The 57,671-nt window shown below is 65.0% G+C and carries 56 protein-coding genes; 39 read left to right on the top strand and 17 right to left on the bottom strand.

What is annotated here, in order from left to right:
• Positions 1-344 precede the first annotated feature (344 nt).
• The 5 genes from QZX93_RS26060 (at position 345) to QZX93_RS26040 (ending at position 5,369) form a co-directional block, all read left to right on the top strand.
• Complete coding sequence (locus tag QZX93_RS26060; protein WP_295389032.1) at positions 345-572, top strand: hypothetical protein; 228 nt, start codon at positions 345-347, stop codon at positions 570-572.
• Positions 573-685: 113 nt separating this feature from the next.
• On the top strand, positions 686-2,410 hold the full coding sequence (gene kaiC / locus QZX93_RS26055) for a circadian clock protein KaiC (RefSeq protein WP_295389031.1): 1,725 nt from the start codon (positions 686-688) through the stop codon (positions 2,408-2,410).
• Positions 2,407-2,733 (top strand): circadian clock KaiB family protein, encoded by a 327-nt coding sequence (locus tag QZX93_RS26050; protein WP_295389030.1) that lies wholly within the window; start codon positions 2,407-2,409, stop codon positions 2,731-2,733. The genes kaiC and QZX93_RS26050 overlap by 4 nt, the downstream gene beginning before the upstream one ends.
• A 95-nt stretch (positions 2,734-2,828) precedes the next feature.
• Positions 2,829-3,170, top strand: coding sequence for a circadian clock protein KaiB (kaiB, locus tag QZX93_RS26045; RefSeq protein ID WP_295389029.1), 342 nt, complete (start codon positions 2,829-2,831; stop codon positions 3,168-3,170).
• Complete coding sequence (locus QZX93_RS26040; protein WP_295389028.1) at positions 3,171-5,369, top strand: bifunctional diguanylate cyclase/phosphodiesterase; 2,199 nt, start codon at positions 3,171-3,173, stop codon at positions 5,367-5,369.
• A 70-nt stretch (positions 5,370-5,439) separates the two neighbouring features.
• Here QZX93_RS26040 and galU read toward each other — a convergent pair whose 3' ends face one another.
• Positions 5,440-6,324, bottom strand: coding sequence for a UTP--glucose-1-phosphate uridylyltransferase GalU (gene galU / locus QZX93_RS26035; RefSeq protein ID WP_295389027.1), 885 nt, complete (start codon positions 6,322-6,324; stop codon positions 5,440-5,442).
• Positions 6,325-6,406: 82 nt separating this feature from the next.
• Positions 6,407-7,612: a lipopolysaccharide assembly protein LapB gene (lapB, locus tag QZX93_RS26030; RefSeq protein ID WP_295389026.1), complete on the bottom strand. Its 1,206-nt coding sequence runs from the start codon at positions 7,610-7,612 to the stop codon at positions 6,407-6,409.
• A gap of 229 nt (positions 7,613-7,841) precedes the next feature.
• On the opposite strand from lapB, the gene QZX93_RS26025 reads away from it, so the two are divergent.
• The 3 genes from QZX93_RS26025 to QZX93_RS26015 all read left to right on the top strand — a co-directional run bounded on the left by QZX93_RS26025 (position 7,842) and on the right by QZX93_RS26015 (position 9,957).
• Positions 7,842-8,279 carry a hypothetical protein gene (locus tag QZX93_RS26025; protein ID WP_295389025.1) on the top strand — a complete coding sequence of 146 codons (438 nt, stop codon included), beginning with the start codon at positions 7,842-7,844 and terminating at the stop codon, positions 8,277-8,279.
• Between the two features lie 105 nt (positions 8,280-8,384).
• Positions 8,385-9,836: a bifunctional D-glycero-beta-D-manno-heptose-7-phosphate kinase/D-glycero-beta-D-manno-heptose 1-phosphate adenylyltransferase HldE gene (gene hldE / locus QZX93_RS26020; protein ID WP_295389024.1), complete on the top strand. Its 1,452-nt coding sequence runs from the start codon at positions 8,385-8,387 to the stop codon at positions 9,834-9,836.
• On the top strand, positions 9,829-9,957 hold the full coding sequence (locus QZX93_RS26015; RefSeq protein ID WP_295389023.1) for a hypothetical protein: 129 nt from the start codon (positions 9,829-9,831) through the stop codon (positions 9,955-9,957). Before hldE ends, QZX93_RS26015 begins: the two co-directional genes overlap by 8 nt.
• A 33-nt stretch (positions 9,958-9,990) precedes the next feature.
• Here QZX93_RS26015 and QZX93_RS26010 read toward each other — a convergent pair whose 3' ends face one another.
• Positions 9,991-10,488, bottom strand: a complete 498-nt coding sequence (locus tag QZX93_RS26010; protein WP_295389022.1) for a DUF2939 domain-containing protein — start codon at positions 10,486-10,488, stop codon at positions 9,991-9,993.
• Positions 10,489-10,685: 197 nt separating this feature from the next.
• On the opposite strand from QZX93_RS26010, the gene QZX93_RS26005 reads away from it, so the two are divergent.
• Complete coding sequence (locus QZX93_RS26005; protein ID WP_295389021.1) at positions 10,686-11,384, top strand: DUF4126 domain-containing protein; 699 nt, start codon at positions 10,686-10,688, stop codon at positions 11,382-11,384.
• Between the two features lie 5 nt (positions 11,385-11,389).
• The gene (locus tag QZX93_RS26000) at positions 11,390-12,679 is read left to right on the top strand and encodes a multifunctional CCA addition/repair protein (protein WP_295389020.1); all 1,290 of its coding nucleotides are present in this window, start codon (positions 11,390-11,392) and stop codon (positions 12,677-12,679) included.
• 45 nt (positions 12,680-12,724) lie between these two features.
• Here the strand turns inward: QZX93_RS26000 and QZX93_RS25995 are convergent, their stop codons facing one another.
• Both QZX93_RS25995 and QZX93_RS25990 read right to left on the bottom strand, forming a co-directional pair.
• A complete protein-coding gene (locus QZX93_RS25995) occupies positions 12,725-15,877 on the bottom strand; it encodes a multidrug efflux RND transporter permease subunit (RefSeq protein ID WP_295389019.1) in 3,153 nt (1,050 codons plus the stop codon).
• Positions 15,874-17,064: an efflux RND transporter periplasmic adaptor subunit gene (locus QZX93_RS25990; protein WP_295389018.1), complete on the bottom strand. Its 1,191-nt coding sequence runs from the start codon at positions 17,062-17,064 to the stop codon at positions 15,874-15,876. The genes QZX93_RS25995 and QZX93_RS25990 overlap by 4 nt, the downstream gene beginning before the upstream one ends.
• 422 nt (positions 17,065-17,486) lie before the next feature.
• On the opposite strand from QZX93_RS25990, the gene QZX93_RS25985 reads away from it, so the two are divergent.
• From QZX93_RS25985 to QZX93_RS25860, 26 genes are all read left to right on the top strand, one after another.
• The gene (locus QZX93_RS25985) at positions 17,487-18,869 is read left to right on the top strand and encodes a sigma-54 dependent transcriptional regulator (protein ID WP_295389017.1); all 1,383 of its coding nucleotides are present in this window, start codon (positions 17,487-17,489) and stop codon (positions 18,867-18,869) included.
• Between the two features lie 8 nt (positions 18,870-18,877).
• The gene (locus tag QZX93_RS25980; RefSeq protein WP_295389016.1) at positions 18,878-19,636 is read left to right on the top strand and encodes a GvpL/GvpF family gas vesicle protein; all 759 of its coding nucleotides are present in this window, start codon (positions 18,878-18,880) and stop codon (positions 19,634-19,636) included.
• Entirely contained in the window at positions 19,633-20,352 is a 720-nt protein-coding gene (locus tag QZX93_RS25975) for a GvpL/GvpF family gas vesicle protein (RefSeq protein WP_295389015.1), read from the top strand. The genes QZX93_RS25980 and QZX93_RS25975 overlap by 4 nt, the downstream gene beginning before the upstream one ends.
• Positions 20,327-21,838, top strand: a complete 1,512-nt coding sequence (locus tag QZX93_RS25970) for a PAS domain-containing protein (RefSeq protein WP_295389014.1) — start codon at positions 20,327-20,329, stop codon at positions 21,836-21,838. The genes QZX93_RS25975 and QZX93_RS25970 overlap by 26 nt, the downstream gene beginning before the upstream one ends.
• Entirely contained in the window at positions 21,835-22,266 is a 432-nt protein-coding gene (locus QZX93_RS25965) for a response regulator (protein WP_295389013.1), read from the top strand. Before QZX93_RS25970 ends, QZX93_RS25965 begins: the two co-directional genes overlap by 4 nt.
• A 562-nt stretch (positions 22,267-22,828) precedes the next feature.
• On the top strand, positions 22,829-23,047 hold the full coding sequence (gvpA, locus tag QZX93_RS25960; RefSeq protein ID WP_020503491.1) for a gas vesicle structural protein GvpA: 219 nt from the start codon (positions 22,829-22,831) through the stop codon (positions 23,045-23,047).
• A 169-nt stretch (positions 23,048-23,216) separates the two neighbouring features.
• Entirely contained in the window at positions 23,217-23,969 is a 753-nt protein-coding gene (locus QZX93_RS25955) for a hypothetical protein (protein WP_295389012.1), read from the top strand.
• A 192-nt stretch (positions 23,970-24,161) separates the two neighbouring features.
• Complete coding sequence (gene gvpN, locus QZX93_RS25950) at positions 24,162-25,148, top strand: gas vesicle protein GvpN (RefSeq protein ID WP_295389011.1); 987 nt, start codon at positions 24,162-24,164, stop codon at positions 25,146-25,148.
• 1 nt (position 25,149) lies between these two features.
• Positions 25,150-25,554 (top strand): hypothetical protein, encoded by a 405-nt coding sequence (locus QZX93_RS25945; protein WP_295389010.1) that lies wholly within the window; start codon positions 25,150-25,152, stop codon positions 25,552-25,554.
• 25 nt (positions 25,555-25,579) lie between these two features.
• The gene (locus QZX93_RS25940) at positions 25,580-25,843 is read left to right on the top strand and encodes a hypothetical protein (RefSeq protein ID WP_295389009.1); all 264 of its coding nucleotides are present in this window, start codon (positions 25,580-25,582) and stop codon (positions 25,841-25,843) included.
• A 72-nt stretch (positions 25,844-25,915) separates the two neighbouring features.
• A complete protein-coding gene (locus tag QZX93_RS25935) occupies positions 25,916-26,680 on the top strand; it encodes a GvpL/GvpF family gas vesicle protein (RefSeq protein ID WP_295389008.1) in 765 nt (254 codons plus the stop codon).
• A gap of 74 nt (positions 26,681-26,754) precedes the next feature.
• Positions 26,755-27,114 carry a gas vesicle protein GvpG gene (locus QZX93_RS25930; protein ID WP_295389007.1) on the top strand — a complete coding sequence of 120 codons (360 nt, stop codon included), beginning with the start codon at positions 26,755-26,757 and terminating at the stop codon, positions 27,112-27,114.
• Entirely contained in the window at positions 27,111-27,329 is a 219-nt protein-coding gene (locus tag QZX93_RS25925) for a gas vesicle protein (RefSeq protein WP_295389006.1), read from the top strand. Before QZX93_RS25930 ends, QZX93_RS25925 begins: the two co-directional genes overlap by 4 nt.
• Entirely contained in the window at positions 27,322-27,741 is a 420-nt protein-coding gene (locus QZX93_RS25920) for a gas vesicle protein K (protein ID WP_295389005.1), read from the top strand. Before QZX93_RS25925 ends, QZX93_RS25920 begins: the two co-directional genes overlap by 8 nt.
• A gap of 10 nt (positions 27,742-27,751) precedes the next feature.
• Positions 27,752-28,135, top strand: a complete 384-nt coding sequence (locus QZX93_RS25915; RefSeq protein ID WP_295389004.1) for a gas vesicle protein — start codon at positions 27,752-27,754, stop codon at positions 28,133-28,135.
• Between the two features lie 10 nt (positions 28,136-28,145).
• Positions 28,146-28,838: a hypothetical protein gene (locus QZX93_RS25910; protein WP_295389003.1), complete on the top strand. Its 693-nt coding sequence runs from the start codon at positions 28,146-28,148 to the stop codon at positions 28,836-28,838.
• Between the two features lie 115 nt (positions 28,839-28,953).
• A complete protein-coding gene (gvpH, locus tag QZX93_RS25905; protein WP_295389002.1) occupies positions 28,954-29,502 on the top strand; it encodes a gas vesicle protein GvpH in 549 nt (182 codons plus the stop codon).
• Between the two features lie 4 nt (positions 29,503-29,506).
• On the top strand, positions 29,507-31,648 hold the full coding sequence (locus tag QZX93_RS25900; RefSeq protein WP_295389001.1) for a CDC48 family AAA ATPase: 2,142 nt from the start codon (positions 29,507-29,509) through the stop codon (positions 31,646-31,648).
• A gap of 191 nt (positions 31,649-31,839) precedes the next feature.
• On the top strand, positions 31,840-32,184 hold the full coding sequence (locus QZX93_RS25895) for a type II toxin-antitoxin system RelE/ParE family toxin (RefSeq protein WP_366761250.1): 345 nt from the start codon (positions 31,840-31,842) through the stop codon (positions 32,182-32,184).
• On the top strand, positions 32,181-32,480 hold the full coding sequence (locus QZX93_RS25890; RefSeq protein WP_295388999.1) for an XRE family transcriptional regulator: 300 nt from the start codon (positions 32,181-32,183) through the stop codon (positions 32,478-32,480). The genes QZX93_RS25895 and QZX93_RS25890 overlap by 4 nt, the downstream gene beginning before the upstream one ends.
• A 311-nt stretch (positions 32,481-32,791) precedes the next feature.
• Entirely contained in the window at positions 32,792-34,453 is a 1,662-nt protein-coding gene (locus QZX93_RS25885; RefSeq protein ID WP_295388998.1) for an AAA family ATPase, read from the top strand.
• The gene (locus tag QZX93_RS25880) at positions 34,446-35,339 is read left to right on the top strand and encodes a hypothetical protein (protein WP_295388997.1); all 894 of its coding nucleotides are present in this window, start codon (positions 34,446-34,448) and stop codon (positions 35,337-35,339) included. The genes QZX93_RS25885 and QZX93_RS25880 overlap by 8 nt, the downstream gene beginning before the upstream one ends.
• Before the next feature lie 184 nt (positions 35,340-35,523).
• Positions 35,524-36,219: a hypothetical protein gene (locus tag QZX93_RS25875; RefSeq protein ID WP_295388996.1), complete on the top strand. Its 696-nt coding sequence runs from the start codon at positions 35,524-35,526 to the stop codon at positions 36,217-36,219.
• Complete coding sequence (locus tag QZX93_RS25870) at positions 36,216-37,061, top strand: HNH endonuclease (RefSeq protein WP_295388995.1); 846 nt, start codon at positions 36,216-36,218, stop codon at positions 37,059-37,061. The genes QZX93_RS25875 and QZX93_RS25870 overlap by 4 nt, the downstream gene beginning before the upstream one ends.
• A gap of 26 nt (positions 37,062-37,087) precedes the next feature.
• Entirely contained in the window at positions 37,088-37,306 is a 219-nt protein-coding gene (locus tag QZX93_RS25865) for a hypothetical protein (protein WP_295388994.1), read from the top strand.
• Entirely contained in the window at positions 37,306-37,725 is a 420-nt protein-coding gene (locus QZX93_RS25860; protein WP_295388993.1) for a PIN domain-containing protein, read from the top strand. Before QZX93_RS25865 ends, QZX93_RS25860 begins: the two co-directional genes overlap by 1 nt.
• Here QZX93_RS25860 and QZX93_RS27535 read toward each other — a convergent pair.
• The 5 genes from QZX93_RS27535 to recG form a co-directional block, all read right to left on the bottom strand.
• Positions 37,717-37,980: an Rpn family recombination-promoting nuclease/putative transposase gene (locus tag QZX93_RS27535; RefSeq protein ID WP_366761264.1), complete on the bottom strand. Its 264-nt coding sequence runs from the start codon at positions 37,978-37,980 to the stop codon at positions 37,717-37,719. The genes QZX93_RS25860 and QZX93_RS27535 overlap by 9 nt on opposite strands.
• A gap of 277 nt (positions 37,981-38,257) precedes the next feature.
• A complete protein-coding gene (locus QZX93_RS25855) occupies positions 38,258-38,704 on the bottom strand; it encodes a DUF29 domain-containing protein (RefSeq protein ID WP_295388992.1) in 447 nt (148 codons plus the stop codon).
• Between the two features lie 145 nt (positions 38,705-38,849).
• On the bottom strand, positions 38,850-39,542 hold the full coding sequence (locus QZX93_RS25850) for a thiol:disulfide interchange protein DsbA/DsbL (protein WP_295388991.1): 693 nt from the start codon (positions 39,540-39,542) through the stop codon (positions 38,850-38,852).
• A 79-nt stretch (positions 39,543-39,621) separates the two neighbouring features.
• Complete coding sequence (ubiA, locus tag QZX93_RS25845) at positions 39,622-40,548, bottom strand: 4-hydroxybenzoate octaprenyltransferase (protein WP_295389036.1); 927 nt, start codon at positions 40,546-40,548, stop codon at positions 39,622-39,624.
• A gap of 108 nt (positions 40,549-40,656) precedes the next feature.
• Positions 40,657-42,786 (bottom strand): ATP-dependent DNA helicase RecG, encoded by a 2,130-nt coding sequence (gene recG, locus QZX93_RS25840; protein ID WP_295388990.1) that lies wholly within the window; start codon positions 42,784-42,786, stop codon positions 40,657-40,659.
• A 71-nt stretch (positions 42,787-42,857) separates the two neighbouring features.
• Between recG and QZX93_RS25835 the strand changes: the two genes are divergently transcribed.
• Positions 42,858-43,280: a secondary thiamine-phosphate synthase enzyme YjbQ gene (locus QZX93_RS25835; RefSeq protein ID WP_295388989.1), complete on the top strand. Its 423-nt coding sequence runs from the start codon at positions 42,858-42,860 to the stop codon at positions 43,278-43,280.
• Between the two features lie 233 nt (positions 43,281-43,513).
• Here QZX93_RS25835 and QZX93_RS25830 read toward each other — a convergent pair whose 3' ends face one another.
• Complete coding sequence (locus QZX93_RS25830; protein ID WP_295388988.1) at positions 43,514-44,236, bottom strand: response regulator transcription factor; 723 nt, start codon at positions 44,234-44,236, stop codon at positions 43,514-43,516.
• Positions 44,237-44,535: 299 nt separating this feature from the next.
• On the opposite strand from QZX93_RS25830, the gene QZX93_RS25825 reads away from it, so the two are divergent.
• The gene (locus QZX93_RS25825; protein WP_295388987.1) at positions 44,536-47,811 is read left to right on the top strand and encodes a PAS domain S-box protein; all 3,276 of its coding nucleotides are present in this window, start codon (positions 44,536-44,538) and stop codon (positions 47,809-47,811) included.
• Between the two features lie 153 nt (positions 47,812-47,964).
• The gene (locus tag QZX93_RS25820) at positions 47,965-49,200 is read left to right on the top strand and encodes a GGDEF domain-containing protein (RefSeq protein WP_295388986.1); all 1,236 of its coding nucleotides are present in this window, start codon (positions 47,965-47,967) and stop codon (positions 49,198-49,200) included.
• Positions 49,201-49,292: 92 nt separating this feature from the next.
• On the opposite strand, the gene QZX93_RS25815 is transcribed toward QZX93_RS25820, so the two are convergent.
• The 6 genes from QZX93_RS25815 to QZX93_RS25790 form a co-directional block, all read right to left on the bottom strand.
• Positions 49,293-50,102, bottom strand: coding sequence for a DedA family protein (locus QZX93_RS25815; protein ID WP_295388985.1), 810 nt, complete (start codon positions 50,100-50,102; stop codon positions 49,293-49,295).
• 93 nt (positions 50,103-50,195) lie between these two features.
• Positions 50,196-51,530: an MFS transporter gene (locus QZX93_RS25810; RefSeq protein WP_295388984.1), complete on the bottom strand. Its 1,335-nt coding sequence runs from the start codon at positions 51,528-51,530 to the stop codon at positions 50,196-50,198.
• 107 nt (positions 51,531-51,637) lie between these two features.
• Positions 51,638-52,885, bottom strand: coding sequence for an ATP-binding protein (locus tag QZX93_RS25805; RefSeq protein ID WP_295388983.1), 1,248 nt, complete (start codon positions 52,883-52,885; stop codon positions 51,638-51,640).
• 165 nt (positions 52,886-53,050) lie between these two features.
• Positions 53,051-55,717: a kelch repeat-containing protein gene (locus tag QZX93_RS25800; RefSeq protein WP_295388982.1), complete on the bottom strand. Its 2,667-nt coding sequence runs from the start codon at positions 55,715-55,717 to the stop codon at positions 53,051-53,053.
• Between the two features lie 462 nt (positions 55,718-56,179).
• Complete coding sequence (locus QZX93_RS25795) at positions 56,180-56,692, bottom strand: DUF1566 domain-containing protein (RefSeq protein ID WP_295388981.1); 513 nt, start codon at positions 56,690-56,692, stop codon at positions 56,180-56,182.
• A 393-nt stretch (positions 56,693-57,085) separates the two neighbouring features.
• The gene (locus QZX93_RS25790; protein WP_295389035.1) at positions 57,086-57,553 is read right to left on the bottom strand and encodes a DUF1566 domain-containing protein; all 468 of its coding nucleotides are present in this window, start codon (positions 57,551-57,553) and stop codon (positions 57,086-57,088) included.
• Positions 57,554-57,671 lie beyond the last annotated feature (118 nt).

The following is a 57,671-nucleotide window of genomic DNA, read 5'->3' as shown; positions in this document are numbered from 1 at the left end:
GATGACATACCCCATCAAGCACCTCCGGCGCTGATCGCCCCACCCAGATACATCCAGGCCAGGGCGTATTGGAACATCTGGGACGCTACCTTTCCATCGTCCCGAGCGCCAGCGCCGCCATTCTCACTTCGGCCGGCGGTCAACGACGTGATGGGGCACGGCTGTTAATGAAGCCCCCGGCGCTGCGCTGTCGGTGACATATGCCCCGGCCGGTGTCTTCGCCGACGTTGAGTGTTTCCCCCACAGCCCGCCATGGTGGTCGTCGATACCCAAATCTGGGACTGCTGACGCAACTGGTGGTCCAGGGCCACGCGGAGGAATCCAAACAGGTAGACGTTTTCGCAATGATCGGCCTCCCGGTCCATTTGGGCCAACTCGGACTGGGCCCGGACGATACGCAGGCGTTGCGCGCCGTGATGGAAAAGGCAATGACCCTTCCCTATATCGTCAATGAGCCCTCACCCCTCACCTTGGATATCCTGGTGACGGCCGCCCAACATGCCCACACATTGGGCCAGGAGATCACGCAACGCGCGGGCGAGGCGCCCTATCGCACCCTCCATTCGGGATGATCGACTGGCCGCCGCCGGCACCGCTGCGTTATCCTCACCGGCGCGCGTCGGCGACCCGGGCACACGCGCCCGCGGCCCCGGCAATCGATCAGCGACGACTCCGGAGTCAAGACATGGACCCATCGAGGCCACAACTCCCTAAGACCCCAACCGGCATCTATGGGCTGGACGAGATCACCGGCGGCGGTCTGCCCACGGGGCGGCCGACCCTGATCTGCGGCGACGCGGGCTGTGGCAAGACCCTGATGAGTATGGAGTTTCTGGTGCGCGGCGCGACCCGCTTCAACGAACCTGGGGTGTTCATGGCCTTCGAGGAGACGGCGCAGGAGTTGACCCAGAACGTTGCCTCACTCGGTTTCGACCTCACTGCACTGGTCGCACAGGGGCAGTTGGCACTGGATTTCGTGTACCTTGAGCCCAGTGAGATTGAAGAGACCGGGGAGTTCGATCTGGGTGGCCTGTTCGTGCGTCTCGGCTATGCCATCGATAAGATCGGTGCCAAGCGCGTCGTGCTCGATACCATCGAGACCCTGTTCGCCGGCCTGCCCAACCCGCTGATCCTGCGCGCGGAGCTGCGCCGGCTGTTCCGCTGGCTGAAGGACAAGGGCGTGACCGCCATCATCACCGGCGAGCGCGGCGAGGGTCAACTGACCCGTCAGGGTCTGGAGGAGTACGTGTCGGACTGCGTGATCGTGCTGGACCACCGCCCGGTCAACCTGATCTCGACCCGGCGACTGCGGGTGGTGAAATACCGCGGCTCGACCCACGGGACCAACGAATACCCCTTCCTGATCGACGAGGATGGCATCTCAGTCCTGCCCATCACCTCACTCGGCCTGGACCATCACGTCTCCACGCAACGGGTCTCCACCGGCGTCCCGCGCCTCGACGCCATGCTGGCGGGGGCGGGCTTCTACCGCGGCACCAGTGTGCTGGCCTCCGGGACCGCGGGGACCGGCAAGACCAGTCTGGCCGGTCACTTTGCCGCGGCGGCCTGCGCCCGGGGCGAGCGTGTGCTCTATTTTGCCTTCGAGGAATCCCCCAACCAAATCGTCCGGAATATGGGTTCTATCGGGATCGATCTGGGGCGCTGGGTGGCGCAAGGCCTGCTCCAGTTTCAGGCCGTCCGCCCGACCTTTGCCGGCCTGGAACTGCACCTGACGACCATGCACAAGGCGATCGATCGCTTCAAACCACAGATCGTGGTCGTCGACCCCTTGAACAGCTTCATCAGCGCGGGCAATGAGACCGAGGTCAAGGCCATGCTGATCCGCCTGGTCGACTATCTGAAGATGAACGAGATCACCGGCTTCTTCACCAGTCTGACCACCGGCGGCAGTGCGCTCGATCATACCGATGCCGCCATTTCATCCCTGATCGACACCTGGCTGTTGCTCGTCGCCGTCGAGGCGGGCGGCGAGCGTAATCGCGCCCTGAGCATCCTGAAATCGCGCGGCATGGCCCACTCCAACCAGACCCGCGAGTTCCTGATCACCAATGCAGGCGTCGAGGTGCGCGATGTCTATGCCGGTCCGGGCGGGGTGTTGACCGGCTCGGCGCGGCTGGCCCAGGAGGCGCAGGAGCGGGCAGACGACTTGGTACGACGCCAAGACATTGACCGTCGGCAACGCGAGCTGGAGCGCAAACGCGCGGCCCTGGAGGCACAGATCGCCGCACTGCGGCTGGATTTCGCTGCCCAAGAGGCCGATGCGCTGGCCCTGATCGAGCGCGAACGGGCGCGCGAGGCGCAGTTGGAACAGGAGCGCAAGGATATGGCCTGGAGCCGCAAGGCCGATGCGGCGACCGCGACGCCGACTGCGATGGAGGGCGCGCAATGACCCTGCCACCCACCGAACCGGGCGCGCCGCCGGCCCCTGACACACCGGAGTTTTGGACCCTGCGGCTCTATGTGGCCGGCCAGACCCCAAAGTCCATCACCGCCTTTGCCAACCTCCAGCGCATCTGTCAGGAGCACCTGGCTGGACGCTATCGGATCGAGGTGATCGACCTGCTAGTACAACCGCAACTGGCGCAGGGCGACCAGATCCTGGCGATCCCGACGCTGGTGCGCCGGCTACCGGAGCCGGTGCGCAAGATCATCGGCGACCTGTCAAACACAGATAAAGTACTCATTGGATTAGACATACTGCCGCGCGTCTGACGCCAAGCAACCCGCCGCCCCGCGGGCCTGCCCGGTCTGGGCAACGCGGACGGCGGCCGGGCCCAGGCCGAATCTCACTTGAGGACCTTGTCACCATGCCGACCGAAAATCCCCCGACGCCGCCCCCGACGACGGCCGACCCAAGGCTCGATCAGCCGGCGCAGACCTATGTTCTGCGCCTCTATGTCACCGGCGTGACGCCGAAATCGACGCGGGCCATCGCCAACATCAAGACCATCTGCGAGGAACACCTGCAAGGACGTTACCGGCTGGAGGTCATCGACCTCTATCAGCAACCCCAACTCGCACACGGCGAGCAGATCATCGCCGCACCGACCCTCATCAAAGAACTGCCGCTGCCCTTACGGCGGATCATTGGCGATCTATCGAGCACGGAACGCGTACTGGTCGGATTGGATCTGCGCAGGCATGGGTAAGTGACGCAAACACTCGCATTGGACACCTTGGCCGCCGAGAACGCCGCCCTGCGCGCCCGCCTGGCGGAGGCCGAGGAGACCCTGCGCGCCATCCGCAATGGCGAGGTGGATGCCTTAGTCGTCTCCGGCAGCGACGGCGACCAGGTCTTTACCCTCCAGGGCGCCGACTATCCCTACCGGGTACTGGTCGAGGACATGAGCGAAGGGGCGCTCATCCTCACCGCGCAGGGGGTGATCTATTACGCCAACCGGCGTCTGGCCGAAATGCTCAAGACCCCCCTCGAACAGGTGATCGGTTCCGCCTGCGACCGCTGGATCGCACCCGCCGACGCGGCCCCGTTCCGGGCCTTGCTCAACCGCACGCGCGCACCCAGCCGCCAGCGCATGGAGCTCACCCTGAGGGCCAGCGACGGGACCGGTGTCCCCTGTTATCTCTCGGTGAGTTACCTGCTGGTCGGCGAGGTGCTGGGCTCATTTTGCCTGGTTGCCACCGATCTGACTGAGCAGAAACGGAGCGAGGCGATCCTGGCCGCAGAAAGGCTGGCACGCCTGATCCTCGACCAGACCGCCGAGGCCATTGTGGTCTGCGACAATGCCGCACGGATCATTCGCGCCAGCGCGGTGGCGTACCGGCTGTGCGGCGAGGACCCGCTCGATCAGCCGTTCGAGCGTGTCTTCCCCTTGGAACAACCCGACGGCGCGGGCGTTTCGCTCGCGGATCTACTCAGGGTCGGGGAGCAACGCCGGGTCGAGGCCAGGCTGGAGCGACGCGGCGAGGTGTTCCATCTCGTGGTCAGCGTCGGCCCCCTGGTGGGTCCGCTGGGTGAGAAGCTCGGCAGTGTCGTCACCCTGACCGACATCACCCAACGCAAGGCCGCAGAGGAGCAGATCGAGCGACTCGCCTTCTACGATCCGCTGACCCGGCTGCCCAATCGGCGGCGCTTGCTGGAGCGGCTGCATCGGGCGGTGGAGACCGGCGCCCACAGTCGGCGGCCGGGCGCGCTGATGTTCGTCGACCTGGACAATTTCAAGGTGTTGAACGATACGCTCGGACACAGCGTCGGCGACCTGCTGCTCCAGCAGGTGGCCGGGCGTCTGCTCGACTGCGTGCGCGAATCCGACACCGTGGCCCGACTGGGCGGCGATGAGTTCGTGGTGATGTTGGAGGGCTTAAGCGAACGCACCGAGGCGGCCGCGGCCAAGGCCCAGGGCATCGGGGTCAAGCTCCTGGCCGCACTGAATGAGCCCTACGAACTTGCAGGTTACCGCTGTCACAGCACCGCCAGCCTCGGCATCGCCCTGATCGCCGACCGCCACACGCCCGTCGAGGACCTGCTGAAACAGGCCGATCTAGCCATGTACCAGGCCAAGGCGGCCGGCCGCAACACGCTGCGTTTTTTCAACCCCGACATGCAGGCCGCACTGGAGGCCCGCAGTGCCTTGGAGACTCAGTTGCGCGACGGGCTGCGGGACGGCCAGTTCCTGCTTTATTACCAGGCCCAGGTGGACGGCGCGGGCGACCTCACCGGGGCCGAGGCACTGGTGCGCTGGCAGCACCCCCAGCGTGGGCTGGTCGCGCCCGGTGAGTTCATCCCGCTGGCCGAGGAGACCGGGCTGATCCTGCCGCTGGGCCGTTGGGTGCTGGAGAGCGCCTGCGCCCAACTCGCGGCCTGGGCGCACCAACCGCCGCGCGCCCACCTGACCCTGGCGGTCAATGTGAGCGCCCGTCAGTTCCGCGACCCGGGATTTGTCGATCAGGTGCGCGCGGCACTCGCCGCGTCCGGCGCCGATCCGCACCGGCTCAAGTTGGAACTCACCGAGAGTCTGCTGCTGGAGGACGTCACGGACACCATCGCCAAGATGACCGCGCTCAAATCACTCGGCCTGGGGTTTTCACTCGATGACTTCGGTACCGGGTATTCCTCACTGAGCTACCTGAAGCGCCTGCCCCTGGACCAGTTGAAGATCGACCAGTCCTTTGTCCGAGACGCGCTCGACAACCCCAACGACGCGGCGATCATCCGCGCGATTCTGGCCCTGGCGCCCAATCTGAATCTCACGGTCATCGCCGAGGGCGTAGAGACGCCGGCCCAGCGCGCGTTTCTGATCGCGAGCGGCTGCCGCGCCTTTCAGGGTTATCTGTTTGGGCGGCCGGGACCGGCGGCGGCACTGCCGCAGACCCGGCAGCAGAACGTGTGAATCAGTAGGCGCGGCCCCCCGGCCGCGACGCGACGCGCCGCCGCACGCGCGCGTCGCAAGATCGCCGCGCTCAGCCGCAAAAGTTCCGCAGATAGGCGCCGAACCGCTCCCCCAGTTCCGGGTGGGCTAGGCCGTACTCGACCGTGGCCTCCAGATAACCGAGCTTACTGCCGCAGTCGTAACGCTTGCCCTTAAAGGGATAGGCGATCACCGTCTCATATTCGAGCAGGGCGGCGATACCATCGGTCAATTGAATCTCGCCGCCGGACCCGCTGTCGGTCTTCCCGAGCAGATCGAAAATGCGTGGTGTCAATAGATAACGCCCGACCACGGCCAGGTTCGACGGTGCATCCTCCGGGGCGGGCTTCTCAACGATGGAGATGACGCGCATGCAACCGCCCGGGCCCGGCTCAACCTCGACGATTCCGTATTGCCGGGTATCCTCCCGCGGCACCTCCTGCACGGCCAGCACACTGCACTCATGACGCGCGTAGACTTCGGCCATCTGCGCCACCACCCCATTGCCCTGGTCGTCGCCAGTGATCAGGTCGTCCGCCAGCAGCACATAGAATGGGTTATCGCCCACCACCGGTTCGGCACAGAGTACCGCATGCCCCAGGCCCCGGGGGTCGGGCTGGCGCAAATAGATACAACGGGCGTGGGACGGCAGGATGTTCTGGACGATGTGCAGGAGTTCCTTCTTGCCCGCCTGCTCCAGCGCGGACTCCAACTCGTAGGCCGAGTCGAAATGGTCCTCAATGGAGCGCTTGTGGCGACCGGTGATAAAGACCAACTGGTCCACCCCGGCCGCCTCGGCCTCCTCGGCGGCATACTGGATCAGCGGCTTGTCCACCACCGGCAGCATCTCTTTGGGGCTCGCCTTGGTGGCGGGCAGAAACCGCGTGCCAAGACCGGCAACGGGGAATACGGCCTTGCGGATCGGAACATTCTTCATGGTTGATCAATCTCCAACAGTCGCGCTCATACGCATTGATTGGCGGCGGCCGGCGCCGCTGACAAAAGGCCGGGCGAGTCAGTCAGGCAAGCCGCCGCTCATGCAGCACCTCATCCCCCGGGATACGCTCTGGCTGCACCGGCTGGACCGAGCCCCAGCGCTTGCAACTCGGACACTGCCAATGCAGGGCACGCGCGCTAAAACCGCAATGATCGCACTGATAGGCCGGCTGGCGCGTGAGCAGGTGCCGCACCACTTCATGGACCACGGCGGCGCGGCAAGCGGGGTCGCCGGCGGCCGCGGGCTGCTCCAGGTCCAGCAGGCGCTCCAGCGCGGCCAGATCGACATTCCGGGCCAGGTATTGAGTCAGGGTCTGTAAGGCCGCCGCCGGGCCGCGCGCGCGGCGTAGGGCCTCGCTCAGGGCCAGCACCACGGGGCCGGACGGATGGCGCGCCGCCAGCGCCTCCAGCACCTGGATCAGGTCAGTGCGCCCCAGCTCATCCAGGGCCTGCATCAGCCCGGGAAGGACCTCCGGCACATAGCGTACACCCTGCTCCGCGACCCGCAGGAAGAGTTCCAGGGCCGCGGCCAGCTCACCGTCCGCCAGGGCCATCTGACCGGCGATGATGCTCGCACGCACGCACAACGGGTCAACCGCCTGGGCCCGCTCCAGGGCGCGGCGGGCGGCGTCCGGGTCGGCACGACGCCGGGCATCCTCAGCCAGCTCGCAGTGATAGTGCGCGATTTCGGCATCCGGCGAACGCTCGCAGAAGGGCCGCAGCCGCTCGGCGATCTCCAGGCACTGTTCCCAGTCGCGCTCTTGCTGGTAGATGTCGAGCAGACCGCGCAGCGCCCGCTCGGCTTGCAGCCCCAGTTCGGCCAATTCACGAAACAGTAGTTCCGCGCGGTCGAGCAGGCCGGCGCGCATATAGTCCTGTCCCAGCTCGAACAGTGCAAAGCCGCGCTGCTCCGCACTCAGGGTCTTGCGGGCGATGAGATTCTGATGGATACGGATGGCCCGATCGGCCTCGCCGCGGCGCCGAAACAGGCTCCCCAGGGCCAGGTGGATCTCCGCCGTCTCCCCGTCGACCTCCGCCAGTTCCAGGAAGACATCGATCGCCTTGTCCGGTTGCTCATCGAGCAGATAGTTGAGCCCGCGGAAAAAGGCCGGCCCGTTGCCCGGCACGGTTCGGGACTGGGCGCGCGGGTCGCGCCGCGCGAACCACCACCCGGAGGCAGCGGCCACCGGCAGCAGGAGGAACAGCAGGAACTGCTGCAACTCAATCACGACCGCATCCCGAGCGCGCGGACAAGCCGGGGTCTCCCGCACGCTGCGGGGCCGCCGATGCCGACTCTGGGTGGAAGCCTATTCACGGCCCCATGATACAGACATCGCCGCGCGCTCGCATGGGCCGCCGTGCGGGCGCGCTTGATCCGGCCGCCGCACCCGGTGCAGGATGTGCCCTCAGGACCGCGCCCGGCCCTACATCCACCGCCACCGTTTGAGGAGTCATCCCATGCCAGCCTGCACCGACACGGTCGTCAGACGCACCCGGCTGCTCCCGATCCTGGCCCGAATCCTGCTCCTGTCCGTGCTCCTGCCCGCCGGCGGGGCCGCGCTCGCCCTGCCCCCGGCGACCCAGCAGGTGCTGGTCGAGGCGGTCGAGGCCGCCGCCGCCCTGGATTTCTACAACGCCCGCTGCCGCAGCGACGGCTCCGGCCGCCACAGCAACGACCTTAACAAGCTACTGGTGAACAAACTGCGCCTGACCATCGTCACGGTCGAGGACGAGATGTTCCCGGAGCGCAACTACCGCGCCGTGCAGCAGCGCCTGCTGGAACAGTCCGCCGCACTGCTGGCCGATGGCTGCAAAGCGGCCAAGGAGGGGGTGCTCGCGGAGCAGCTCAAAGACCGTTATCGCAAGGGGGTGGCGGCGGTTGAGGCGCTGCCGTAGCCTTGAGCGTCGCCGGTCGAGTGCGTAGCATGGCGGCCGATGCCGGCGCGCGGCGACCGCGCCCCCGGAACCCCGCCGACTGACGACCAGGATCAAGGCCCGCCCATGAGGATCACCATCCCCCCCTTCCACCAGGCCCGGGTGCTCGTGGTCGGCGATGTCATGCTCGACCGCTACTGGAGCGGCGCCGCCACGCGGATCTCGCCCGAGGCACCGGTGCCGGTGGTGCATGTGACCGCGATCGAGGAGCGGCCGGGCGGGGCGGCCAATGTCGCCTTGAATATCCTGACCCTCGGCGGTCAGGTCGACTTGCTGGGGCTGGTGGGCCAAGATGAGGCGGGCGCGGCCCTGGAGGACCTGCTGCGGCGCACCGGGATCGGCTGCCATCTGCAACGCCACCCGCACGGACGAACCTCGACCAAACTGCGCATCCTGAGCCAGCACCAGCAGTTACTGCGCGCGGATTTCGAGGGGGGCCTCACCGACCTGAACCTGGGTTTGGACCGGGATCTCGACCGCGACGGTACGGGTTACGCACAGCTCGCCCGCGCGGCCGCGGTCATCGTCCTGTCCGACTATGGCAAGGGTACACTGGCGTCGGTTGGCACACTGATCGATCGCGCCCGCGCGCTCGGCAAGTGTGTCATCGTCGACCCCAAAGGCACGGATTTTTCACGCTATCGCGGCGCCACCCTCATGACCCCCAACCGCGCCGAGTTCGAGGCCGTGGTGGGACGCTGTGCCAGCGATGAGGAACTGGTGGAGCGCGGCGAGCACCTGCGCCGCACGACTGCCTTGCAGGGGCTGCTCATCACCCGCGGCGAGCAGGGGATGACCCTGCTCTGGGAGGGACAGCCACCGCTGCACCTGCCGACCCGCGCGCGCGAGGTCTATGACGTCACCGGTGCCGGCGACACCGTGGTGGCGACCCTGGCACTGGCCTTGGCCGCCGGTGCGCCCCCGCCGGAGGCCGTCCGGCTTGCCAACGCGGCGGCGGGGATCGTGGTCGGCAAGCTCGGCACCGCCACCACCACGGTCGCCGAACTGAGCCGAGCGCTGCATGAACCGGAGGCCGGCGGCTTCGGTCTGGTAAGCGCGGACGAATTGGCGTCCGAATTGCGGCAGGCGCGCGCCCGCGGCGAGCGCATCGTCATGACCAACGGCTGTTTCGATATCCTCCATGCCGGGCATGTCCACTACCTGGAGCAGGCACGCGGACTCGGTGACCGACTAGTCGTCGCGGTCAACTCAGACGCCTCAGTCACCGCGCTCAAGGGCCCCAGTCGGCCGGTCAACCGCCTGGAGCACCGGATGGCCGTGTTGGCTGCGCTCAAGAGCGTCGATTGGGTGGTGCCGTTCACCGAGGAGACTCCTGAGCGTCTTTACTGCCGGCTGCTGCCCGATGTCATCGTCAAGGGCGGCGACTATGCCCCACAGGACATTGCCGGCGGACCCTGTGTCACGGCCAATGGCGGGCAGGTGGTGGTCTTGGATTTCCTCGCCGGGGTCTCGACCACCGACACCATCCAGCGACTGCGGGACGGGCCGCATGAGTGATGAGCAGTCGCCGGTCATCGGCGCCCGGATTGAGGCACTGCGGCGGGCGCTGGCAACCGCCGATCCCGCGCTGGTCTGCGCCTACCTCTTCGGCAGCACCGCGCTGGAGGCCCGACCATGACCGATGCGCAACTGATGGAAAAAAAGCTCGCCTTTATCGGATGATATCGGTGATCTTCCACTCGGGGATCTTCGCGTCGGACCATTCTAGGCTCAACCGCACATGGGTCGGATTGTGGCCCAGGTCGCCGATGCGGATCAGGAAGCGGTTGTACGACTCAAAGAAGGCAAAGTCGATGCCGCTGAGGAGGTAGGGCGGGTTCTGGTGGGTCGCCTCGGCGACCGACTGGCGCAGGGTATCGCGCACCCAAGGCACCGTAATCGCCTGCTCCAGCGCCGAGTCGCCCAGCCGCTCCAGGTTTTGCCGAATCCAACCCATGGTGCTCTTGGGGTCGATGGGCGGCAGCAACTGATCGGCGCCGGCCGCGACCCGGGTCTTGAAGTTGTGACGAATCGCCGGGAGATCGACCAACTTGGCGAGCTCGGTGGTATCTTCCTGACTTAAGGCACTGTCCAGCCTGAAAATGGCGTAGTAGGGCCAGACACCGAAGGCGATCAGGACAAACAGGAGCAGGTAGACGAGATAGCGCATGGCGGGGACCACTCAGGGGTAATGACAGGTGGAGCATTCTAGCGCCCCAAGGCGACGACGGCGCCACCAACACCGCCGGCCCTCATCGGCACCCGACCAGCGGCGCCCCACCGCCCCTTGCCGGACCTATAATCATCCACTCATCCCCACCGCCTGCCCTATACTCACCCCACCATCCCCATCCGCACGAGGTCGTCGTGGACACCCTGACCCAGACCCTTGCCTTGACCCTCGGCGCCAGTTGGGCGAGCGGCATCAATCTCTACGCCACCATGCTGGTACTCGGCCTGGCCGGGGCCACCGGCACGGTGGACCTGCCGCCCGGCCTGGACATCCTGTCCGATCCGCGGGTCCTGGCGGCGGCCGGCCTGATGTTCATCGTCGAGTTCTTCGCCGACAAGGTCCCCGGGGTGGACAGCGCCTGGGATGGCCTGCACACCTTCATCCGCATCCCGGCCGGGGCACTGATGGCGATGGGTGCGGCGGGCGACGTCGGACCCGTCGGGGATACGCTCATCGCCCTGCTGGGCGGCGGGGTGGCCGCGGCCAGCCACGCCACCAAGGCCGGCACCCGGATTATGCTCAACACCTCCCCCGAACCCTTCACTAACTGGATTGCCTCGGTGACCGAGGACGTCGGCGTGGTCGGCGGGCTGCTGCTGGCGCTAACCAATCCCGGAATCTTCCTGATCTGCCTCGCACTCTTTTTCCTGCTCCTGATCTGGCTGCTGCCGATGCTGTGGCATGGTATCAAGCGGGTCGGCCAGGGGCTGCGTCGGCGCTTCGGCGGGGGCGGCACGGCGGCGACTGAGCCGCCGGCACTGGACGCACCCCCGGCGGCCGACCCCGGCGACGGCGCGCCGCCGCGGCTTGACGCCCAGCCCCCCAGGGTCTGACCTCCATGTCCGCCCTGCCCCACCGCCCAGCAGCGGACCCCGCAACCGGCCTTCAGGTCTATTTGGTCGGGGGGGCCGTGCGTGATCGGCTGCTCGGCCGGGTGCCGGCCGAATGGGACTATGTGGTGGTCGGCGCCACCGCCGACGACCTGCTGCGCCGCGGCTTCAAGCAGGTCGGTCGCGACTTCCCGGTCTTCCTGCACCCCCAGACCAAGGCCGAATATGCCCTGGCCCGAACCGAGCGCAAGACCGCCCCCGGCTATCGCGGCTTTGTCGTCCACGCCGACCCCGCGGTGACCCTGGAGGAGGACCTGCGCCGGCGCGACCTCACCATCAACGCCCTCGCCGAGGCCCCGGACGGCACCCTCACCGACCCCTTCGGCGGCCAGGCAGACCTGGAGGCGCGCGTCCTGCGCCATTGCTCGCCCGCCTTCAGCGAGGACCCGGTACGCATCCTACGGGTGGCGCGCTTCGCCGCCCGTTATGCCAACCTGGGCTTCCGGGTCGCCCCGCAGACGCAGGAGCTCATGCGCGGGATGGTCGCCGCCGGGGAGGTGGATGCGCTGGTCCCCGAGCGGGTCTGGCAGGAACTGGCCAAGGCCCTGGGGGAGGAGCGGCCCGCCCGCTTTTTTGAGGTCTTACGCGACTGCGGCGCCCTGGCCCGCCTGCTGCCTGAATTGGACCGCCTGTGGGGCGTGCCGCAGACCGAAAAATGGCATCCCGAGATCGACACCGGCATCCACGCCATGATGGTGGTGGACATGGCCGCGCGCCTCTCCCCGGATCTTACGGTCCGCTTCGCCGCACTCTGTCACGACCTTGGCAAGGGCACCACCCCGGGGAGCGTCCTGCCCCGCCACCACGGGCACGAGGAGCGCAGCGTCGAGCTGCTGGAAGGGATCTGCGATCGTTTCCGCGTCCCCAACCGTCACCGCGAACTGGCCCGCATCACCGCGCGCGACCACGGCCTGGTCCACACCGTCGACCAATTGCGTCACGCCACCATCCTGGATCTCCTGGAGCGCACCGACGCCTTCCGCCGCCCCGCGCGCTTCGCGCAGATGCTCCTCGCCTGCGAGGCCGACTACCGCGGCCGCGGCGGCTGTGCCGAGCGGCACTATCCGCAAGCCGCCACCCTGCGCCGACTGCGGGACGCGGCCGCCGCGGTGGAGGTGCAGGCCATCGCCACGGCCACGGCCGATCCACAGCGCATCCCGCTACAGATCCGCCGGGCACGGATTGCGGCCATCCGGCACGCGCGCGCCGGACAGGACCAAGCCACGGCAGTCGATTGACTTTGCCCCCGTAGGAGCGGCCCCCGGCCGCGACGCAGCCACTGGTCATTGCTTCGCAGTCGCACCGGGCGGGTCCTGCGCATCGCCGCCGCTCGGCTGCCCATGGACCACTTCCCTAAACCGCTGGAAGACGACATAGAGCATGGGGATCAGGAAGATACCCAGGAGCGAGGCGGCCAACATGCCACCGAAGACGGCAGTGCCGACGGCGCGCTGACTGGCCTGACCGGCACCGCTGGCAATGATCAGCGGAATCAGGCCGAGGATGAAGGCGAAGCTGGTCATAAGCACCGCACGGATACGCATATGGGCGGCCGTGCTGGCGGCCTCCAGGATGGACTTGCCATGGCGGCGCTGCTCCATGGCGAATTCGACTATAAGAATGGCGTTCTTACTCGCCAGTCCAATCAGCACTACCAGGCCCACCTGGGCATAGAGGTCGTTGGGCAGCCCAGTGACCCGCAGGGCGATCATGGCGCCGAGTATGCCGACCGTGACCGAGAGCAGCACCACCGCGGGCATGGACCAACTCTCATAGAGGCCCACCAGGAAGAGATAGGCGAACAGGACCGCCAGCCCGAGCACCAGCACGGTTTTGCCGCCGGCTTCCTTCTCCTGCAGGGCGGTGCCGGTCCACTCATAACCGAAACCGCTCGGCAGGGTCGTGGCAGAGAGGTCTTCCATGGCGGCCAGGGCATCGCCGGTCGAGCGGCCCGGGGCCGGTTCCCCCTGGATGCTGACGCTGCGATAGTTGTTGTAGCGTTTGATCAATTGGGGGCCAAGGAGGAGCTTGGGCGCCATCAGTGCGCGGATCGGCACCATGTCACCCTGGCTATTGCGTACATGGATGCGATAAACGTCCTCGAAGCGGTTGCGGTCCTTGGTGTCGCCCTGGATCTTGACCTGCCAGATACGGCCGAATTTATTGAAGTCATTGACATAGTAGCCGCCCAGGGTCGCCTGCAGGGCGGTGAAGATGTCGCTGATGCTCACGCCCAGGGTCTGGGCCTTTTCCCGGTCGATATCGAGGAAGACCTGGGGGTTGTTGGTCGACCAGGTGGAGTAGACATTTTGCAGGTGGGGGTCCTGATTGGCGGCGACGACCAGCGCGCGCATCGCCGCCGCCAGTTCTTCGGGCGTGCGGCCCTGCAAGTCCTGGAGTTGGTACTGGAACCCGCTGCCGGTACCCAGCCCGACGATCGCTGGCAGATTGAACGGCATGATCATGGCGCCCGGGATAGCGTTGGTCTGGGCCTGGACGCGGGCAATGGCCGCATCGACCGTCAGGTCCGCCATGGTGCGCTCCGCAAAGGGTTTGAGGCGGGCAATGGCAAAGCCGGCGTTGGACTCCACGGCGCTATCGATGATGCTAAAGCCTGGGATACCCAGTACATGGGCCACCGCAGGATCGGACTTGATGATGTGCTCGACCTGCTTGACCACCTCCAGGGTGCGATTCAAGGAGGCCCCCTGGGGGAGTTGGATCTCCACCATGAAGGCGCCCTGATCTTCGACCGGCAGGAAACCGGTGGGGGTGGCCTTGAACAACCACCCGGTGCTGAGGCTAATCCCAATAATCAGCACCACCACCAGCATGGCGACGCGCACCAGGCGCTTGACGATGCCGGCGTAGCCGTCGCGCACGGCGTCGATCCCATTCAAGACCCGCCCCATGACGCCGCGTCGCTGGTGGCTGGGCTTGAGCAACACCGCGCACAGGGCCGGTGACAAGGTCAGTGCATTGACCGCCGAGATCAGCATGGAGAAGGCGACCACGGCGGCGAATTGCGCAAAGATCTGGCCGGTGATACCGGGGATGAAGGCGACCGGCACGAAGACGGAGAGCAGCACCAGGGTAATGGCGAAGATGGGGCCGGCGATCTGTCCCATCGCCTTCTTGGCCGCCTCCCGGGGGGGAAGCTGGTCTTCCTCCATGATGCGCTCGACGTTCTCCACCACCACAATCGCATCGTCCACCACGATGCCGATGGCCAGCACCACGGCCAGCAGCGAGACGGTATTGGCCGAAAAGCCGAGCGCGAACAGAAAGATGAAGGAACCCACCAGGGCCACCGGCACGGCGACCAGGGGGATCAGGGCGGCCCGCCAACTGCCCAGAAAAAGGAACACGACGACGATCACCAGCGCGAATGCCTCCAACAGCGTATGGACCACCTTCTCCAGGCTCGCGTTGACAAAATCGGTGGTGTCATAGACCAACCGGTACTTGAGTCCTTCCGGGAAACGCTGCTCCAGGTCCGCCATGGCCGCCGCGACCCCCTGCGCCACCTTGATGGCGTTGGCCCCCGGGGAGAGATAGATCGCCACACCGGCGGAGGGCGCCCCATCCAGTCGGCTCATGGAGTCCAACGTCTTGGCGCCCAACTCGACCCGGCCCAGGTCCTTCACCCGCACGGTGGAGCCATCCGGGTTGGCGCGCACCACGATGGACTCGAACTCCTTGGCCTCCGAGAGCCGTCCTTTGGTCTGGAGGGTGATCTGGAATTGGGCGTCGTTGGACATCGGCTGGGCGCCGATGCGCCCGACCGCCGCCTGGATGTTCTGGCTCTGGATCGCCGTCATGACATCCGACGGCGTGATACCGAGCGCGGTCAGACGCGCCGAGTCGAGCCAGATGCGCATGCTGTAATCCAGGGCACCGAACTGGCTGACCTGGCCGACCCCAGGTATGCGTGCCAGGGTATCGATGACATTGATCTTGGCATAATTGCTCAGGAATAACGCGTCATAGGTACTCTGTGGGGAGTACAGGGCCACGACCTGGAGCATGGCGGTGGACTGTTTCTGCACCGTGAGGCCCGCGCGCGTCACCTCCTGCGGTAGCTGGGACGAGGCCAGGCTGACCCGATTCTGCACGTTGACCGTGTTGATATCGGGGTCGGTACCCAGGGCAAAGGTGACATTGAGCGTATAGCTGCCGTCGTTGCCGCTGGTCGAGCTCATATAGAGCATGTTGCTCACGCCATTGACCTGGGCCTCGATGGGTTGGGCCACGGTGGACTCCACCACTGAGGCGCTGGCGCCGCTGTAGCTGCCGCTCACCTGCACCTGGGGCGGGACGATATCCGGGAGCTGGGCGAGCGGGATGGCCGTGATGGCGATGAGCCCGGCGAGCAGAATGACGACCGAGATGACAATCGAGAGCCGTGGGCGGTCGATGAATACATCCGAGATCATGGTGCCACCGTGCCCGCGGGCTGTGCGGTTGCGGTCTGCGCCGGGGCGGTCGTCACCACCACGCCGGGCCGGACCTTCTGGATCCCCTCGGTGATCACCAGATCGCCCACGGACAAGCCTTTGCTCACCACCACCTCTGCGCCCACCGTCGCGCCGGTCTCGATCCGCCGCACCTCGACCTTGTGTTCAGCGGTCACGATCAGCACGGAGGTCCCCTGCTGATCCATCTGCAGGGCCGACTGGGGCACCAGGATCGCCATGGTCGGGGTATCGTCCTGGACCAGGACGCCGACATACTGACCATCCACCAGGAGCCCCTTGGGATTGGGGAAGACCGCGCGCAGCGTCACGGTGTCGGTCCCCCGGTCGGTGGTCACGTCGATGAAATTGAGCTTGCCCTTCTGCGGATAGAGCGAATCGTCCGAGAGGCGGGCCAGCACCACCACCTTGGAGGGGTCGCCGCCCCCCGCCTCGATGTCGCGGCGCGCCTCCAAGAGTTCGCGCTGGGTCACGGGGAACTGCACGTCGATCGGGTCACTGCTCACGATGGTGGCCAGCATGCCGCTGGACGGGCCGACCAGCGTGCCAACGCTGTACTTGGAAAGCCCGATCCGCCCGGCCACCGGGGCAAGGATACGGGTGTAGTTGAGGTCCAGCTTGGCCGCGTCCAGGGCCGCCTGGGCTTGGGCGATGCCGGCCTTGGCGATGGATTGGGCCGCCTGGAGTTTGTCCACCTCGGACTGGGCGATATTCTTCTGCTTGACCAACTCCAAGCCGCGGGCCAACTGGGCGCGGGCGTTTTGCTCGTCGGCCACGGCCTTGGCCAGGTCCGCCTCGCGCTGGGTCACCACCGCCTGATACTGGTCCGGCTCGATCACAAACAACAGCTCTCCGACCTTGACCTGCTGGCCCTCGGCGAACGCACGCTCCTTCAGAAACCCCTGGACCCGCGCCTGGAGTTCCACCCGCTCGGGCGCCACCACCCGGCCGACGAACTGCCCCTGCTCCTCCACCGCACCCTGCGTGGCGGCCACCACCACCACGGCGGGAGGGGGTGCGGCGGCGGCCGGCCCCTGGGAGGTCTCAGCGCCACAGCCACCGAGCAGGAGCAGCGCGACGGTGACGGCCAGGTCCAGCCCCGGCGCGCAGCGCCGCGGCAGGGAGGAGGGAGACAAGCGAGGTGGCATGGGCGGTATCCGTGGGTGGGGATGGCCCGGCTATTCTAATGCCCGGTCCGTGGCGGCGCGACCCGCCCGCGTACTCGCCGGCTGAGGGGCGCCGACCGGCACGCCGCCTTGCAAATCCAGCCGCACCGCCAATTTACTAAACTTTACTGGCTCGTCAGCCGCCAACTGGTCCATAGTAGCCAACGAGACAGCGGGGCCAGGGCATATCCAGGTAGCGTCGACCCCGATTCATCGCGCGGTTGGAGCGACCGCGGTCAGCCGGATGGGGCGCCGGGTTCGCGGTAGAATATCGCCGTGATCGCCCGCCGCGACGGGGACCCTAAGAGGCGTGGGTCCATACACAGTCTGCCGGTCTCGATCCGGCCTCCCGCCAGCGGGCACACGCAACAACAACAGGCCGGGGCAACAGCATGAACGGGGCAATGAGCGATTCATCAGACGTCATCCTGGTCGTGGACGACGACGAGAGCATGCGGCGCATCCTCCAGTTGGTCCTGCAGCGCGCCGGCTTTCGGGTCATCACCGCGCAGGACGCCGGCGAGGGACTGTGTCTGGCGCGGACCTGCGGTCCAAGTCTGGCCATCCTCGACTATCGCCTGCCCGATATGACTGGCCTGGACATGCTGCGTCGCCTCAAGGTCGCGAGCCCGCACCTGCCGGTGATCCTGCTGACCGGCTTCGCCGACCTGGCCGGGGCGGTGACCGCGATCAAGGAAGGCGCCTTCGAGTATCTCGCCAAGCCATTTGATAACCAGGGATTGTTGAGCAAGGTGCGGGAGGCGCTGGCCTACGGCCAGGAGCCCCCCGCCGCCCCGGGCGGCGATTGTGGGTTGCGTGAGCGCATGGGCGCCAGCCCAGCGATCACCCGCACCATTGAGGACGTGGAGCGGGTGGCACCCACTGACTTCGCCGTGAGCCTGTTCGGCGAGACCGGCGCCGGCAAGGAGGTGGTGGCCCGCGCCGTTCACGACCTGAGCCCGCGGGCCGGGCACCCGTTCGTCGCCGTCGACTGCGGCACGATCCCCGATTCGCTGATCGAAAACGAGTTATTCGGTCACGAACGCGGCGCCTTCACCGGTGCCGAGCGGCAGCAGCCAGGCAAGTTCGAGGCGGCCCATGGTGGGACCCTGTTCCTCGATGAGATCGGGAACCTGGCCTGGCCGGCCCAGGCGCGGCTGTTGCGCGTGCTCCAAGAGCGGGTCATCTACCGGGTGGGCGGGACCAAGCCGATCGCCGTGGACGTGCGCCTGATCTCCGCCAGCAACCAGGACCTGACCGAGGCGGTCAACAAGGGGACCTTCCGGGAGGACCTGCTCTATCGGCTGTGCGACTACCGGATCGCCATCCCGCCCCTGCGTACGCGAGAAGACGACATCCTGCACATCGCCGGTCAGTTTCTCGCCGAGGCCAATCGGGAACTGGGCAAGCAGGTCGGCAGCTTCACCGCGGAGGCGGCGGCGGCCCTCCTCGCCTACCCCTGGCCGGGCAATGTGCGTCAATTGCGCAGCGTCGTGCGCCGGGCGGTCCTGATCGCCAGTTATGCCATCGACACCCACCATCTGGCGCTGCCGGAGGGCGAATCCGAGCGGGCCTTGCCTGGCACTGCTGCAAGCACCAGCAGCCTGTACCAAATGGGCCTGTCACTCAAAGAGATTGTGCGCACGCGCATGGCCGATGTGGAGCGCCAGGTGCTGTTCGAGGCACTACAGCGCTCCCGCGGTAACAAGGCGGCGGTGGCGCGCATGCTCCAGGTGGACTACAAGACGGTTCACACCAAGCTCAAGACCTATGGTCTGGGGGCCTAGTCGGCGGCATGCGCGCGCTCTATGCGTTCTGTTTTGCGCCAGCATCCCTGGATCTGTCGGCCGACCTGGGACTTGACACCTGCGGCTGGGAGGACCCGGTCTATATCAGTCCCACGGCCGGCCTCAAGGCCATTCTGAGCAACTGCCCCGCGGAACGCTTTGCCGGCGACGAGGCCGAACAGCGGCTCGGCGACCTGGACTGGCTGCTGCCACGCGTCCAGGCCCACGACCGGGTGATCGCGCACGCGATGACCGCCACCACCGTCTTCCCGCTGCCCTTCGGCACCCTGTTCTCCTCCGTCACCGCGCTCGCGATGGAGGCCGCCCGGCGCCGCCACACCCTGCTCGAGTTTTTCAAGCGGATGGACGGGCGCGAGGAATGGGCGGTCAAGGTCTTGTTGGACCGCGACCGGGCGATCGCCGCGCGCCAGGCCGAGCTCTTTCCTGACAGCGTGGCCGCCCCCGTCGGCGGCCGTGGCTATCTCTTGGCGCAACGTCAGAAGGTCCAGGCCGAGCGGGCGTTGGGCCCCTGGCTGAGTGCGGTCGTCGCCGACCTCGACACCGCGCTGCGCGACTACAGCGAGGCGATCGTCACCCGCCCCGCACGCGATCCAGCCGTCGCGAACCGGGCCTGCCTGGTGGGGCCCGGAGGGGGCCAGGCATTGCGCGCGGCCCTTGACCGACTCGGCGCCCCCTACGTAGCACAGGGTTTGGAGCTACACTGTTCCGGTCCCTGGCCCCTTTACAGCTTTTGCGCTACACCATGACGGTCGACGCACGCCCCATGCTCCATTGTATCCTGCGCGATCGGCCGCGCGACGGCGCGCTACCAGACGGGCTGCGCGGCCTGGAAGTGGACGGCCTGATCGCGGTGGTGGCCGACGTAGACCCGCATCGGATTCGCACGGCCGACAGCACCCGGCTGCAAACCTATGCCGACCTGGTCGCCCAGATCCACCGCGCGACGCCCCTGATTCCAATGCGTTTCGGCTGCGTGCTTGGTTGCGATGACGCGGTACGCACACTGCTCGCCGGACACCGCGAGCGGCTGCTCGCCATGCTCGATCGACTGGACGATTGTGTGGAACTCGGCATCCGCCTGCTGCTCCCGACGCCCCCCGACGAGGACACCCCCGGCACCGCCGACGGCGGGGGGCGCGGGCCCGGTCACGGCCACCTCGCCGCGATCCGGCGGCGCCTCGACGCCGAGGCCCGCGCCACCGCCCACGCCGGGCAGGCGCGCGGCGCCATTGAGCGGGTCGTGGCGGGTCTTTACCGTGACCTACGCCAGGAATTCGGGCAGATCGGCGGGCGCTCCCTGCTCTCACTCTATTTCCTGGTCCCACGCGAACACAGTGAGGCCTTCGTCGAGGCCCTGCGGGCAGACCCCGCGGCCGTTCCGGGGGCGGGATTAATCACCGGCCCCTGGCCTCCCTATAATTTTGTAGGAGCGATTGATGATGACCTCCGGTCCCTGGCTTGAACCGGGCGTCGCCGATGGGGGCAACGCCCGCGAACCCTACGAGAACCTGTTTCGGACGCTCTTCGACGCCATCCCGTCATCGATCCTGCTCGTCGACAGCCGGCTGCGCATTGCCATGGCCAATCGCAATTTCCTGCAGAAGGGCAATCGCACCCCCCGCGACACGATCGGCCACCGCTTTGAGGATGTCTTTCCGCCGACTATCGTCGAGCGCACCCGTATCCTCGACTGCGTGCGCCGCGTCTTTGAGCGCAACGAGCAAAGCCCATCGCAGCGCATGACCTTCCGCGCCCCCGGCGTGCCGATGCGCACCTATTATTTTCGTGCCCTGCCATTCAATTGGAACGATCAGGTCCAATACGCCCTGTTTCTGATGGAAGACATCACCGAGCAGGTCCGCTTGAGCCAGGATATCCAGCGGGTTGAGCGCCACCTTGCAAGCGTGGTGGAGAGCGCCAGCGACATCCTGCTCTCCACCGACAACCGCGGCCGTATCCTCAGTTGGAACAAGGCGGCAGAGCGGCTCACCGGGTATCAGGCGTGCGAGGCCATCGGACGGCGTCTACCCGAATTTTTCGCCCCCGCCGACCGGCCGGATATCGAACAGGCACTCGTCGGTGGTCCGGCACTGGCCGCCAGTCGCGCCGCCGAGTGGGAATTGACCACGCTGTCCGAGGAGCGTATCTCGGTCTCCTGGACGCTGGCACCCATGCTCAATGCCGACGGCGAGACCACGGGCATGGTCGCCGCCGGACGGGACCTCACCGAGCGCCATCGGCTGGAGGCCCAGTTGCTCCAATCGCAAAAGCTCGCCGCCCTGGGCGTGATGGCCGGCGGCATTGCCCACGAGATCCGCAACCCACTGGCGGTCTGCTCGTCCGCCGCCCAGTTCCTGCTCGATGAGGACCTGGCACCCGAATTGCGCCTGGAGTGCGTGCAAAAGACCATCGCCGGGGTTCATAAGGCGTCCGAGATCATCGAGAATCTGCTGCGCTTCGCCCGCCCGGCGGACGCCGCCGGCGCCGCGGGCGCCGACAAGATGACCCGCATCGACACGGTCGCGCTGCTCACCCAGGCGCTGTCGGTGGTCAACCACCAGGCGCGGCTCAATCAACTCGATGTCGAGACCCGGTTCTGTGAGCAGCCGCTGTGGGTGCGCGGGGTACCGAGCCTGCTGGAGCAGGCCTTCATCAACATTCTGCTCAATGCCATCGCCGCCATGCCCAATGGCGGCCTGCTGACCCTGACCCTGGATCGCGACGGCGATCAGGTCCTGGTGCATGTCATCGACACCGGGGTGGGCATCGATGCCGCCGACATCAGCAAGATCTTCGATCCCTTCTATACGCGCTCCTCAGCCAAGGGCACCGGGCTCGGCCTCTCGATCTGCTATACCATCATCCAGCAGCATCACGGACGCATTGAGGTCGAGAGCGCACCCGGGATCGGCACCCGTTTCCGTGTCCATTTGCCGCTGGCATTATGAGTCCTCCCGCTGACGCGGCAATTGAGGTGAGCGCCGAGGGTACGCCAGCGACGCCGGCCTTTCTCACCGTCGATGATGAACCGGACATTAACTGGATACTCGGGCGCCTGATCGCCCGCCGGGGCTTCCCGGTGCATCACGCACTCTGCGCCCAAGAGGCGATCGACCTCAGCCGCCAGACCCCCTACCGTGCCGTCTTCGTCGACGCCAAGCTCCCGGATATCGCCGGTCTGGTCCTCATCAAGCACCTGCGCGACCTCCTGGACGATCCATTCATCGTCTTGATTTCCGGATTTTTCTTTGCCGACGACCCGGCGGTCGACCAGGCCCTGCAAAGCGGCCTGATCCAGGGCTTCGTCGCCAAGCCCTTCCTCCACGCGGAGATTCTGGCCCTGATCGACCGGATCGCGGCCACCTGGTCGGAGTGACCCTAGCCCGCATGGCTCACGCCAAGGCGCCAAGCTCGCCAAGGTTTTTCAGTGCGTTATCAGCGTTAAGCGCCACCCGGCGGATGATCCGGTGACGTCCCCCTCCCGATTGTATTTCTTGGCGTGCTTGGCGCCTTGGCGTGAGACTCCTGAGAAAACCAAGCTAGCCCATCAAGTTCCCGGTGCCCGGTGCCCGGTGCCCGGTACGCTAGGGAGCCGATGCCAGAGATATGGAATGCATTCCATAACCCGGATTGGTCAACTCCCCACGACACCCGATCAGCGGCCAGACACCATGCCCCTGCCATCTGTTTTATAAGCAGTTATTAATTCGGGCACGTACCCACCGGCACTGGCACGCAGCGTGCATCACTACAGTCAAGCGACCACACCGGCAGGATGCCACCCCGAGAAGCACTGAACCAATCAACCATATTGAAAGGTACAGGCGATGTGATCGGTGAGGGCCGGTGCGAATGGAATCACGATTTGACTTGAGGCCCGGTAGGTCCGCTTCCGGCGCACGTTATGTGCATTTCTCATCTCTCAGAGGGTAAACAAAATGGCAAAAGTCGCCAACTCCACTGATTCCTCCAGTCTGGCCGAAGTTGTTGACCGCATCCTGGACAAGGGCATCGTGATCGATGCGTGGTTGAAGGTCTCTCTGGTCGGTATCGAGCTGCTCGCCGTCGAAGCCCGCGTGGTCATCGCCTCCGTCGAGACCTACCTGAAGTATGCCGAAGCGATCGGCCTCACCGCCCCGGCGGCGGCCCCGGCCTGATCGAGCTTCTAGCTCCAAAGGGATGCCGCTCCGATGCCCGAAGCATCGAACCTGAGCGGCATCTTTTGCCGGGTCAGGTGGCAAGCCGCGCCGAACCCGGCCTTACGGCTGCGCGGGGACCCGCCTACTCCAGGCCGACCTACCGCAACGTGATTACGAGGAGCAAGCAATGGGCCGTTTTACCGAAGACATGGGGCGACTGCGCGACGAGATCGAGTCGGATCGCATCGCCCGCCAAACCTTGATCGCGGACACCCGCCAGGAGGTCACGGAGTCCGCACAGGCCTTCATGAATAACCTGAAGAACAGCGTAGGAACGCTGCAGGCCGACTTCCGCGAAGCACATGCAGACATGGCCGAGAGTGCGCGCGCCGATCGCAACGCCTTCCTGGCCCGGCTGGGGGGTGCGGTAGCCGATATCCGCATCTCGGCGGCCAACCGCCAGGCCACCGTCCGTGAGGCACTCGCCTTGTCGGCCGCTGAGGCCCGCACCGAGCGGGCGCAGTCAGCGGCTGAAATGCGCAATGAGGTCGCCGACCTGCAAGACGGTTTCAAGCGTGCGCGTGGCGTCATGGCCGTCGAGGTACGGGCCGCGGGACAGGCGTTCGTCTCTGACATCGTCGGGGCCGTGGCCGACATCCAACGTCAGACCGCCGCGCTAGTCAATGACTATGCCGGTGAGCGTAGCGCCGGCCGCCAGGCCTGGGGCGGGGCAGCCCCGCAGCCGGCACTCGCGCCGACGCCGGTGCGGGCGAAGGCCGCAGTCGAGCCGGAGCCGGCCAAACCGGCACCGAAGGCCCGGCATAAGGGCGAGGCCAAGGCTGAGGCGCCGGTGAAAGCGGCGGAGAAGCCGGCCGAGAAACCCGCAGAGGAGATGCGGCCAGCCGCCCATCCCATGGGCGAGGAGTCCACGCAGCACTAGCAAGGCGGGCACGGAGCGTCGCGGACACCGCGAAACCGTTGACTGCTGCGCTGAAGGCCCCCATCTAATAGGGTCCAGGGACGGACCCCGACGCGGGACGCACGCGGACCAAACCAATCAGAATACAAACCATCGCGCGGGACCTGCGGCCGAATCGCGGCACCCTGCGCCCCTAATGCCAGGATAGAATCGATGAGCGCCCAGAACCTGGAACACGCCATGGAGGTTCCCGCGGTGAATAGTGACAACGTACAACCCGAAGCCAGCGAGGAGTTCGTCTGTACCCCGCTCGTGGAGAGTTTGGCCGATCGCGCAGCCGCGTATCTCGACGCCGGTTACCCGGTTCATCTGGCGGGTCCCGCCGGCACCGGCAAGACCACCCTCGCCTTCCACGCCGCGGCCAAGCGTGGGCGCCCGGTCAAATTGATCCATGGCAACGACGAGTTCGGCGTGGCCGATCTGGTCGGCCAGGACAACGGCTACCGACGCAACACCTTGGTCGATAACTACATCCACTCGGTCGTCAAGACCGAGGAAGAGGTGCGGACCTTCTGGATCGACAACCGGGTCACCACCGCCTGTATCAACGGCGAGACCCTGATCTACGACGAGTTCAACCGCTCCCGTCCGGAGGTCAACAACCTCTTTCTCAGTATACTGGGCGAGGGCATCCTGAACCTGCCCAACCGGCGCCATCAGGGCGCGGGTTATCTCCAGGTCCACCCCGAGTTCCGGGTGATCTTCACCTCCAATCCGGAGGAGTACGCGGGCACCCACAAGACCCAGGATGCCCTGATGGACCGCATGATCACCATGAAGATCAACCACTATGACCGGGAGACCGAGATCAAGGTCACCCAGGCCAAGTCCGGTCTGCCGGCCAGCGAGGCGGCCATCGTGGTGGATATCGTGCGCGAGTTACGCGGCCAAAGCGTCAACCATCATCGCCCGACACTGCGCGCCTGTATCGCCATTGCGCGCGTCATGGCCACCCGCAAGTTCAGCGCCCGCTCAGACAACCTCTTTTTCCGTGACATCTGCCGCGATATCCTTGACATGGACACCGCCAAGGTCCGTCGCGACGGCAACAGCCTGGGCGAATCGCCGGTGGATGAAGTCGTCGCGCGCCTGAGCAGCGGCAAGTCGCGGCGCCCCAAAGCGGTCGGCACGGAGAACTGAGATGGCCAATCGCGCCCAACCGGCACGCACGGTTCGCGACATCAAGACGCTCGCGGGCAAGGCCGATGACCTGCACACGCCACACAAGATGTACATGCGCCTGTTTTCACTGGAGACGGAGCGCCATCGGCGGTTGCAGGAGCGGGCCAGCGCGATGCTGCGGGTGACCAACATCGATGCGCGGTGTGCCGAGATCGACATCGAAAAAGAACAACTGCTGAACCTTCTCGGTGTAGAGTCTATCCCGCTGACGATGCCCGGCGATGCGGGCGGTTCGCGCTCCGCTGGCGGCCGCCCGTCGCGGGCCGTACCGCGCCCTGACCCGCGGCGCGCTCGGGCCCGTGGCGACCAAGCGACGCCGGAGACCGAGGCAGTCAGCTCCGAACCCGTTAGAATCCGTTACTAGCCGCCGCCGACGGAGGCGCGACATAATGATTATTCATTGCATGTACTGTGGTCACACCATCGATCTCAGCGAGGCCTATGACGATTATCAGGGCCCCGTGCGCTGCGCGGTGTGCAAGAGCCTGATGATGGTCCGGGTCGAGAACGGGCAACTGCGCGGCATGGACGCGGGCCCCGCGGCCGCGGCCCCAGCGGCCCCCAAGGCGGCCGCCCCAGCCGCCCCCAAGGCCGCCACCGCCAAGGCCGCACCACCGGCAGCGCTCAAGGCACGCCCCGCTAGTCCCGATTAAGGCGACAAACCGGCAAGCGCCAGGCGAAACCAGGCACGGCCCACGGCCAGTACCGGAGCAAGAGGTCAAGCAATGCAACAGGCGAACACGCAGACCGCGGCGGTCGGGCGCTACATCTATGCGATCATCCCCGATCAAGGCCGCCGTAGTTTGGGTAACATCGGACTGGAGGACAGCGAGGTCTACAGCATGGGCGACGGGCGCGTCGCCGCGGTCGTCAGCGACCTGGCTGACGGACGCATACGCCCGCAGCGGCGTAACATGGCCGCACACCAGGAGGTGTTGAAGCAGCTGCTGCACGACCTGACCCCGCTGCCGGCCGCCTTCGGCCTGGTCGCGGACGACGACGCCGCCATCGCGCGAATACTCAAAGACAATCGGGCGGCCTTCCTGGACCAGTTGGCGCGGGTGAACGATAAAATTGAGATGGGCCTGCGGGTGAATTGGGACGTCCCCAACATCTTCGAGTACTTCGTCGGCGGTCACCCTGAGCTGCGGGAACTGCGCGACGACTACTTCCGCGACGGCGCAAACCTCACCCAGGACGAAATGATCACACTCGGACGCAGCTTTGAGCGCCTGCTCGAGCAGGACCGGGAGGCCTATACCGATCAGGTCGAGGCCGTGATGCGCAGTTGTTGCCGCGAGATCAAACGCAACAAGTGCCGCACCGAAAAGGAGATTATGAACCTGGCATGCCTGGTGGACCGGGCCGACGTGAAGCGATTCGAGCAGGCGGTGCTGGCGGCAGCGCGCCCCTTCGACAACAACTACGCCTTTGATTTCAACGGGCCTTGGGCGCCCCACAACTTCGTGGAGATGGATATCCAACTGTGAGTGCCCCGCCCCTCACGCGATGACATACAGGCCGGCGCCGCAGGGCAGCCGGCCACCCCCATTGGAGGTTTTCCGTGTTGCTGGTCGATGACCTGCTGGCCGCTCCCATTAATGGAATTCTCTGGGTCTTTCGCGAGATCGAGAATGCGGCCAAAGAAGAACAACGCTCGCGGCGCGACGCGATCATGGCATCCTTGAGCGCGCTGTATATCTCGCTGGAGCAAGGCGAGATCACCGAGGAGGTCTTCGACGCCCGCGAACAGTCACTGCTGGACGATCTCGACGCACTGGATGCCCAGGCCGATGCCGAGGGTTCCGAGGACGATGAGGATGAGGATGAGGATGACGAAGAGGACGACGACGAGGGCGACGGAGTGCATGTGTCCCGTACCGTTCTGCCCGATCGCTCGGAGCCGGGAGGGTCCCAATCATGATGCTCGCGATCGGTGAGACCCATGACAGCGCCGAGACCTTCGAGGAACTCCAGCGCGTCTCCCTGTGCGAGGCATTAGACCGCATCCTCAACAAGGGTGCCGTGGTGTCCGGCGAACTGACCATCGCCGTCGCCAATGTCGACCTACTCTATCTCAGCCTGCAATTGGTCCTCACCTCGGTGGCCACCGCGCGGCGGGAGTTCGGTCATGTCTAGCCTGAACCAACTCCACCATACACCGACAGCGGCACCGGTGAAGCCTCACGCGGCACCGCCACCAACCGAGCCCCAGACGGACCCAAGCGAGCCCGCACGCCCAATCAACCTGCTGGCAGACCTGCTGGAGACCAAAGTCGCCGCCACCAGTCGGCGCATCGACATCGATCCGCAACGCGTCCAACAGGGTCTTGGCCAGTTGGTGTTGACCCTGGTCAAGTTGCTCCATGTGCTGCTGGAGCGCCAGGCGATCCGGCGCATGGACGGGGGCGACCTGAGCGACGAGGAGATCGAGCAGGTAGGCCTGACCCTGATGCGTCAGACCGAGGAGATCGACCGCCTGCGCCGCCTATTCGACCTTGAGGAGGAGGATTTGAACCTCGACCTCGGTCCGCTCGGAAAGCTTTTTTGAGGACGTCACCATGTCCGTACAACGCGCCACACTCACCCATTCGACCAACAGTACCAGTGTCGCTGACCTGTTGGAGCGGGTCCTGGACAAGGGCATCGTCATCGCGGGCGACATCCGCATCAAGTTGGTGGACATCGAGTTGCTCACCATCCAGTTACGCCTGGTCATCTGCTCCGTCGACAAGGCGCGCGAGATGGGCATCGACTGGTGGTCGGACAACGCCATGTTCAAGGGCCTGACCAACAAGGACGCCACCGGCGCCCTGCCCGCCCCCGAAGCCACGCCCGCGGCTATCCCCACGTCGCAAACCGCGGCGCTGGAGGATCGCCTGGCCCGGCTGGAGTCGCTGCTGCTGAAACAAACCGCCGCCGCCGAGGCCCCTGCCTCGCGGTAGGCCAACACCCATGCCCGGACACGCCGAACCGGATCCGCAGAGGGCCTCCCACGCGCTCACCGCTCCGCGCACCCTGATCTATTGCCCCATCATCCACAGTGTCGTGGACCTGGGGGCCTTGGGTAAGCCGGTGCAGACCGCCACCAGTACCGCGCTGGGCGCGGAGGCCTGGCGGCGGCGCGTCCACACGGTTGACCAGATGTGGGGCGAGATCGAGCGTCTGATCGGGGACATAGAGCTTGACCCCGCCCGCACCCGGCTCTATCAGGACGGTCTGCCGATCTGCGAACACGAACTCGATATCGTCAAGGAGATGACCTACAAGGGCAGCCGCAACCATCGCATCCTGCTGCGCCTGCACACGCGGGGCGCCCAGTTGATGGGAACCGAGTCGGCCCCGCTGTTGCTCCAGGAATACAACCTGGCCAAACGCCTGTTGAGCCCGGACCAGGGGGGCCTGGACAGCGACGGACGCGACGCATTGCAGATGCATGCGCGCGAGCTACTCAAGGCCCGCGACCGCTTCATCGCCGATCGGATCAACGCGACCCTGGCCCCCGGGGACTTAGGAATCCTGTTTTTAGGGATGCTCCACGACATCACGCCCTGGCTGGACCCGGACATCCAGGTCGCCTATCCGCTGGGCACCCCGGTCGGGTCGGACACGGTCGCCCCCCGCGCGGAGGGCGACGTGGACGCCTGACCCTGGCCGGCGGCCCGCCCCAGAACGGCGGGCAGTTGGCGACGACCGGCGCGGACGCGGTCACATTTGCCAGGCCGGCCACTCGCGGCCAATCACGCACAAGAGGTAAACGCGCATGTTCAACCACAGCAACAACCGTCGGAATCAGGCTGGATCGGTCGAAGGCTTCCTCGGCGGGCTCACCACGCTGGTCGAGAAGCTCGGCGAACTGGCCGAGAAGGGCGAGCAGATGAAGCGCGAGGGCAACTTCGAGCTCGAGGGGAAGGACGGAAAGAAATTCAATGGCATGTATGGATTCACCGTCCGCTCCGGCATCGGCGGCGACCGCGACGAGGTCAAGGTAGAACCCTTCGGCAACATCAAACGCGACAAGGTCACGGGCAAGGCGGTGGTCCAAGAGGTCCGCGAACCCATCATCGATATCTTCGACGAGCCGGATCAGGTGGTGCTGGTCGCCGAAATGCCGGGAATCGCCGCCAATGAGGTCCTCGCCGAGGTGGCCGAGGACATCCTGACGCTGCGCGCCGGCAAGGGCGAACGCTCCTATTACAAGGAGGTCGTCCTCCCCGCCCACTGCACCAGCGAGGGTCTCGCCATCACCTGCAACAACGGGGTGGTGGAGATCAAGTGCCCCAAGGTTGCAGGCGATGCCAAACAAGGATAAGCACATGAGCGAGCACGGCGAATTGAGGCTGAAGGTCTCGGAGGCCCTAAGCAAGGACGTGGGGCGCGCCTTCGCGCGCATGGACCCGGCCGATATGGCCCGCCTGGGCGTGGCCATCGGCGACATCGTGGAGATCGAGGGCAAGCGCCGGGCCGTGGCCAAGGTGCTGCCGGCCTTCAAGGAGATCCGCGGTCAGGGCCGGGTACAGCTCGACGGCATCAGCCGCGACAACGCCGGGGCCGGGCTCGACGAGTTTGTGATGATCCGGGTGACTGAACACAGTCCGGCGGAGCGCCTCACGCTCGCCCCCACTACCGTCACCCCCAGCGAGCGCGACCTACCCTACATCGGCAGCCTGTTGGACGGCCTGCCGGTACGCGAGGGCGACCGGGTGCGGGTCACGCTGTTCGGCAGCCGCTCCACCGACTTCCGGGTGGTCGGCACCAGCCCGCGCGGCACCGTCATCATCAACCCGACCACCCAACTGGTGATCAGCGGACCCAAGGGCCAGAAGGGTGCCGCCGCCTCCGCCGCTCCGAACCCTGTGTCCTACGAGGACATCGGCGGTCTCAAGCCGCAACTCCAGCGCATCCGCGAGATGATCGAGCTGCCGCTGCGCTATCCGGAGCTGTTTGAGCGGCTCGGCATCGACGCCCCCAAGGGGGTGATGATGTACGGCCCGCCCGGGTGCGGCAAGACCCTGATCGCCCGCACCATCGCCGCCGAGGCGGAGGCCAACTTCTTCTCGGTCAGCGGGCCGGAGATCATCCATAAGTTCTACGGCGAGAGCGAGGCGCACCTGCGCAAGATCTTCCAGGAGGCGGCGGCCAAGGGGCCGAGCATCATCTTCCTGGACGAGATCGATGCCATTGCCCCCAAGCGCGAAGGCACCTTGGGCGAGGTGGAGAAGCGCGTGGTGGCCCAGTTGCTGGCCCTCATGGACGGGCTCAACGCGCGCCAGAACCTAATCGTCATCGCCGCCACCAACATCCCCAACAGCATCGACCCGGCGTTGCGACGGCCTGGGCGCTTCGACCGCGAGATCGAGATCCCCATCCCGGATCGCGACGGACGCCTGGAGATCCTGGAGATCCACAGCCGCGGCATGCCGCTGGCCGAGGACGTCAGCATGCGCCAACTGGCGGACGTGACCCACGGCTTCGTGGGCGCGGACCTCCAAGGGCTGTGCCGCGAGGCGGCCATGAGCTGTCTGCGGCGCCTGATGCCGGAGTTGGACCTGGGTCTGGACACGGTGCCCTACGAGCGCCTGGCCCAGCTCGAAGTACGCATGGACGACTTCCGCGACGCACTGCATGAGGTGGAGCCGTCCGCGGTCCGCGAGTTCTTCATCGAGATCCCCAACGTCAAGTGGGAGGACGTCGGCGGCCTGCACGAGACCAAGGCCCTCCTGCGCGAGGCCGTGACCTGGCCGCTCAAATACCCGCACCTGTTCGAGCAGGCCGGCGTGCGCCCGCCCAAGGGCATCCTGCTGGACGGACCGCCCGGCTGCGGCAAGACCATGCTGGCCAAGGCGGTCGCCAATGAGACCCAGGTCAATGTGATCTCGGTCAAGGGTCCGGCCCTGATGTCCAAATATGTGGGCGAGTCCGAGCGCGGCGTGCGCGAGATCTTCCACAAGGCCCGCCAGGCCGCCCCCTGCATCATGTTCTTCGACGAGATCGATGCACTGGTCCCGGCCCGTGGCGGCAGCGGCAGCGACAACCCGGTCGGCGAGCGGGTGTTGAGTCAGTTCCTGTCCGAAATGGACGGCATCGAAGACCTGCGCGGCGTACTGGTGCTGGGCGCCACCAACCGGGCGGACATGCTGGACCCAGCCATCTTGCGACCCGGACGCTTCGATGAGATCATCCGTATTCCCCTCCCGGACGACGAGGGGCGTCAGGAGATCTTCAAGGTCCATCTCAAGGGCAAGCCGGTCACCGGCGACATCGACGTGGCCGCCCTGGTCAAGGCCAGCGACGGCTTCAGCGGGGCCGAGGTCGCCGCCGTCTGCGCCCGTGCCGCGCTGGCAGCGGTACGGCGGGCCGTGGCCTCCTGCAGCGATGAGATGGACCCGAAGGACCTGGTGGTCGAGGTACTGATGTCCGATCTGACCGCTGCGCTGGAAGGAATCCGCATCCGCTGACGATCGTTTCAAGGTTCTCAGTCGGGGGGGACCTCACCGGCGCGTCCTGGAGCAATCCGGGGGGCGCCGGTTTTCGTTTGGGGGAACGGAAAAGAAAGTTGTCCGCAAGAGTGAACAGCGATTCCCGAGCGCCGGGACACTCGCGACGCGGGATCACTCTCTAACAAGACGCCTTGCACTCGTATATTGGAATGGATATAGTCCGACACATGAAACCGGTGCGATTCCTGGGCGATGCCCTCAAATGCCTCCGGGCCTTTCCGCGCGATGCCCGGCAAGACGCGGGGCGCCAACTTGACCTGGTCCAGCGAGGCTTGCCTCCCGATGACTTCAAACCCATGCCGACGATCGGCAAGGGTGTCGAGGAGATCCGAGTCTGGGATGACGCGGGCACCTTTCGCGTCATCTACACGGCGCGCCTGGCGGATGCCGTCTACGTCCTTCACGCATTCCAGAAAAAGACCCAAACCACCGCGAAGCGCGACATCGATATCGCCAAGGCGCGTTTCGCTCGACTGATACGGGGTGAGCAATGAGCAACCCAACCAACGAACAAGACATTCAGACCTTTGCCAGTGTGTGGGATGCTATCGCCGATACACCCGCAGAGGCCGCAAACCTGAAATTGCGTTCCGAACTGATGGATCAGATTGCCGCCATCGTCACCGAACATGGGTGGACCCAGAGCGAGGCGGCCACGCGTTGCGGAGTCACCCAGCCCCGCATGAATGACTTGCTGCGAGGGCGCATCTCTCGCTTCTCGCTTGATGCCCTGGTAAACATCGCGGCTGTACTCGGCCTGCGTGTTCAGGTCCGGCTCGAGGCGGCGTGATTTCCAGGTCGTCGTCTCTCATGCCATTGTTCGAGAATTTCTGCCAGGCCAAACGATAATTCGAGCCTGCCCTCCTTGTCGTGCAGAAATCTGCGCCAGACCGAGCGAAAAGCCGTGACGTCGGGCGCCTGCCCCGTCATCCTGCTTCCTAAGCTAGAAGCTTCAGCATAAAGCCTCCCATCGCGCGAACCTGGTCTGTCAGGTGCTCGGGGAAAGCGATCATACAGCCCCGACGAGGTCCGGCCATACCCTCCCAAGGCACAAAAACCCCGTCCCGCCAACGACCGCACTTTCGTATCCTCCCGCATTTCATGAAAAATCGACTCACCCAGGTCCATATCCGGAATTTTCGCGCCATTGCCGGACCGGTCGACATCAATCTGGCGCCTATTACTATTCTCTATGGGCCGAACTCTGCGGGTAAAAGCGCTGTATACGGAGTGATCGATCTCGTTGGTCGCTTATGCTCGCATGGTGATGCGACATTCCAGGACAACGAAGATTTGCTACGCGCGATGCGTAATCATGATTATACCCAGACAATGACGATTGGACTATCAGGGAAATTCTATGAGTTTGATTATTGCCGCACCAATAATTCCGGTCAAATCGCCGAGTTTGCTCGAACACTAGAAGAAAACCTACCCCGCCTTGCGTGGTACCTCTTTCAGCGAACCCAGCAAATGAACCAGCCGCATCGCGAGAACAATCCAATAGATATACGTGTGGACTGGTCAGTAAATTACCTAGACGAGCGCTGGGATTCCGGCGCTGGTCGGCTTCATGAAACGCGCCGCGGGCCGTGCGCTTATCCCGTGGAAATAAGCATCAATGGGGCGTTATTGGCCACGATTACCCGGGATACGCTAAAATTTAACCTGATCCATCCGGTCATCGCAATCGCCAATAAAGATCTTCAAGATCATAGCGAGAGCTTACCGAGCCTCATCGAGCGATTATTCGGCCCCGATCCTGAAGCTATACGCATGCACGAGAACACTCTCAGCGTATCCTTATGGCATTATTTTGATAACGGCTTTCTTGATCTTCAAGGTGGACTCCCAGGCAACCCAACAACCGCCGATCAAATTCTTTTATTGCTTGCACGCACAGTGATTCGCGCGCTAATAATGGTGCCCTTGCAATACATTGCGTCATCGGCACTCGACTTCACCCACATTGGGCCTGTCCGGAAAATGCCAACTGACAAAGACCTGACCTTCTTGTCAGCCAGTCCTGACGGAGACTCTTTCGAGATATATGCCGATCTTAGTCATTCCGAGTGGTCCTGGCGTGACGGTGGTCAAGCATGGAAAGAACTCGCAGACAGCAGATACAATCAGTCACTAATAACCCTTGTCAACGATTGGCTGAATGCGCCTCAACGACTGAATTTGAAGCACAGAATTTGCGTTTCCCATTCAGACGTACGTAAACCCGGCACCGACCATTGCAACCAGATAGCCGCGAGCGGACAACGCCCTGCATCCACTGTCCCAGATCGCATCACATTCATAAACCTACATGAAGATGGGCTGAACGAGCAGGTGAGTGTCAGCAATGTCGGCGCCGGCATTCCACAGCTCGTTCCGGTGCTCACTGCCGGCTTCTTGAAGGAGCAAATCTTCATCGAACAACCGGAACTGCATCTGCACCCAAGCCTTCAGACCGAGATCGCCGACTATTTCATCAGCCGGTACAACAGCGCAGAAACGTCATTTGTGATCGAATCGCACAGCGAATTTCTTGCCCTTCGGCTTCTACGGCGCATCCGGGAGACCAGCGTGGCGGATATAAGACACCGGGAATTTCAACTGGAACCCGACCAAGTTGCTTTCTATTATTTTAATCCAACCACTGAGGGCACGAACATCGTGCATCTGCGGGTATCGGCTGAAGGCGAGTTCATTGACCGATGGCCACGAGGCTTCTTTGCCGAGCGCGAAGTGGAGTTATTTGGCGAAGATGATTAAGAAATTCGCCGTTCAGCCGAGCGCATTGACCCGTTGGGAAGATTTCCGTTATGTCATGGAAAAACTCAGCTTCGCCCAAGGCCGGGTCTTGGTTCGCTTCCCGAAATCCTGGTCCCGCGCGCTACTCGATTCACTGGATGTCGGGGACATCGAGCGGATGAAGTTTGTGGAGAGGCTGAAGAAATACAAAGAAGACCGGATGGTATCGTCGCGGATGCCTTATGACAGTTCGCTCGACTGGATAACCAATGCCGAACGCTCCGAGCCATCTGCATTCGACCGAATTATCGTCCAGGAACAAAAACAAAGGACAGCCAACGGCGTGGCATTTGCCCCAGTCGGAGACGTAGACGAGGATTTTTTCGAAACGGCACGCGAAATCCGCTGCATGAACAATGCAGAGAACCTTACCCAGGCCGGCGCGGTCTTCCTCCATGAAAGCTCAGACGCCGCGATCGTTGACCCCTATTTCCGCGCGGGAAGCCCCGGTTACTTGAGCGTTCTTTGCCGACTTGCAGAGCTGGCGCTGGACGCCGGCAAGTGCAAGACTTTTCATGTGTATACAAAGTCAGACTACTGCGCGAAGGACGGCGGATCGAACGCCCGCGACAACTTTGAGAAGCGCCTCAGTCGCCGATCCTTGAGCGGCTTTCGCGTCTTCTTTTATTTCGTTGACGGCACAAGCTCCGACCAGTCGTTCCATGCAAGGTATTTATTGACCAGCAAGGGTGGACTGCGCTACGACAAAGGCTTCGATGCGCCACCTGAGCCACAGTTGGTGGACATTTCGATTATCGACAAGGACCTCCACGCCAAGTTGTATTCATTGTATTTAGAGCAGACTCATGAGTTTAGTATAGCCGATTCCTGGGAATGGCGATTTTAGTCTGCGTCAGGGATTTCGTCATCAGGTTTTGGAGATGGGGTATGCCTTGCCCATCACATCGATCGCGAGACCGTGTTCATCAACATGAGTAACGAGTATGTCAACGCAACTGTTCACACGTTTTCGTCCCGCAATCGTCGGGTATCAGAAAGGCAATACCCGCCAAGAGGGCGCCGGCTAAGTCTTGCCGAATGAGTTCCTGCTTGAACGTGATGGCGACCTCTCCATATACTATGTCCCATCCGATTATGTGAACCCCGATGCGAAAGTGATTCTACTCGGGATCACTCCTGGACTGACCCAGGCTGTAAATGCGATCGAGTCCGCGCAAACCGCCCTGGCGCAAGGGTGTTCGGATCAGGAGGCACTGGTGGGAGTACAACGCGCTGCCGGGTTCAGTGGAAAGATGCGGGGACCTTTGGTTGAGATGCTTGATGCGGTCGGCCTACAGAGACGCCTGGGCATCGAAAGCGCGGCAGCGCTGTTCGACGCAAAGGCCAATTGGTTGCAGGCCGCCTCAGCCCTTGTGTTTCCGGTTTTTGTCAACGGAGCCAACTACAATGGCGCGCCTACCATGACGCGTCACCCCCTGTTGACCAAGATGCTGACATCACACCTCGTCCCACTCATCAAGACATTGGCGCACGCCATCGTCATCCCGCTGGGACCCAAGCCGACCCTGGCACTGGATTGGGTCGCGCAGACCCACGGAATCCGCCCCGCCATGGTCCTGCGGGGGCTCCCTCATCCATCCGGCGCCAACGCCGAACGGATCGCCTATTTCCTCGGACGCAAGCCGCGCAACAATCTATCGGTAAAGACGGGCCCCGACAAGCTCGATGACGCAAAGCGCCAGATTATCGAACTGCTGAAGGCGTGAACAAGCGCGTATCCTATATGAAAACTTATCTACTGACTTGGAATCCCGACGATTACTCCTGGGACGACTTGCCGGATATGATAGAGAAATGTCGCCAGGGCATTCCCCATGAAAGACGCTGGAGCTGTGGAAATCGCAAGACGTTCCCCATTGGCTCGCGCGTGTTCATACTGCGACAGGGGATTGAACCAAAGGGGATTATTGGATCAGGCTGGATCAGCAAAGAACCGTTCCTTTGCGAGCATCGAGATCCCAAGCTTGCAAAGATAGGAACGCTGCAGCGATGTATCGCCTTCAAACCCGATGTCCTGTTAAATCCGGACGTTCAGCCGCTTCTTGATCCGCGCCTTCACCGGATCGGCCCGCTCGCTCAGTTTCCCATGAATACCGCAGCAGGGGGGATTGATATCTCCGATTGCGCGACAGCCGTGGCTGAGCAATGGCAGAAACATCTGGTCACACACGGACTTCTATTGGCCAGCGCGGATACTGAATTATCGGCCTTCGAGGGCATAACTCGCTCAATGTTCTTGACTCATCGCTCGCGAGAAAGGGCCTTACGCCACGCAAAGCTTGCTGACGTCAAGAGGAGGAATCTCGACGGACGGATTCGCTGTGCAGTTGCAGGCTGCGGATTTGACTTTCAAGAAAGGTATGGAAACGTTGGCGCCGATTTCGCACACGTACATCACCTCCGCCCACTTTCTGAATCCTTAAGCCCCATACTGACTCGACTCGAAGACCTCGCCGTGGTTTGTGCAAACTGCCATGCGATGATTCATAGGGGCGGCGAATGCAGACCGATCGAGACGCTTATCACGCGCAAAGAGAACAACGCCTAACCCAGCCATAACACTAGGTGGTTAACATGCAAATCACATTAGACCTTCCCGATCAGTTGGCAGAGAAGTTGGCTGCCCTCCCTGACCCGCGTCGATTCGTCATTGATCTCCTGGCCGAATCCTTGACCGGCGGCCTGAGTCAAGATGAATGGTGGGTGCTGTTAGAAGATATCGAAGGGGTCGCAGTAGATACCGGCGTCACAGACCTCGCCGAGCGACATGACCATTACCTCGGCGCGATTTAATGAAAACGATTCTCGTCGACACCGCCGCTCTCGTTGCGCTCGGCAACAAGGATGATCAATGGCACGCACAAGCGGTTAAGGTCAGCCGTCAGCTCACGTTGACGGGGTGCCGTTTCGTCACCACCGAGGCGGTTCTGCTTGAGGTCGGAAACACCTTCAGCCGAGCCCAATTTAAGGGCGTGGCGCTGCGGTTGATCGAGACGGCCCGCCAATCGCCTCGTTGGCGTTGTCTTCCGCTCGACTCGCGCTTATTAGAAAATGGGCTGACGCTGTTCAGGAAAATGGCGGACAAGGATTGGAGCCTTACGGACTCGATCAGCATCGTCGTCGCATCCGATCTTGGCATCGCGCAGGTCTTCACCACCGATCACCATTTCACCCAGGCGGGTTTCACGATTCTGCTACGACACTCATCCTGAGTGCAGCAGGCGTCGGTGCGGGCAGAGATGTCGTGCAGGGCGTAGGTGAACTGCGGCACGAATGGGGCCAACCCCGACGGCAAGGGTGCAACCAACTCGTGAAATGTAGCGCAACAGTTGCAGCAAGGTCCAGTGCTCGGGGCTACTTTTGTGCTCAAACAGCAGGTACAGGTTCAAGCGTCCGTCGCCATACCTCAGGCGATAGACCAAGTCGGAGTAGACCGAGCGCAGGTCGGTCGAGACGTAGTACCCAATTCCACCTTATCTTGCATACCGACCCCAACGGGGTCGAAGATACCAGCCCAGGGCAACGCCCTGGGTTAACGTCGTATTTGGCCTAGCCCTGAAAGGTCGTGACATAACGGCGGGGCTCCTTATGTAACGCCCTTTCAGGGCCGGGGTCTGTGATTACGTGATACCCAGGGCGTTGCCCTGGGCTGGTATGTCGCGCCCCTTCGGGGCTTGAGTAGGCGCAAGATTAGGCGGGGCGGTGTCGTAGGTGTCTTTTGATATCTCCAAGGTAATCAAAGCCTCAGTCGAGTGCCGCCGGCCAAAACTCCGGATTCATGATTTGGTCGAACGTCCAGGTACAGGATTGCTGGAAATCGCCTAACCCGGTTTCCCTTGCCGCTTGCGAGATCGCATCGCCCCATACGACCTCCCACCATTCAGCATCACCGAGTTTAGCCTTCAAACTTGGGACATGCTTAAGATGTAACGCAATCGCCTTGCGCTGATGAACGACGGCGATTTCCCAACTAGCGCCTCGCCGCTGTGGTTGAAGCTGCCACTTGAGCAGGTGGGCCACGAGTATGGCCATCCGATTTGCCAATTCGCGTTGTTCGCTCTTGCCCACGTCTTCGATCTCATCGGCGATGTGCTCGATATCCAGGGCCTCGAAACGCCAGGCGCGCAGCAACCGGGCCTGTTCGTTGGCCCAAGCCATGACGTCGTGGTCGTAACTGATTGCAGCACGCATTCTGTCTCCTATTGGTCGTTGTGCTGGACGCGGAGCGCCCGCACTTGCTCCCACGCAGGAGCGCGGGAGCCAGATCGCTACCGGCACTGGCGGCAACCCGTCGCGGCCGGGGGGCCGCTCCTACGGGGTAGGAGCAACCCAGTCGTTACTTAGGCGCAACCGCCGCTGGCGCTGCGTTTGGCGCTTCGGCCGGAACTGCCGCCGGCGTCTTGGCGGCGAGTTCCTGGGCCACCAGTGTATTCAGCACCTCAAACATCTTCGCCGCACCCTGGGCCTGGGCCGGGCTGGTGCGGTATTTGCCATTGACGATCACCGTCGGCACCCCATCGATGCCGTAGCGTGCATTCAGATCGGTGGCCTTGCGGACCTTGGTTTCGACCGTGAACGAGTTGTAGGCCGCCCGGAATTCCTGAGGGTCGATCCCAATCTCGCCCGCGAACTTGACCAGGTCCTCCTCCTTGAGGATGGGCTTGCGGTCCACCTGCAGGGCCCTGAACAGGGCCGTGTGGAACTCATCCAGCTTGCCCAGCGACTCGGCGGCATAATAGGCGCGGGCGTAGGGCTCCCAACGGCCACCGGTGCCCGGCTGCCGACGGAAGGCAACACCTGCGGGCTTGGTGCCGACCCAACTGTTCATCATCGGCTCCAGGTGCCAGCAATGGGGGCAGCTGTAGGAAAAGACCTCCACCACCTCGACCTGATCCCCGGTCGCGGTCGCGACAGGGGGGCTCAGAGTCGCATAGCCGAGGTCCTCATCCGCCGCCCAGGCCGCGCCAATCGACAGGGATAAGGCGGCCACGATGCCGACCAGGAAGGGGACGCGCAGGCTAGGGAACATGGTCTAAATCCTCATGTGTACAAATTGATGTGCGGAGCAAGGCAGGCAATGGGGCGGCGATCCCACCGCGGCGCTGGCCTCAACCGCCGACGGCATAGTCGAGCACCAGACCCACAAACACCGCCAGGCCGAAATAGTTGTTGTTGAGAAAGGCCTGGAAGCAGGCCCGGGGTTCACGGTCGCGGATCAGCCATTGCTGATAGAGCCCGAGCCCGGCGGCGATCGCCAAGCCACCCAGATAGCAGATACCCCGCCCGGCATCCAATCCGATCCCGAGCAGCAGGCCCAGCATCGCGACCTGGAGGACCCCGATCGCCAACCGATCCCGGTCGCCAAACAGGATAGCCGTGGACTTGATGCCGATCTTGAGATCGTCCGGCCGGTCCACCATCGCGTACTGGGTGTCATATATCAGTGCCCAGATGAGGGTGGCGACGAAGAGTAACCAGGCCGCGACCGGGATGGTGCCGGCCACGGCCATGTAGGCCATGGGGATCGCCCAGCCGAAGGCCGCCCCGAGGAAGAGCTGGGGCACATGGGTGAAGCGCTTCATGAAGGGGTAGACCGCGGTCAGACCTAGCGCCACCGTGGATAGGGCCACCGTGTACCAATCCAGCAGCAGCACCAGCGCAAAGGAAACCAGCGACAGCGTCACGAAGACCCCGATCGCCTCGCCGGGACTGACCGCCCCGGTGGCGAGCGGTCGCTGATTGGTGCGGGCCACATGCCCGTCGAAATCGCGGTCGGCAAAGTCGTTGATGGCGCAGCCGGCGGAGCGCATGAGCACCACCCCCAGCACAAAGATCAGGACCACGGGCCAGGGCGGATGCCCATCCCCCGCCAGCCACAGTGCCCACAGGGCCGGCCACATGAGCAGGAAGGCGCCGATAGGACGGTGCAGGCGGACCAGAAAATAATAGTTGCGCAGGCGCTCGCGCCACGCTGGCGGGCGGGCAGCGGTGCGGCTATCGCCGATCTTGACTGGGGGAACTTCGGTGTTGGACATCATCCGGAACACTAGGTCATCGAAGGCAGCCGAGTGGCTGGGCGCGGCTGACGAGATTATCACACGACTGACGGGCACAGATGCGGCATTCATGCGCGCGCCGGTCTATCACACCACCCCGAACGCCTCCCGCCGCCCCAGCCAGCGCTGAATCAGTGGTTCCACCAGGTCCGGATGGCTGGCCAGGATCAGGTCGGCCGCGCGCTGGGCGGCACTGACAAGGTGCTGATCGCGCAACGGATCGGCCACCCGGAACGCCAGGGTGCCGGTCTGGCGGGTGCCCAGCACCTCACCGGCCCCGCGCATCTTCAGATCCTCCTCGGCGATCCGGAAGCCGTCCAAGGTGGAGCGAATCAGGGCCAGCCGCTCCTGGGCCTGGGCGGTCAAGGGGGCGCGATAGAGCAACACGCAATGGCTCTGCGCCGCACCGCGCCCGACCCGGCCGCGCAACTGGTGCAGTTGCGACAGCCCCAGCCGCTCCGGGTTCTCGATGATCATCAGGCTGGCGTTGGGGACATCCACACCGACCTCGATCACGGTGGTCGCTACCAACAGGTCCAGCGCGGCCGCCGCGAACGCCGCCATCACCGACTCACGCTCGGCGGCCCGTTGCCGGCCATGCACCAACCCCACCCGCACCCCGGGCAGCAGGTCCTTGAGTTGTGCGGCGGTCTCCTCGGCCGCCTGCGCCTGGAGCGCCTCCGACTCGTCGATCAGGGTGCAGACCCAATAGGCCTGGCGCCCGCTCGCACAGGCGTCCTGGACACGGGCGATCACTGCCGCGCGCCGCTCGTCGGGCAGCGCCACGGTGACGATGGGAGTACGCCCCGGCGGCGCCTTGGCAATCACCGACAGGTCCAGATCCGCATAAATCGTCATGGCGAGCGAGCGCGGGATGGGGGTCGCGGTCATGATGAGCTGGTGGGGCGCCCCGCCCTCCTGGGCGCCCTTCGCCCGCAGTTGCATTCGCTGGTGTACGCCGAAGCGGTGCTGCTCGTCGATGATGGCGAGCCCCAGGTCCGCAAAACGCACCTCCTCCTGGATCAGTGCATGGGTGCCCACCACCAGCGGCGCCCGACCCTCCGCGATGGCCTTCAGGATGGCGGTGCGTTCGCGCCCCTTATGCCGGCCGGTGAGCCAGACCGGCTCCACCCCCAAGGGCTTGAGCCAGTTCCCCAGACCCTTCCAGTGTTGTTCCGAGAGCAGCTCGGTCGGCACCATCAGGGCCGCCTGACGGCCGGACTCGATCGCCTGGAGCGCCGCCAGGGCCGCCACCACCGTCTTGCCCGAACCGACGTCCCCTTGCAGCAGGCGCTGCATGGGCAGCGGCCGGGCGAGATCTGCGGCGATCTCGGCCACGGCATGCTCCTGATCGGGCGTCAAGTCAAAGGGCAGCACCTCGCGCAGGCGCCGTCGCAGCCCGCCGTCACCGCCCAGCACCGGCGCCGGGGTCAGGGCATGGGCGAGCCGCAGTCGCCGCAGGCTCACCTGATGGGCCACCAGCTCCTCAAAGGCCAAGCGCAGAAAGGCGGGGTGGCGACGCTCGGTGAGATCCTCCAGGCTCGCCTCCAGGGGCGGGCGGTGGAGATAGTTGAGTGCGGCGCGCAAGTCAGGGAACACGAAGCCGGCCATGGCCGCCGCGGGCAGATATGCGCCCGGGGGACACTGCTCCAGCAGCGCCAGGGCCTGATCGGTGAGCCCCCGCCAGGACGACTGCTGCAATCCCTCGGTGGAGGGATAGATCGGCGTCAGACGCGGCTCGGTCGCGGCCTGCGCGTCCTCATCGGCGCCGCACAGCCGGTACTCGGGGTGGACCAGCTCCAGGCTGTTCGGCCCCTGGCGTACCTCCCCGTAGCAGGCGAGGCGTACCCCCGGGCGCAGGGCGGCCAACTGCTGGGGCGAGAAGTGGAAAAAGCGCAGCAACACACCGGACTCCGACCCCTGATCAGCCGCGCCGGCCCCATCCGTGAGCCAGACCTTGAGCGAGCGCCGCCGCCCATAGCCGATTTGGGCCTCACTGACCTGCCCCTGCACCTGCACCGTAACCCCGGGGCGCAACTCGCGCAACGGCACCACCGCCGTGCGGTCCTGATAGCGGATCGGGAGGTGAAAGAGGAGATCCTGGACGCTATGGATAGCCAGACGCGCGAGTCGCGCGAGCAGCCGCGGACCCACCCGTTGCAGGTCCGCGACCGGCACACGATCCAGGGGGGTGGCGGGGGTGGCGGGATCGGGCATCGCTGGCGTTTATCGGCACTGGGCTGGACAATCGGGAAACGGTAGCACCATTTCCAGTCAGAGGCCCCAAGATGATCGTCCAACACGACCTCTCAGTCACCACCCGCGGCCGCGGCACCTACGACCTGACCGCCGAGGTAGGGCGGCGCGTGCGCGAGTCAGGCATCCACGCCGGACTCTGCCACTGCTTCCTCCAGCACACCAGCGCGTCACTGATCCTGTGCGAAAACGCGGACCCCTCGGTGCGCAGCGACCTGGAGTCCTTCCTGCAACGCCTGGCACCGGACGGCGACCCGCGTTATGCGCACTGCAATGAGGGGCCGGACGACATGCCCGCCCATCTGCGCACCATCCTCACCAAGACCGATCTGACCCTGCCGGTGCGCGCCGGCCGCCTGGCCTTGGGCACCTGGCAGGGGCTCTATCTCTATGAGCACCGCACCGGCACCCGGGGGCGGCAGGTGCTGCTGACCATCAGCGGCGAGCCGGCGTGAAACCCCCGTCACCCATCCCGACTGGGTCTCGGTACCCGGCTGCCTAGCTCGAATATCTCACGCCAAGGCGCCAAGCGCGCCAAGGCCTTTCAGTGCGTTATCTGCGCTGGCCGATCAACCTGGCGGATGATCTGACGACTTCGCCTACCCTCTATGTATTTCTTGGCGAGCTTGGCGCCTTGGCGTGAGACTCTGAGAAATCCGCGCTAGCCTCCTTGCAGCGTTCCAGCGCCTCAATACTCGCCGTCGTCCGGCGCCGCTTGGCCCGGCAGGACCAGGGACAGCCGATAGCCGATACCCCGCACCGGCTGGATGCGGAGTTCCGCCATGCCGGCATCCTGCAACTTGCGGCGGATATGACTCATATGGACATCGGTCGCGCGGTCGTCCGGGCTCCAGGACTCGTTGAGGGTAAGCTCCGACCGGTGGACCGACTCCGCCGGACGGGCCATCAGATAGGCGAGCAGCGAACTCTCCCGGGCGGTCAATTCGAGCCCCCTGGAGCGGCCCTCGCGGCTCAGACAGCGCTGCGCCGTATTCAGGCGGTAGGGACCGAGCGCCAGCACCGTCAACCCATCCCGCCCCCGGTCGCGCCGCCGCAACACGGCGCGGATGCGGGCACACAACTCTTGGTGATCGAAGGGCTTGGTCACATAGTCGTCCGCCCCGGCCTCCAGGCCGCTGACGCAATCGGACTTACCCCCCCGTCCGGTGACGATGATGAGCCCAACCGAGCGGGTCTCGCCGAGTTCGCGGGCGATATCCATCCCGTCCTCGACCCCTAGATTGAGATCGAGCAGCACCAGGTCGGCATCGCCACGATCAAGCAGGCGCCGCAGTTCGGCCCCACTAAAGGCGAGTGCCACGTCGCAGCCATCGCCGATCAACAGCCGCCGCAGACTCTGGGCCAGGGGGACATCGTCCTCGACGATAATGATGCGTGGGAACTCGTTCACGATGGCAGCGAGCGGATCCGATTGGTCTCACCCCACGACCGGCGGCGCGAGGAGCGCACCGCCGCGTGGTCGCTTGCTGCGATGATGGTGGCGACATTGAACATTGAAAGGTAGCGTCTCAAGGTGCTGCATCCGGTATGATCGCCGCAGCGCGTTGCGCGGACTGCCATTATGACCCGACGCGGCGCCGACGACGCCAATAATTTACATAATTTACGGGCGGCCCGCCCCACTGAGGCTTCACTGTCGTGCCGGACACGGATCAACCCAGGCCACCACGGACTATACACAATATCGCCATGCTCGCCGGCCTCACGGTCGCCGCGGGTCTCGGCAACCTGGCGCATCTGCACCTGCCCTATGGGCTGGACCTGATCTTCGGCTCGATCTTCGCCATGTTGGCGATCGAGTGCCTGGGCACCGGCGCGGGCGTCCTGGTCGCCGCGGTGAGCGGCGCCTACACCCTGGTGCTCTGGCACCACCCCTATGCCTGGCTGATCGTCGTGGCGGAGGCCGCCAGCGTCGGGTGGCTGCGCCGACACCTGCGCCCGCGTGGCGAGGTCCTGCCCCTGGCCGCCTTGGATGCCCTCTATTGGCTCTGCCTCGGGATGCCCCTGGTGTGGCTGTGCTACGGCGGAGCGCTCGCCATGACCCACACCGAGGTCCTCTTGGTGGCCTTGAAACAGGCCATCAACGGGGTCCTCAACGCCAGCCTGGCCGGGGCGCTCGCGATCGGCATCCGGCGGCTGCGCCGCCAGCCGGTACCAGTCTCGTTTAGCGAGTTCCTGTTTACCACCCTGGTCCTCGCCGCCCTGGCCCCCGCACTGGGGGTCACCGTCTGGCAAAACTATCGCCTTACCGAGACGATGGAACTGGAGGTTGCCGAGACCCTCACCCTGGTGACGCGACTCACCGCCGCCGATTTCGCCGCCCGCCCCCCCTCACCGACCCTGGCCGCCGCCCGCGCCGACCTGCCCGCGATCACCGAACGCATCGCGGCCCTGCTGCCACAGGCCGGGGCGATCGACCTCGCCATCGACGCGACCCCGCCGCCCGCCGGCCGCAACGTCCCGCCCCCCCCGGGGGCGCTCGCCGTCGAACTCGCCGAACGCCCCGGTTACTCGCACATGGTGCGCTGGCGCAAGGGCCACTACCGGATGCAGACCGCCCTGACCCTGGGCGGCGAGCCGGTGCAACTGGTGGCTGAACTGGCGGCGACCCAGGCGGTGGAGTCACTGCAACGCGTCCAACTCGGTGGCTTCTGGCAGTTGGGTGCCATCACCCTGCTCGCCCTGGCCGCGGCCTTCTATATCAGTCGCCGGATCGGCCGCCCCATCGCGGCGCTGGCGCAGACCGCCGGACAGCTCCCGTCCCGCCTGGAGCAGGCGAACCCGCCGCCGCCCCCGCGCCCGAGCCGACTGCGCGAACCCGCGGAACTCGCGGCTGCATTCGCGCGGATGGAGTCTGCCCTGCGGCAAAACTTCAAGGACCTGGAACAGAGCGAGGCGCGCTTTCGTGCCGTCTTCGAACAGGCGCCGCTCGGCATCGCCATCCTCGGGCCGGATCGGCAGGCACGCTTCGTCAACCCGGCACTGGAGCGACTGCTGGGGCGCGCGGGGGCGGCCATCAAGTCGCGGCCCTTCGATGACTTCGCCCATCCCGCGGACATCGATACCGATCTGGGCCTGTTTCGGGAGCTCATGGCGGGCCGCCGTGACAGCTACCAATTGACCAAGCGCTTTCGCCAACCCGACGGCACCCCGGTGTGGGCCGAGCTGAGCGTTACCCTGCTGCCGGACAGCGCCGGGGGGGCGCCGCTCCCATTGGCCCTGCTGCAGGACATCACCGAACGGCGCCAGGCGGAACAGGCGCGGGCCGCGGCTGAACTGGCCCTGCAACGCTACAGCGCCAAGCTCGAGGCCTTCTCCCAACTGGCCACGCGCTACCAACCCGCGGCCCAGGACCTGACCAAATTCCTGCATTACGGCTGCAGCGCCATCGGAGTTGAACTCGCGGCCCTGGGCGAGGTCCGGGGTGGACGTTACCGGCTGCTCGCCGCCGTGGGGGACACCCGACTCGCCATCGACGCCGAGGTTCCACTGGCGGAAGGACTCACCGCCGACGTCCGCTGCCACGCCGTACCCCAACCCGAGTCGCTCTGCCACCCGGCCTTCGGCACCGGCCTGAGCTTCCTGGGCCGGGCGACCCTCACCTGGAGCGACGCCGACAATCAGGTCCATCAGGGCGTGCTGGACCTGGCGGATCGCCACCGCTGCCCCGCCTGCGGCCAACCGGAACAGCAGATCCTGCAACTGGTCACTCAGCGCATCAGTGCCAACCTGCGCGAGCTGGCGGTCCAGGACGGCCTACTCCAGGCCCGCCAGCGCGAGGTCATCGGCCACCTGGCGGGTGGAGTCGCGCACGACTTCAACAACGTCCTGGGGGCCATCGGCAACAACCTGGCCTATCTGGAGCGCCTGCTGCCCACCGGCACCGTGGGCGCCGAGGCACACGGCGTCCTCGCCGAGACCGAGGCCGCCATCGACCAGGCCAAGCTCGTCACCTCGGGCCTACTCTCGCTGGGGCGGGGGGAGGAGATTGACGTCTCCCCCTGCGATCTGGGCGCGCTGGTGGCGGCCTTTGCACCGGCAGTGAGCCGCCTGCTGCCACCCGGCATTGAACTGATCCTGGAGCTGCAACCCGGGGTCACCGCACTCACCAATCCGGCCCTGCTCCAGGCCGCCCTGCTCAACCTGGCGCTCAACAGCCGCGACGCCATGGGCGCCACCGGGCGTCTCACACTGTGCGTCGGCGCCCACACCGACCCCGTTCAAGCCCCCCCGGACCTTGGTGAACTGGTCGGCGGGGAACGTGCAGAGTTGTGCGTCCGCGATACCGGGGCCGGTATGACCGAGGCGGTGCGCTTGCACATCTTCGAACCCCTGTTCTCCACCAAGTCGCGGGGCCACGGGACCGGTCTTGGGCTCTTTATGGTGCGCGAGTTCACGCTGCGCAGCCATGGTGCCATCCAGGTCCGCTCGGCACCCGGCGCCGGCACCGAAGTCCGTCTCTGGCTGCCCCTGACCCACGCACCCGCGGGGGCCGCCTCAGCCACACCCCGGACGCTGCCCCACCGGGCGCCCGCCGCACCCACAACTGCGCCGCCGACCCAAGGGCCCGGCGTGCCGCGGCTACCCCAAGTCCTGCTGGTCGACGACGATCGCCGGGTACGCGACTCACTGTGCCGCATACTGGAGGGCGCGAATCTGACCGTGATCACCGCGGTGGACGGCTCCGACGCACTCGACCGCCTGGCCGCTGCACCCAGTATTGCCCTGGTCCTGTCGGACATCGCCATGCCCCGCCTGGATGGCCTCGCACTCTACAGCGCACTGTGTTGCAATCGGCCCGAACTCCCGGTCATCCTCATGACCGGCGACGCCGCGGGGGCCCAGGATGCCGCCGCCCTGGACCCGCTGGCGCGCGTGCTGACCAAGCCGCTCGACCCCCGCGCGCTGATCGAATTGGTCCAGGCGATCGTCGACCCCGGGGTCACGGACGACCATGGGCGGTAACGGCCATGGCCGTTCCCCCACCCCGCCCTCACCCAATAGGGGAGGGAGACTTGGAGCACGCTCCCGGCGCGACTTTCACGTTACAGTGACCCCTTCAAGTCAGCGCCCCCGCGGGCCCCGACCAAACAGGAATAGCGGCCAAGCCGAGGCGCCATGTATCCCTTCTCGCTGATCGATCCGCCGACCCTGCTCCTGGTCTCCATCGCGGTGTTCACCCTCACCGGGGTCTTCATGGCCATTGCCGGGCACATCCGCGGGGAGCGCGCCTACAACTGGCTATCCGTCGGCGCCCTGGCCTTCGCCACCGGGTGGGCGCTCAACCTGTCGCAGTACGTCTACGGCATAACGACAGTGACTATGCCGGTGGCGGAGATCCTGCTCCTCATGCTGCCGCTGTGCCTGCTGTGTGCGACGCTCGAATTCCTGCGCCTGCCCGGACTCGGGCTGACGCTGCTCGGCTCGGCCGTGACCCTGGCCTTGGCCTTCTGGGTGTTGGTGGTGTTCATCGACAACGAGACCGTACCCGGCGCCATGACCTCCAGTCTGAACGGCGCGGCCTACCTGGCGGTCGCCCGGCTCTTTTACGTCCATGCGTACCCGCAGAATCTGATCGGGAACATCATCATCGGCGCCATCGTCATCATCGGGACGGCCTTTATCCTGCGCACCGTCTTCCTGATGTACGGCGTGGCGGTGAGCGATGCCCTGGGGCCGGAGCTGCGCCGCCAGGTCCTCTACACCATGCTGCTCCTCGACCTGATGGGGATCTTCATGCTGGCGCTGTGTTTCCCGCTGTTCGATTTCGTGCGCACCGAGACCAGCCTGCATTCGACCAACGCCCAACTGACCCAACTCGCCGAGCGTGACGCACTGACCGGGACCTTCAACCGCCGGGTCTTCATCACCCGGCTGGAGACCGAACTGTTGCGACATCGCCAGACCGCGCTCCCCCTGTCGCTGATCCTCTTCGACGTCGACCATTTCAAGCAGGTGAACGACACCCATGGTCACGGGATCGGCGACCAGGCGCTGCGACATGTGGTGGAGACGACCCATCGGCACCTGCGCGGCAACGATCTACTCGCCCGTTTCGGCGGGGAGGAGTTCATCATCCTGCTTCCGGAGACCACGCTCGCTGGGGCACGCGTGATCGCCGAACGGATCAGGGCCGCCCTGGCGGCGACCCCGGCCATCATCGAGCCACTGGCGCCCCTGCGGATCACCAGCTCGTTCGGCGTCGCCGGCACGGATCAGCGCCACCGCACCATGGACGAGCTGCTGGGCGCGGCCGACTCGGCCATGTATGCAGCCAAGCGCGCCGGCCGCAACCGGGTCTGTGGCGAGCCCCCGCAGGACGCACTGGACCACGCGGAAGGGACCTGCGCCTAACCACGCCCGCGCCCTGTAGGGTCCGCTGTGCGGACCGTCCGCCTTCGGCAACAGCCAATTGCCCGCCAAGGGGTCGGTCCGCGCAGCGGACCCTACTCAGGCCCCCGCCGGGCACGCGGCCATAGGAAAACGAGCAAGAGGACCAGGCCAACGACCGTTGCACCGCCCACCCAGGGGTTTACGCGGTGCATCAGGGCGAGGATGGCGTGCAGATGCCCCTCCAGGAAATACACCCCCAGCCCCCAGACGCCCACCCACAGGGCCGCACCCAGCAGATTGAACCGGGTGAAGCGCCACCAGGGCATCTCCAGGATTCCCGCGGCGATGCCGTTCAATTGGCGCAGCCCGTCGAAGAAGCGCGCCCCGACGATCAGCCAGCCGCCCCAGCGCGCGAAGGCCGACTCCACCCGTTCCAGGTGGCGCGCATCCAGCCGCACCCGCCGCAATAGTGCGCGCCCGCCCACCCGGCCGATCAAATACCCAAGGCTGTTGCCGATGGCCGCCGCCAGAAAGGCGATGAGCAGCAGCCAACCGATGCGCAACCCCGGGCGCGCGGCGGCGTCCAGCGCGGCGGCAACCAGCAGCGTCTGTCCGGGCGCCGGGATGCCGGCCCCCTCCACCCCCACCGCGAGCGCCACCGCGCCGTCGCCGTAGCGGTCGAGCCAGGGCTGGACGCGCGCGAGCTCGCGGCGCAGTTCGGCGCGGATACGGCTCCCGGCGGTGGCGGGCGCCGCGGCAACCTGAGGCGGCGCGACGATGGGCGGGGGCTGGTCCGCTGCCGCGGCAGCAAGCGTGGACCCGAGCAACAGCAGGGCCGCGGCGGCGAAGGGGAGCAAGGACTTGGTGGCGTTACGCATCATCTGGGGTACCTCGTTGATCTCGTCCCCACGCGGCGAGTTCATCGTTGTGAACGGTGAGCGCTCCGCTTGGTCGCCTCAACCCCAGAAGCGCTGCTTCCAATACGTCGCGGACACGCTGTAGCGAGCGCTGGATGGTCAATGCAACCCAGCCGCCGGCTGGCTCTCGCCGCCCCTGTCAATGGGCGGACTCGGCGCCTTGGCCCGCACATAGAGGGCCCCCGCGACCAGCAGCAGGTTGATGAGGCCCACCAACACAAAGGGCGCGCTCGGCGCCAGATGGTCGAACAGGCGTCCGCCCAGCCAGGTGATCGCCAGGATGCCGATGGCCCCGGAGACGTTGAAGGCACCGATGATCGAGCCGCGCTGCCGCGTCGGCGCCTCCTGGCCGATGAGCGACTGGGCGCCCAGATAGACGCTGATCTGACCGATACCGATCAGGATGGAAAAGACCCAGGCATTGGCGGCCAGCGGGCTCTCCAGAAACAGGAGTGAGAAGTTACCCAGCGCGGCGAGCAGCATACAGACGGCCAGTGCCGTGGCCCGGTCCAGCCGGTCAAGCAGTGGACCCAACACGGGCGACCAGACGAGTGCGGCGACCTGGGCAATGACAAAAAAGAACATACCTTGCTTAACCGCCTGCGCATTCCCCATCCCGGCGGCCAGGCCCGCGGTGGTGCCCCACAGGATCATGAAGATGGCATTGACCGACTGGTCGCCGCGGGCGATGAAGGCGGCGCCATAGGCGAGCAGGATGCGCGGGTTGCGCGCCGCCGCAAAGCCGCTGATGAAGAGTTCGCGCACCCCCGGACGATCGCTGCGATGCATCGGGGTCCCACCCTTGAGCCCGACGGCGACCAGCACGGCGACGGCGACGGCGAGCCCCGCGACCCCCAGATGGGTAATGAGCCCGGCCTCTTGCTCGCTCCAGCCGTGCTTGATGAGGGCATGGGGCAGCGCGCCCAAGCCCTGGATGAAGGCGACCCCGAGTCCACTCAGAAAGCCCAGCGTGGCCACCAGCTTGCCGCGTGAGTTCTCGGCCGGGTAGTCCACCATGACCGTGGACAGCCCCCCCGCCACGGCGACTACCGCGCAGGCATAGACGATGCGGTAGAGATACAGGTCATGGACCGAGGTCGCCTGGGCATAGAGTATATAGGTCGCCGCCAGCAGCAGCAGGCCCGCGGCATAGATGGAGCGGCGCCCGATACGGTCCATCAGGATGCCGGCCGGCATAAAGAGCGCGAGGGTGATGAGCTCAGTCCAAAACACCAGATCACCGCTGATGGACCCCTGCTGCTCAACGGGCACCTTGAGCAACGCATTGAGCACATAGGTCTGACCGACGCTGATGAAGATCATCAGGCCGATGGAGAAAAAGGCGGCGACGAGCAGGCTCCAGGCGTGCCGCGGCAGGATGCCGGGGGCCAGGGTCAGGTAGCCGAGGCGGTAGAGACGCGGCTCAGAGGTCATAGGGGATGCTCATCGGTGGTGCTCCGGTGGGATGCATTCCCACGCGGAGCGTGGGAACGAGAGGGGGTGCATTCCCACGCAGAGCGTGGGAACGAGGGGGGCGGTGCTCATTCCAGGATGCGCCGCTTGCCATCGAGTACAAAGGCGATGGCCCGCTTGAAGTCGGCCATGCCGACCACCTGCTCGGCGCCCTGGCGCAGCGAGGCATAGGAGGCGGCGAGCAGGACGGCGTTCTGGATGTCGCCGCCGGCCGCGTGCTCCGAATACTGGGCCAGTAGCGCGAAATCCACGTCGTCATCGATCGGCAGTTCCTTGGGAATGTGCCGCTCCCAAATCTGGCGGCGCTGCTCGGTGGCGGGCAGCGGGAACTCGACATGGGCCAGCACCCGGCGCAGAAAGGCGGTGTCATAGTTCTTCACCAGGTTGGAGGCGAAGATCACGGCCCCGTCAAAATTGTCCAACTCGATCAAGGTGGTACTGCGGGCCACGTTGATCGAGTTGTCCGCGGCCTGGGACACCTGGGTCAGGCGCTTGCCGAGGATCGAGTCGGCCTCGTCGAAGAACAGCAGCGCGCCGGTCTCGCTGGCGCGGCGGAAGGCGGCGCGGATGTTCTTGGGCGTCTCACCGACATACTTGGACTCCAGCTCCGCGTAGCTGATGACCAGGATCTCACGTTCCAGCATGGCCGCGATCGCCTCGGCGGCCAGGGTCTTGCCGGTCCCCGGGGGGCCATAAAAGTTGAGCGCCATCCGCCGGCCGGTGCGGGCCACCGCGCCGAGGTTCCAGCAGCCGAACAGCAGGTCCTGTGACAACAGCACGTTGACCGACTCGCGGATGCGGGCCAGGGTCTCCGGGTCCAGCACCAGTTGGTCCAGGCCGTGACGCGGCTGACGCGGCTGAAAGCTCTCGAAGGTCTGGGCATCCTCGGGCGGCGCCTCCGACCGGTTGGCCGCGGGATGGGCCGGGGGGTTGGCCGGGGCGCTGGGGGCAGCCACCTGAGCCGGCTCGAAGGCCGGGGCCAGCACCTGATAGAGCGGCTGACCGCCCGTGGGCAGACCCTCGGGGACGGCCCGCCCCGGGTTGAAGTCCAGGCGAATGCGCGGTTTGCCGAGTTCCGGGGGAAACTCAAAGCCGTCGTAGAGCCGGATCAGTTGACGCAGGAAGGCGTTAGAGGCCTCCGCCGCGATCTCCACCGAGGTATCCGTACCGCGTTCGTGGCACTCCGGGCAGTAGAGCAGCGGCGCCCCCTGGACCTCGATCCAGTAGTGCCCCGGGTTGGTCTTCTTGCCGTGGTGGGAGAGTCGCAGCGCGCAGCCGTGGATCGGGCAGGCGGGATTTTTCTTGAGCAGTGACATGGGGGCGCAGTATACCGGCGCCGCGGCCCGCTGCGGGACGATTGTGGAACTTGGGAACCCGGGCCAGCACACCGCACGGGGGCACCTCCCGCAACGTTGCGCCCCGCAGTCCCCAAACCGCCCTCGGGCGGATGCCTGCAGGGCGATCCGCCACTCGACCTCAGCTCACCGCCCCAGGACGGCCCGCCAACCGCCGCGGCTCGGCAGTACCAGCGCCATCTCGACATAGGTCGCCACGACTGCCTTGGCGGAGTTGATGTTGCTCAGGGTGCAGATCGTGCCGACCCGGCCAGCGCAGTCCCCGCGCCAACCGGCGAAGACATGACCCGGGCTGGGCCAGGCTGTGCAGGTACTGGTGCCGACGGGCGCGACCGGGTTGGGCATGCAACTCACCGTTCCGGCGCCGGTCGGACTGACGCTGGTCACGATGTTGAAACCGAAATTGGCCGTCACGCTCTTGGCCACGGTGACATTGGTCAGGGTGCAACTGGTGCCGGTCCCGGTGCAGTCGCCGCTCCACTGCGCGAAGGTGTAGCCGGGGTTGGCCGCGGCGGTGCAAGTGCTGCTACCGTCGTAGTCCACCGGGTTGGACGCGCAGTTCACCGTGCCGCCGACCGCCGGGCTGGCGCTGGCGGCGATGGCATAGGTGTTGAGGGTGAAGTTAGCGGTGCAGGTGGTATCGGCTGTCAGCGCGAAGGCGCTGGCGCAACTGGCCGGGGTCCAGACGGTGAAGGTCGAACCCGTCGCTGGCGTGGCGCCAGGGGTGACGGTGGTGTTGTAGGCATAGGTCCCGCCGCCGGTGACTGTGCCCGCGCCGGTGCCGGCCTTGATCACCGTCAGGGTGTAGTCGTTGAGGATGAAAGTGGCGGTGACGTCCTTGACCGCATCCATGGTGACCTGACAGGGGGCGGTACCCGTGCAGCCCCCTCCGCTCCAGCCGGTGAAGGCGGAACCGGTAGCCGGGCTGACGCTCAGCATGACAGTGGCGCCGTTGTTATAGGTGGCGGTACCGACATTGCCATTCCAGAGGATGGTCCCGGCATCGGCGGTGACGGTTCCAACACCGGTACCGGATCTTGTCACGGTCAAGGTGTAGGTCTGTGAACCTGCGAAGGAATAGGTTTCCACCGAATTGAGCGGCGCACTAATCGAGGGGTCATATCCCCCGATTACCATCACCCGGCTATCGCTCAACCATACCGCACCGTGGTCTTGGCGGGCGATATTCATCGCAGCGATGTTCGTCCATTGACCGGTGGCCGGATCATAAATCTCCGCCTCTTCAATCGGCAGGTTGTTGTTCCCATAACCACCGGCCATCAGGACCCGACCATCAGACAATACCGTTGCCGAACGCCAACCAGCGCCGGATGTTTTCATACTCCCGGTATTAGACCAGAGTCCATTATTCGGATCATAGAGTTCACACGTATTCAGGTAGGCGCCATCCCAAACGCTTCTGCCTCCGCATACCAGTACCCGCCCATCCTGCAACTTCGCAACTGCAGCGGCAAGTCTCGCCACCGACATGTTGCCGGTCAAGGTCCATACTCCGGTTACTGGATCAAACAGCTCAGTCTGGGAAAGCAAATTAGCGCCGTTACACCCGTTTTCAAGAAAGCCACCAACGACCAGTACTTTGCCCGTGTTGAGCAATATCAGGCTATGCTGCTGCCGTGCAATATTCATATTTCCGGTCACGGTCCACTGGCCCGTGGCCGGATCATAGAGTTGTGCCGCGGAGGAGCTGGTACACCATGGATACATCCGACTGCCGGACAGCAGCACCCGGCCATCCGCCAGTTTAACGACACTAACCCCGCCATACTTATATGGACTTCCCCCATTATTCTGAAGATTACCGGTATATTGCCAAGCGTTGGTCACCGGATCATAGATCTCGGTGTAAATATTGTCCTGCGTACCCAGATTACCGCCGACCGCGAGTATCCTGCCGTTGTCGAGTGGGACCATCCTTACGCTCCAGCTGACGGCATTCGCGCTGGCGGCCGAACTCCATTGCCCCGTCAGCACATCAAAAATTTCGCAGGTTCTGTCGCTAGCCGATTGACCACCGCCGCACACCAAGGTTCGGTGTGTATCGATCGCGGCAATTCCAGGATTCGCTCTGGCTGTGAGCATGGGGGCAATCGTGGCCCAGACCCCGTTAGTCGGGCTCAGCGTGAAAATGGCAGTGCAGGTGGTATCGGCGGTCAGGGCGAAGGCGCTGCCGCAAGTGCTCGGCTCCCAGCCGGTCAAGGTGGACCCGGCCGCGGCGCTAGCGGTAGGAGTGATCAGCGTGTTGTAGTCATAGGTCCCGCCACCGCCGACGGTGCCCGTTCCGGTGCCGGCTATGTTCACGGTCAAGGTGTATTGATTGAGGGTGAAGGTCGCGGTCACGGTCTTGGCCGTGGTGACATTGGTCAGGGTGCAACTGGTGCCGGTTCCGGTGCAGTTGCCGCTCCACTCCGCGAAGGTGTAGCCGGGGTTGGCAGTGGCGGTGCAGTTACTGGTGCCGTCGTAGTCCACCGAGCTAGGCGTACAGTTCACCGTTCCGCCGACCGCCGGGCTGGCGCTGGCGGTAATGGCGTAGATTGCCAACGTGACCACGGCAGGGACTGAACCGAACTCGTATCCGGTGGCGGCCGAGCTGGTGCTGAATCGAATCGGAGTCACACCGCTCCATCCGGCCAGCACGCTGAAATTGGCCGTGAAGAGGTTGGTGGTCGTGCATCCGCCACCGGGCCAGGCGGCGTCGACGTCGGCCCAGGCCACCTGGACGAACTTATCGGTAGCCGCATCCCCATCCGCATCAGCGGTGTCGTCCTCCACCGGTCCCTGGGCCAAGGCCGTTGGCAGCACGCCGCTAAGGCTGGCAAAGGCAAGACGGCTGGAGTCCCAATGGATGCGCAGGCCAAGGCCGGTGAGTTGGTCCGAACAGGGGTTTGCGGTAGTATAACCCAGAGTGAAGGCGACCGACTGATTCGGTGCCGCGGCGCGCTGGAGCGGGTCCGGGGTGATGACTTGCTCCGCGGCGTCCGCAGTGCCGAGCGTCAACAGGGCCATCAGTATGCATCCGGCCGTCGCCATCAGGCTTGTCTTCATGTCCCAGATCCTCAAGCGCATTGCTATTCGTCAGTTGCAGGGCGGAGGCCCGCAAGGCGATCCGCCATGAAACCGCCTCCACCATGGCGGAACCTGACGGCCAAAAGGCGGAACCGCCTGGGGCGTTCTGCCCTAGGGGGTTCCCAAACCCCGACGGCACCCCCGGTCTTCTCAAAAAAGACCAAGTCACTATTCGCCGCGCACGAGGCGCACGTAAAGGGGATAGCCCCTATTGTAGCTGCCGACACCGCCATCGACGAAGCTCACGTACCACGCGCTGCTCGTGTACCCGGCATAGGGCGACGAGGACCAAAACCCGTCCGATGGCGTATTTGGAAAATACGCGCCATTGATCTCGGGGTCATAACAATGCCGCTCGACCAGTGATTCAAGCTCATTCTTATTCGGCAGACGCCAATCCATATAGCCGGCAAAATTGGCGTCCGTCGCCTGTTGCAGTGCAGCCTGCCAAATGAAGGCCGCAGCAACACCGATCGCGCAGCCTGCCCCGCTTAACCCTTCGGCGCATTGCTTCCACAGCAGACCAGTGGCGGAATCGCTGATGGTGCCGTCGCCGTGGCCGGTGAATCGGCTGTCGGGTGCTGTTGGCGCAATGTCGTTGCGGCAGGTTTGGGCCGAGACACCGGCGCAGACCGCCGACAGCAAAAGAATCGCCGCTAGCCGCCATAACCGCTCATTCATCTCACGTACTCTCCGTCGGTCGAGAGGAAACGTCGCGGCGCGCCGCGTCCAAATACGCGGTGATCGCCCGCTGCACCTTATAGCTATTGTCATCGCTGCCGAGGAAGAGATACCTCAATACCCGACGCTTTATCCCACCGGCCAACTGACCTCCTCGCCGATGAAGGCATAGGGCTGCCCGATGGCGCGTAGCGACCGGCACAAGCTCATAAGGTCTTGATACGCCAATTGATAAACCCGAACAGTAGCGCCTGATCGATGCTGTTAACAAAGTTGCGTACGTCCAGTTGCAGGAACCAGGTCGGGCGCTCGCCATTGGCCGTGCCCCATTTACGACGACGGCAACCAAGATAGCCGCGATAAACCACCGCGAACGCGAAGACTCCACGTTCGTCACTGCCCGCCGCGCACGAGTCGCACAGACACGCCGCCGCCCTTACCGTAGCCGTTGACGCTGCCATCGTAGAAGTTTACGGCCCACGCGGCGTTCGAGTAGCCGGCATAGGGCGAAGACGACCAAACAAACGAACCGGCGGGTGAATTCGGGAAATATACCAAGTCAATCGTCGAGACACGATCATTACTGACGATCGACAGCAACTCCCGCGGATCAGGCATCCGCCAATCCGCCGCCCCGCACAGCCCCTGCGCATTGACCGCCTGGACGTAGCCGTCGGTATCGCAACTGATACCGCCAGTACAGACGCCAAAATTGAGGAATCCGGCCGAGCCGCCATTGGTCGCGGGGTCCGGGTTGTACCAGGAATAGGTATTGTTCTGGTCGCGCAGCCCGCCATCAGCGGTCTTGACCTCCCAGATCAACCCGGTGACATTGTCAAGCTGAAGTTTCCTACTTTTGATAGGCAGCCTTGGTCATGATGCCGCCTATGCTATTCCCAGTTCCTGCCCTTGAGCGCGTGTGCCGCACATCGGCGCGCCGGCCGGATGGTCGGAACGGTTAACGGTGACTGAGGTCGGT

It is taken from the genome of uncultured Thiodictyon sp., from assembly GCF_903946935.1.
Classification (GTDB): Bacteria; Pseudomonadota; Gammaproteobacteria; order Chromatiales; family Chromatiaceae; genus Thiodictyon.
This window is presented reverse-complemented; position numbering and strand designations above follow the sequence as displayed.

Coding starts and splice junctions, on each gene's coding strand:
- QZX93_RS26060 (WP_295389032.1), top strand. CDS start 345: ATGATCGGCCTCCCGGTCCATTTGGGCCAACTCGGACTGGGCCCGGAC.
- kaiC (WP_295389031.1), top strand. CDS start 686: ATGGACCCATCGAGGCCACAACTCCCTAAGACCCCAACCGGCATCTAT.
- QZX93_RS26050 (WP_295389030.1), top strand. CDS start 2,407: ATGACCCTGCCACCCACCGAACCGGGCGCGCCGCCGGCCCCTGACACA.
- kaiB (WP_295389029.1), top strand. CDS start 2,829: ATGCCGACCGAAAATCCCCCGACGCCGCCCCCGACGACGGCCGACCCA.
- galU (WP_295389027.1), bottom strand. CDS start 6,324: ATGAAGAATGTTCCGATCCGCAAGGCCGTATTCCCCGTTGCCGGTCTT.
- QZX93_RS26025 (WP_295389025.1), top strand. CDS start 7,842: ATGCCAGCCTGCACCGACACGGTCGTCAGACGCACCCGGCTGCTCCCG.
- hldE (WP_295389024.1), top strand. CDS start 8,385: ATGAGGATCACCATCCCCCCCTTCCACCAGGCCCGGGTGCTCGTGGTC.
- QZX93_RS26015 (WP_295389023.1), top strand. CDS start 9,829: ATGAGTGATGAGCAGTCGCCGGTCATCGGCGCCCGGATTGAGGCACTG.
- QZX93_RS26010 (WP_295389022.1), bottom strand. CDS start 10,488: ATGCGCTATCTCGTCTACCTGCTCCTGTTTGTCCTGATCGCCTTCGGT.
- QZX93_RS26000 (WP_295389020.1), top strand. CDS start 11,390: ATGTCCGCCCTGCCCCACCGCCCAGCAGCGGACCCCGCAACCGGCCTT.
- QZX93_RS25995 (WP_295389019.1), bottom strand. CDS start 15,877: ATGATCTCGGATGTATTCATCGACCGCCCACGGCTCTCGATTGTCATC.
- QZX93_RS25990 (WP_295389018.1), bottom strand. CDS start 17,064: ATGCCACCTCGCTTGTCTCCCTCCTCCCTGCCGCGGCGCTGCGCGCCG.
- QZX93_RS25985 (WP_295389017.1), top strand. CDS start 17,487: ATGAGCGATTCATCAGACGTCATCCTGGTCGTGGACGACGACGAGAGC.
- QZX93_RS25980 (WP_295389016.1), top strand. CDS start 18,878: ATGCGCGCGCTCTATGCGTTCTGTTTTGCGCCAGCATCCCTGGATCTG.
- QZX93_RS25975 (WP_295389015.1), top strand. CDS start 19,633: ATGACGGTCGACGCACGCCCCATGCTCCATTGTATCCTGCGCGATCGG.
- QZX93_RS25970 (WP_295389014.1), top strand. CDS start 20,327: ATGATGACCTCCGGTCCCTGGCTTGAACCGGGCGTCGCCGATGGGGGC.
- QZX93_RS25965 (WP_295389013.1), top strand. CDS start 21,835: ATGAGTCCTCCCGCTGACGCGGCAATTGAGGTGAGCGCCGAGGGTACG.
- gvpA (WP_020503491.1), top strand. CDS start 22,829: ATGGCAAAAGTCGCCAACTCCACTGATTCCTCCAGTCTGGCCGAAGTT.
- QZX93_RS25955 (WP_295389012.1), top strand. CDS start 23,217: ATGGGCCGTTTTACCGAAGACATGGGGCGACTGCGCGACGAGATCGAG.
- gvpN (WP_295389011.1), top strand. CDS start 24,162: ATGAGCGCCCAGAACCTGGAACACGCCATGGAGGTTCCCGCGGTGAAT.
- QZX93_RS25945 (WP_295389010.1), top strand. CDS start 25,150: ATGGCCAATCGCGCCCAACCGGCACGCACGGTTCGCGACATCAAGACG.
- QZX93_RS25940 (WP_295389009.1), top strand. CDS start 25,580: ATGATTATTCATTGCATGTACTGTGGTCACACCATCGATCTCAGCGAG.
- QZX93_RS25935 (WP_295389008.1), top strand. CDS start 25,916: ATGCAACAGGCGAACACGCAGACCGCGGCGGTCGGGCGCTACATCTAT.
- QZX93_RS25925 (WP_295389006.1), top strand. CDS start 27,111: ATGATGCTCGCGATCGGTGAGACCCATGACAGCGCCGAGACCTTCGAG.
- QZX93_RS25920 (WP_295389005.1), top strand. CDS start 27,322: ATGTCTAGCCTGAACCAACTCCACCATACACCGACAGCGGCACCGGTG.
- QZX93_RS25915 (WP_295389004.1), top strand. CDS start 27,752: ATGTCCGTACAACGCGCCACACTCACCCATTCGACCAACAGTACCAGT.
- QZX93_RS25910 (WP_295389003.1), top strand. CDS start 28,146: ATGCCCGGACACGCCGAACCGGATCCGCAGAGGGCCTCCCACGCGCTC.
- gvpH (WP_295389002.1), top strand. CDS start 28,954: ATGTTCAACCACAGCAACAACCGTCGGAATCAGGCTGGATCGGTCGAA.
- QZX93_RS25900 (WP_295389001.1), top strand. CDS start 29,507: ATGAGCGAGCACGGCGAATTGAGGCTGAAGGTCTCGGAGGCCCTAAGC.
- QZX93_RS25895 (WP_366761250.1), top strand. CDS start 31,840: ATGGATATAGTCCGACACATGAAACCGGTGCGATTCCTGGGCGATGCC.
- QZX93_RS25890 (WP_295388999.1), top strand. CDS start 32,181: ATGAGCAACCCAACCAACGAACAAGACATTCAGACCTTTGCCAGTGTG.
- QZX93_RS25885 (WP_295388998.1), top strand. CDS start 32,792: ATGAAAAATCGACTCACCCAGGTCCATATCCGGAATTTTCGCGCCATT.
- QZX93_RS25880 (WP_295388997.1), top strand. CDS start 34,446: ATGATTAAGAAATTCGCCGTTCAGCCGAGCGCATTGACCCGTTGGGAA.
- QZX93_RS25865 (WP_295388994.1), top strand. CDS start 37,088: ATGCAAATCACATTAGACCTTCCCGATCAGTTGGCAGAGAAGTTGGCT.
- QZX93_RS25860 (WP_295388993.1), top strand. CDS start 37,306: ATGAAAACGATTCTCGTCGACACCGCCGCTCTCGTTGCGCTCGGCAAC.
- QZX93_RS25855 (WP_295388992.1), bottom strand. CDS start 38,704: ATGCGTGCTGCAATCAGTTACGACCACGACGTCATGGCTTGGGCCAAC.
- QZX93_RS25850 (WP_295388991.1), bottom strand. CDS start 39,542: ATGTTCCCTAGCCTGCGCGTCCCCTTCCTGGTCGGCATCGTGGCCGCC.
- ubiA (WP_295389036.1), bottom strand. CDS start 40,548: ATGTCCAACACCGAAGTTCCCCCAGTCAAGATCGGCGATAGCCGCACC.
- recG (WP_295388990.1), bottom strand. CDS start 42,786: ATGCCCGATCCCGCCACCCCCGCCACCCCCCTGGATCGTGTGCCGGTC.
- QZX93_RS25835 (WP_295388989.1), top strand. CDS start 42,858: ATGATCGTCCAACACGACCTCTCAGTCACCACCCGCGGCCGCGGCACC.
- QZX93_RS25825 (WP_295388987.1), top strand. CDS start 44,536: ATGCTCGCCGGCCTCACGGTCGCCGCGGGTCTCGGCAACCTGGCGCAT.
- QZX93_RS25820 (WP_295388986.1), top strand. CDS start 47,965: ATGTATCCCTTCTCGCTGATCGATCCGCCGACCCTGCTCCTGGTCTCC.
- QZX93_RS25815 (WP_295388985.1), bottom strand. CDS start 50,102: ATGAACTCGCCGCGTGGGGACGAGATCAACGAGGTACCCCAGATGATG.
- QZX93_RS25810 (WP_295388984.1), bottom strand. CDS start 51,530: ATGACCTCTGAGCCGCGTCTCTACCGCCTCGGCTACCTGACCCTGGCC.
- QZX93_RS25805 (WP_295388983.1), bottom strand. CDS start 52,885: ATGTCACTGCTCAAGAAAAATCCCGCCTGCCCGATCCACGGCTGCGCG.
- QZX93_RS25795 (WP_295388981.1), bottom strand. CDS start 56,692: ATGAATGAGCGGTTATGGCGGCTAGCGGCGATTCTTTTGCTGTCGGCG.